Raw genomic sequence first — 57,671 nt, 5'->3', positions numbered from 1 at the left:
GATGATTTTTTCCGCCGGGGGGTATCGATTTATGGATTATGTCAGGGTCGGTCTGCCGCTGATTATTATATCGATTATTGTGAGTTTTATTTTACTTCCCATCTTCTTCCCCTTCTATCCGTAAGCGTAGGTGGGCAGGAAAAAGGTTTTAATTTTATCTACAGCAAAGGATGCAAATCATGATTAAATTACATGAACATGGGGTTTATTTATCCCATGAGAATGGTATTGTTGCGGAAAAGTCATGTTCATTTCCCGTCGATAAGGAAAGTGCCCGTAAGGGAACGATCTCCTGGTCAATTCTGTCGTTCCATAGTCGATCAGCCGACGAGCGGAAGTTAAAAATTCAGTTTGATTCCATAACCTCCCATGATCTTACCTTCGTTGGCATTATTCAGACAGCGAAAGCGTCCGGGATGACGCGCTTTCCCTTGCCCTATGTTTTAACCAATTGCCACAATTCACTTTGCGCAGTGGGTGGCACGATAAACAGTGACGATCATATTTTTGGCCTGACATCGGCGCAGAAATATGGCGGGATCTATGTTCCTCCGCATATTTCCGTTATCCACCAGTATATGCGTGAAATGATGGCGGGTTGCGGCCAAATGATTCTGGGGTCGGATAGTCATACCCGCTATGGCGCACTGGGCACGATGGCGGTTGGCGAAGGGGGCGGTGAATTAGTTAAACAGTTGCTGGGCAGTACCTGGGATATTGATTATCCAGAGGTTGTCGCGGTGTATTTAACCGGTAAACCGGCAGCGGGGGTTGGGCCGCATGATATTGCGTTAGCGATCGTTGGCGCCGTCTTCAAGAGCGGCTACGTGAAGAATAAAGTGATGGAGTTCGTTGGCCCCGGTGTGGCCAGCATGTCGACCGACTTCAGAAACAGCATCGATGTGATGACCACCGAGACTACCTGCCTGTCCTCCATCTGGCAGACGGATGAAGAGACGCATAATTTCTTGCGCCTTCATGGCAGGGAGAAAGACTATCGGGCGCTGGCGGCAAAAGACATGGCCTACTATGACGGTTGCGTTGAGGTTGATTTAAGCACTATCAAGCCGATGATTGCGTTACCGTTTCATCCTGCCAACGTCTATGAAATTGCGACGCTTAATGAAAACCTGGCGGACATTTTACGTGAAGTGGAAGTGGAGTCGGAGAAGATCTCCCTTGGGCGCGCGAAGCTGTCGCTGTTAGACAAAATAGAGAACGGTAAATTACGCGTCCAGCAGGGGATCATTGCCGGTTGCGCCGGAGGTAACTATGTCAACGTGGCCCAGGCGGCTCAGGCCCTGAAGCACCATGCCTGCGGGGACAATATTTTCTCGCTCTCTATATATCCTTCCTCGCAGCCAGTGCTGATGGCGTTAAACAAAAAGGGATTAATTAACGATCTCATGAGCACTGGCGCCATTGTTCGCACGGCATTCTGCGGCCCGTGTTTTGGCGCCGGCGATACCCCGATGCATAATGGCTTAAGCATCCGGCACACGACGCGTAATTTTCCCAACCGCGAAGGTTCTAAACCGGGAAATGGCCAAATGTCCGCGGTGGCATTAATGGATGCCCGCTCAATTGCTGCAACGGCCATCAACGGCGGACTTCTGACGTCAGCTGCGGAACTCGATTGCTGGCAGGACGTACCCGACTATGAATTTGATGTATCACCCTATCAGAGCCGGGTTTATCAGGGCTTCGTGAAAGGGGTGACGCAGCAGCCGCTGATCTATGGCCCGAACATCAAAGACTGGCCGGAGATGAATGCGCTAACGGAAAATATTCTGTTGGTGGTGGCTGCAAAGATAATGGATCCGGTGACCACCACCGACGAACTGATCCCTTCCGGTGAAACATCGTCGTTTCGTTCTAATCCATTAGGTCTGGCGGAATTTACGCTATCCCGTCGCGATCCGGAATATGTCGGGCGGAGTAAAGCCATCGCCGCAATGGAGCAACAGCGCGTTAACGGTGAGGATCTCTATCGCGGTTATCCGCAGCTGGAAAATATTTTTTCACGGCTGCGACTGCTGCCTGGCCAGGAACATATTACCGTTGAGCAGACGGAGATTGGCAGCATGGTCTATGCGGTCAAACCCGGCGATGGATCGGCGCGCGAGCAGGCCGCGAGCTGCCAGCGGGTGCTGGGTGGGTTGGCTAATATTTGCCAGGAGTATGCAACCAAGCGCTATCGCTCCAATGTCATTAACTGGGGGATGCTGCCGCTGCAGATGAAACAGATACCTGACTTTGAGGTCGGCGACTTTATCTATATTCCAGCGATAAAAAGTGCGCTGGCAGGCGACCTGAACGATATCACCGCCTTTGTCCTCAGTGATAAAAAGCCGATTCAGCAGATTAGCCTCTATATGGAGACGTTAACCGCCGCTGAGCAAGAGATTATTAAAGCCGGTGGGCTTATTAATTATAATAAAAATCAATTAACTAATAGTCATTAATTGATTTCACCCCGTGCTGGCGGCCTGTTCGCTGCCAGCCATTCTTTCCTGCCAAAATCCGCTTTTTTGTGCCAGCACATAAATTGCCGCTGAATAATCATTTAATCTGCCTTTTATTGCGCGGGTCGGGTCTATCAACCTGGCCCGCAGCTATTCACGTTATTCTCATGGAGAGAGGCAATGACCTGTGGACAGGCGTATTTGAGCGGCTGGAAAGAGACCTTTAATTTTAGTGGCCGCGCCAGCCGGCAGCAGTTCTGGACGTTTTTTCTCATCAATGTATTGATCGCCACAGCGCCGCTGGCGGCCTGGTGTCTGGCAACCAGCGTTAACCCTCAATACGGCATCCTCAGTTTTGTTGTCATTCCCTTTGCCGCGCTCTGGCTGCTGCTGATGGCGCTCCCCTTGCTGGCTGTTGGCTGCCGGCGAATGCATGATATCGGCCGCTCCGGGATCTGGTTTGTGTTGGGGGTTATCATTCCGTGGTTTGCAATTATTTCGCTGGCTCTGTGCTGCCTGCGTTCAACGCCGGCACCGTCTCGCTGAGATAATCAATCATCACCCGCATCCTGGCGGGCATATGCTTATCTCCCGCCCACAGCAGCCACAGGTCGCCGGAGTAGCTGCTGATGAATTCCCACTCGGGCAGCACCTGCACGATATCGCCCTTCGCCAGCGCCTCGCGAGCGGTAAACAGCGGCAGGCTGCCAATGCCCAGATGCTGCTTAACCGCGTCGAGGCGGACGGCGGTATGGTTGGCGGCGTACCGCCCGTAGGTTTGCACTGTTTCGCTTTTCCCTTCCCGGCGGAACTTCCAGCGCGCGTCGGCGGGCGTTTCGCCAAGACTAATGCAGCAATGCGCGCGCAGATCCTGCGGCGTATACGGCGTACCGTGCTGCTGTAAATAGGGCTCAGTGGCGCAGATAACGTGCCTGATTGGCATCAGCGGTTTGCCATGCAGACCAGGGGAAGGGGTATCGGTGATGCGCAGCGCCAAATCAATACCGTCATCGATAAAATCCAGAGGGCGATCTTCCAGCCGCAGGCAGACGTCCACCTGCGGGTAGCGATGGAAAAACGCCATCATCAGCGGGTGGATCACAAAGCGGCCGACGGCTTTCGGTACGCTGAGCGTCAGCTTTCCCTGAGCGACCGTTTGGCGACTGCTGGCGGAATCTATCGCCTGCCGCGCCGCTTCCAGCATCTGCTGGGCATGCTGATACACTGTTTCCCCGGCATCGCTCAGTCGCAGCTTGCGGGTGGTACGATGCAGCAGCTTGCTGCCCATCTCCCGCTCCAGCCGCGACACGCTGCGGCTCACGGCGGAGGGCGTCAGTCCGCTCTGGCGGGCGACGGCGGAAAAGCTGCCCTGGTCGACAATCTGGACGAAGAGGGCGAGGTCCGGCAGGAGGTTTAGATTCATTTGTGCTCCCGGGGCAAAAGTGCATTGGCGGGTGGTGGGATTATCGCTGTCGATATTATCAATATACTGGTCGGACAGAGAGGAGAATCACCATGACTGAACGAGTTTATTACACCAGCGATGCTACCGACGGGCGCGCCCAGATCATCGCCTGCACCGCAGAAGTGGATGGCCGTTACGCCATCGAACTGGATCGGACGTTGTTTCACCCGCAAGGAGGCGGTCAACCGGCAGACCGCGGCTGGATAGCTGGGCAGGTGGTTGAGACGGTTATTGTGCGCGGCGACAGCGTGCTGCATATCCTGTCGCAAGCGCTTCCCCTCGGTGACGTGGAGATGAAAATTGATGCCTCCGCGAGACAGCTGCATGCCCGTCTGCATTCTGCCGGCCACCTGCTTGGCCTGGCGGGCGAACAGCTTGGCTGGCAACCGGTGAAAGCGCACCACTGGCCCGGCGAAGGGCGGATAACCTTTACCAGCAGGAACAATGCCGCGCTGCCGGACGCCAGTGCGCTACTGGCGCCGGTGAAGGCCTGGCAGGCGCAGGACTTACCGCGTCAGGTGACGTTCGCTGATGGCTTGCGCCAGGTGGGCTTCGGCGAACTGCCCGCTTATCCCTGCGGTGGCACCCACGTCGCCCGTCTGGCGGAGCTGGGCGACGTCGTCGTCAGCCAGATTAAAATAAAGAAGGGGCAGCTGGTGGTCAGCTACACCCTGGCGTAAGCGTTTTATCTCTGCTCAGGATAGGCCTGCTTGCCGTGATAAATGCGCTCCGGTCGGCCGACCTTGCCGTAGCTGATTTCCGCTTCCAGAAAGTCGTTCTTCACCCCTTGTTCCAGATAACGGCGGGCGGTGGTTTTGCTGCTGCCGAGGATACGGGCCAGCGAGTCGGCGGTATGTACCACCGACGGGTCGGCAAACAGCTGGAGCACGCGCTGAAAGGTGCTTTCATCGATCCCGCGCAGTGGTGCGCTGGCGGGTTCCGTTTGCTCCCGGGCCTGAATATTAAACAGTGCATCGACATGGATCTGGCTGGCCTGTTCGCTGGAGCGCAGCGAGCTACGATAGCGGGCAAAGCGCTCCAGCGTGTGCTGCAGGCGCTGATAGTGCACCGGCTTAATCAGGTAATCGAACACCCCAAGACGCAGCGCTTCGCTAATGGTATCCATATGATTATCTGCAGTAATAAAGATAATCCGTCCCTTGTAATGCGTACTGACAGCATGGCGTATCAGATCGATACCTTTGCCGTCGGGTAAAAAATTATCCAGCAGGATCAGCTGCGGTTGATACAGTCTGAGCTGTTTCCTGGCGCTCTCAAGCTTATCCGCAATACCAATGACGTCGAACTGGGGAAACTGTTTAATGTTATCCACCAGGATCTCCGCCAGCATAGGTTCGTCTTCAACGATAAGAGTAGTGATGCTATCCATGATGTTCTTCTCGGGTCAGGGGGATATAAAGCGTAAAGATGGTGCCAAAAGGAATATTATTTTCGACGACAATACTGCCGCCTGCCTGTTCCACATAGCTGCGTACCAGCCAGAGTCCGATACCATGATCTTTGCTGGCGCTGCTGGTGACGCCGCGCTCGAAGATCCGATCGCGCAGCGTCTCGTCAATGCCGCATCCCTGGTCGGCGATCTCAATGATCACTTCGTGACCGTCGCTGTTGATCAGGCATTCTATCTGCCTTGACCCCTGCGGCTGACGCAGGCTGGCATTGTAGGCGTTATCAAGCAGATTCCCCACGATCGAGATCCATTCATTGTGAGAAAGGGCGGTGGGTAATCTGTCAACGAAGCAGGCCGGATCGAATACCAGCTCCAGACCGAGCTCTTTGGCCCGGTAATACTTGCCGATCAACAGTCCGGCCAGATGGTTATCCTGGAAATTCCGCGCGATAAAATCGATCACCTTCTGGTGACTTTCCGACTGCTGTTGGATCAGATCCAGCGCATGATCGTAGCGTTTAAGAAACAGCAGGCCAGCGATAGTGGAGATCAGATTGCGATGCTCATGCTGCACGGCGCGCAGATTATCGGCATACTGTTGCACCTGGCTAAGCTGCAGGCTAAGGGTGTTGATATCGTCTTTGCTGCGAAAGCTGATCACCCAACCCTGTGGCTCATTGTTTAAGATCACCGCCATCCGGCTGGCGATCACTTTGATCTGATTGAAGGTGACGATTTCGTCTTTTTTATTGGCCTGTGGCGCATCGTAGAAAAAGGTCTCCTGCGAGATAACGTTGTTGATCCCTTTGCCGATAAGCGTGGTTTCCGGTTGGCTCAAATTGAGCAGGCGGCGGGCAGTCTGATTAATCGCAGTGATTTTATAACCGGAGTCGATGGCGATAAGCCCTTCGAACACCGATTCAAACAGCACGCTTTGCTGGATCAACAGCTGTGACAGCTGCTGGGGTTCCATATTGAGCATCTGCTTTTTGATATGCAGTGAGAAGCGGCGGGCGCAATAGAGCAGGAGCAGTAACATGATGGCCATCGGGATCAGCAGCGAGCTTATCTGCAGGCTGAGCCAGTTCTCCAGTTGCTCGATGGTATAGCCTACCGACACAATGCCGATCACTTTGCCGGTCGCGTCCTGAATCGGCGATTTACCACGCAACGAGGATCCCAGCGAGCCTTTGCGCACTGACACGTAGCTTTTGGCGTTTATCAATGCCTCATCACTATCGCCGCCCTCCATCGATTTGCCGATTTCATCAGGATTGACGTGATAGAGGCGCTGGCCGCTGGCATCACCGACGGTGATGTAGGTGGCGTCGGAGAACGAACGCATGGGGTCGATAAGGGCTTTGATTCTGGCGAGGTCGCGTTTCTGTACCGCCTCCACCAGCTCCGGCATCGCCGAAATCTGCATCGCCTGAATCAGCGCCCGTTGCCCGACCTGATAATGCAGACGCTCCTCGGTAATGTCTGTCAGATACCATGACATCGCCAGCATGACGGTAGTCGAGGTAAATAAGATCAGCAGGAAGATGCGATTCTGAAACGATCGCCGGGCAAACCAGTGGGTGATTTTTCGGGTATACATTGGGTAGATAGACATTAAATTGTTATTCTCCCCGTTTTGCGCCCCCGGCGCCGACAGGTGGAGCACAGAACAGAAAATTTCAGACATGTGCCCGGCCCCGTCATGCCAGGAGTGGGTATCAAATCAGCCCGGAGGCGGGGCGACAGCCACACCTCCGGGAAGGATGCCGGCCTACATCGCCAGCACGTACTTGAGCATCACCCCGGCGGCGATCGCCGAGCCGATCACCCCGGCCACGTTCGGGCCCATGGCGTGCATCAGCAGGAAGTTCTGCCCGTCCGCTTCCAGACCCACTTTGTTCGACACCCTGGCTGCCATCGGCACCGCCGACACCCCCGCCGAGCCGATCAGCGGGTTGATTTTGTGCTGGCTGAACACGTTCATCAGCTTCGCCATCAGCACCCCGGCCGCGGTGCCCACGCAGAAGGCGATCACCCCCAGCACCAGGATCCCCAGCGTCTGCGGCTGCAGGAACTTGTCCGCCACCAGCTTGGCCCCCACCGACAGCCCGAGGAAGATGGTCACGATGTTGATCAGCGCGTTCTGCACCGTATCGCTCAGCCGCTCCACCACGCCGCTCTCGCGCATCAGGTTGCCGAAGCAGAACATCCCCAGCAGCGGCGCGGCGTCCGGCAGCAGGAGCGCCACCAGCAGCAACAGCACCGCCGGGAAGAGGATCTTCTCCCGCTTACTTACCGTGCGCAGCTGCACCATGCGAATTTTCCGCTCCCTGTCGCTGGTCAGCGCCTTCATGATCGGCGGCTGGATCAGCGGCACCAGCGCCATATAGGAGTAGGCCGCCACCGCGATGGCCCCCAGCAGCTCCGGCGCCAGCTTGCCCGACAGGTAAATCGCCGTCGGGCCGTCGGCGCCGCCGATAATCCCGATGGCCGCCGCCTGCGGCAGGGTGAAGCTGATGATGCCGAAGTAGTTCAGCGTCAGCGCCCCGAGCACGGTGGCGAAGATCCCGAACTGCGCCGCCGCCCCCAGCAGCAGGGTGCGCGGGTTGGCCAGCAGCGGGCCGAAGTCGGTCATTGCCCCGACGCCCATAAAGATGACCAGCGGCGCAATGCCCGAGCCAATCGCCACCTTATAGAAGATGGCCAGCACCCCGGCGGAGTAGCCCATGTCCACCGCGAGGCTCTCCATCTGCCCCTGCACCGACGGCAGGGCCAGCGCCAGTGCCTCTTTGATGGCGTGGACGTCCGGCGCGCAGTGGAGCTTCGCGGCAATCACCGCCAGCTGCGCCGGGTCGTGGTGGGCCAGCAGGCTCTCCAGGGCGGTGAGCGCCAGCCCGGCCTCCGGGATGTTCGACAGCAGGCCGCCGAAGCCAATCGGCAGCAGCAGTAACGGCTCAAACTTCTTCGCAATCGCCAGCCACAGCAGCAGCAGGCTGACCAGCAGCATCACCGCCTGGCCGGCCCCCAGGTGCATCAGCCCCATGCCCTGAATCAGGGCGTTCAGACTTTCCATTTCCGCTCCTCGTCCTTACGCCAGCTGCAGCAGAGTGTCGCCGACCGCCACCGCGTCGCCGGCTTTCACCGCGATACCGCGCACGGTCCCGGCCTGCGCGGCGCGGATTTCGGTCTCCATCTTCATGGCTTCCAGAATCAGCAGCACCTCGCCTTCGGCCACCTTCTGGCCTTCCGCGGCCAGCACCTTCCAGATAGTGCCCGCCAGCGGGGCGGTCACCGGGGTGCCGGCGCCGGCCGGAGCCGGGGCGGCAGCAGGCGCCGCGGCCACCGGCGCGGCGCTGAGCTGGCTGACGTCGCCGCCGTCGCTGACTTTGACCACAAAGGCTTTGCCTTCCACTTCCACGGTGTAGATACCGGAGGCGGCTGGTTTTTCTGCTTTTGCCAGCGGCTGCGCGGCTTCCGCCTGCGGTACCGGCTCAAAGGCTGCCGGGTTGTGGCGGTTTTCGAGGAACTTCAGGCCGGGCTGCGGGAACAGGGCCACGGTGAGCACGTCGTCGATGGCGTTTTCGGCAAGGGTGATGCCTTTCTCCTGCGCCTGGCGTCTGACGTCGGCTTCCAGCTGCGCCAGCTCCGGCTTCAGCAGGTCGGCCGGGCGGCAGGTCACCGGGTCAGCGCCGTCAAGCACCCGCGCCTGCAGGGCGGCGTTCACCGGCGCCGGGGTGTGGCCGTACTCACCCTTCAGGATACCGGCGGTCTCCTTCGCGATGGTTTTGTAGCGCTCGCCGGTCAGGACGTTGAGCACCGCCTGGGTGCCGACAATCTGCGAGGTCGGGGTCACCAGCGGGATGAAGCCGAGGTCCTCGCGCACGCGGGGGATTTCCGCCAGCACCTCATCCAGACGGTGGGCGGCGCTCTGCTGCTTCAGCTGGCTTTCGAGGTTGGTGAGCATCCCGCCCGGGACCTGGGCGACGAGGATACGGCTGTCGGTGCCCTTCAGCTGGCCTTCGAAGGCGTGGTACTTCTTACGCACCTCGCGGAAGTACGCGGCGATGCTCTCCAGCTTGTGGATATCCAGCCCGGTGTCATATTGCGTGCCGGCGAGGGTGGCGACCAGCGCCTCGGTGGCCGGGTGGCCGTAGGTGGCGCTCATGGACGAAATCGCCGTATCCACGCCGTCGACCCCGGCTTCAATGGCCTTCAGCAGGGCCATCTCCGCCATCCCGGTGGTGGCATGACAGTGCAGGTGCAGGGTGACGTCGTAGCGTTTTTTGATTTCGCTGACCAGCTCAAAGGCGGCATGCGGCGTCAGAATGCCGGACATGTCCTTGATGGCGACGGAGTCGACGCCGGTCTCCAGCAGCTGTTCGGTGAGGTCGAGCCAGGTCTGCAGGGTGTGGGCCGGGCTGGTGGTGTACGAAAGCGTGCCCTGGGCGTGGGCGCCGTGGCGGCGGACCGCCTGCAGGGCGGCCTGCATGTTGCGCGGGTCGTTCATGGCGTCGAAGACGCGGAAGACGTCCATGCCGTTTTTGACGGCGCGCTCCACGAAGCGCTCCACCACGTCGTCGGCGTAGTGGCGGTAGCCGAGCAGGTTCTGGCCGCGGAGCAGCATCTGCAGCGGGGTCTTCGGCATCGCCTTTTTCAGCTCGCGCAGGCGGACCCACGGGTCCTCGCCGAGGAAGCGGATGCAGGCGTCAAAGGTGGCGCCGCCCCAGCACTCAAGGGAGCGGTAGCCGACCTCGTCGAGCTGAGCGGCGACGGGGAGCATATCGTCGAGACGCAGACGGGTGGCGAACAGGGACTGGTGGGCGTCGCGCAGGACGACATCGGTAATGGCAACGGTCATAAATTCCTCCGTGAATTAAGGGTGAAGACGGCGATGGTGGTGAATGGCGGCGACAATCGCCGGCTTTAAGCGGGCGAAGTCGTCGGCGGGCGCGACGGCGGCCGGGGCCGGTTTGGGGGCGGCAGGCGGCTCGGGAAACAGGCGGTTGACGGCGAGGGACATTCCCCGGATGGCAAAGATGAGCAGCAGCAGGAACACCAGCACAAAGCCCATGCCGAGAAACATCAGGGTGAAGCCTTCGCCTAACAGGACGGCATTGTCAGTCATTGGTACATCTCAAATAGAGGCACGATGGCGCGCTGCCTGACAAGGTTTCTGGCGTTTCCGGCTAAGGAGCAGGGTGGATTTCCCTCTGCCGCTCCCGGCATAGGACCCTGATACGTTCTTCACCTGTCAGTTCAACGTGCCATCGTGCAAATGGGTTAAACCATCATGCCGAACACGATGCTGGCGATGACCAACACAATACCCCCGCCCAAACGGGAGGAGATTTGCGCATAAGAGATAAGGTTCATACGGTTACAAGCAGAGAGAACTTCCAGGTCGCCGGAGCCGCCGCGGTTGGCCATACACAGGCCCGCCGTGATCGCCGATTCAATTGGGAAGAAGCCCATCAGCCAGCCGCCGATCGCCGCGCCGAGCACTGCGCCGATAACGATTACGGCGGCGATAACAACGTTATAGACAGTAATGGCATTGATGATTTCCTGCAGGTCGGTGTAGCAGACGCCGACGCCGACCATCAGTACCCACAGCAACTGTTTAGAGAAGAAATCAGACAGACGCTTGGCGCCGGCTTTGATTTCTGGTGAGCACAGGCCGGAGGCGTTTAGCGCCGCAACGATCAGTACCATCCACGCGAAGTAGTGAATCGAAACGCCGCCAATGCTGGGCAGGATTTTCTTGGCGACGACGTAGGCCAGCAGGAAACAGGTAGTGGACAGCACCAGGCCGACGGCGGTTTCACGATGGGTGATTTGTCCCGCTTTTTCATCTTCTTCCACTTTGAATGAGGCTTTACGCACCAGTTCGCCTTCGCCGCTCAGCCAGGTGTGCTTTTTACCGATGATATCGAGTATCGCGGCAAAGACGATGGCGAAGATGTTGGCGATGGTCAGGATAGCGATGGCAGTAGAGTAATATTCTTCGCGAGAACGACCAGTGACGGAGTGGTAAATCTCCGACAGGGGGACCGCGCCCGCGCCGTTGCCGCCACCCATGATCGGCAGGACGTAGAGCATCATGATGCGATCCACTGGGATCCCGAACACCAGACCGATAGCGATGCCGAAAATCGACGCGCCGACAATGCCCATCAGGATGGTTGGAATATAGCCGAGCAGTGATTTCAGCAGCAGGCGGCGGTTCACCGACAGAATCGCACCGGTAATTAATACTGCGATAAATAAGTTAAGGAAGTTACTTTTATCCATCACGTTGCTGATAGCATCTATCTCTTTCTGCGTGAAAATACCGGCATAGACGAAATAAGCTGCCACCAGGAAAATCATCACCGGAGCGCCACCGATATATTTGTTGAATATTGGCAGGCGTTTGCCAATTTCACCGAATATGGCACCGATAATAAACATGATGGCGAATCCGCCGACGATGTCGGTGGGTAAAGCGTTATAGAAATGTGAAAGTAATAGCGTAATTAACGCAAACGCATAAAGGGGTAGCGGCATGCCGAAGATTTTAAATCCCAGCAGGTCGTTAACGCCCTTCTTCTCCGCTGCCGGAGCCTGACTCATGTTAGTCATAAACGTTATCCTGTTTATTGATGGAGTAGTAAGACCGGCGCATAGTAATAAATAGACCCAGGGGTAAGGTGTGATTATCTTCACTGAATACTCGTGTTTTTTATTAATTTAATTGGTTTTATGATTCTGAATTAATTAACAACATAAAAACCATAAAGCCAATTAAGCCACGAGAAAAACTGTGACTTAAATACAAGAATCCATAGCCGAACGCTGGCGAAATACAGTTCGTTTTGAAATGACGAAGCGCTAAAAAATGACACTGATATTAAAACGCGTTCAGCTATTAAAAGATAAACCGCGGCGAGAGGCGATCGATCGGTTTCTCCGCCAGCATCAACTGTCGTTAGAGGCCGACTGCGAAATGGCGATTATCGCCGAGTATCAGCAGCGGCTGGTCGGCTGCGGTGCTATCGCCGGCAATGTGCTGAAATGCATCGCCATCGATCCCTCGCTGCAGGGGGAGGGGCTGAGCCTTAAATTACTGACCGAGCTCCTGACGCTGGCCTATGAGCTGAGGCGCAGCGAGCTGTTTTTATTCACTAAACCCAGTAACGCTGCGCTATTTTCCGGGGCAGGCTTCTGGCCAATTGCCCAGGCGGGCGATCGCGCCGTATTAATGGAAAACAGCCGCGAACGGCTGACGCGCTATTGCCGACAGCTGGCGATGTACCGTCAGCCGGGGCGCAAAATCGGCGCCATTGTGATGAATGCCAATCCGTTTACCCTCGGCCACCGTTGGCTGGTGGAGCAGGCGGCACGCCAGTGCGACTGGTTACATCTGTTTGTCGTGAAGGAAGATGCCTCCTGCTTTTCCTATCACGATCGCTTTACGCTTATCGAAAAAGGTATCGCCGGCATCGACAAAGTGACGCTGCATCCCGGCTCGGCATACCTCATCTCGCGGGCGACGTTTCCCGGCTACTTCCTCAAAGAGCAGGGCGTGGTCGATGACTGCCACAGCCAGATTGACCTGCAGATATTCCGTGAACGCCTGGCCCCGGCGCTGCAGATAACCCATCGCTTTGTCGGCACCGAGCCGCTGTGTTCGCTGACCCGTAGCTACAACCAGTGCATGAAGGCGTTGCTGGAAGCGCCCGGTGACGCGCCGCCTGTTGAAGTTGTGGAGCTGGCGCGCATCGAAAAAAACGGCGGGCCGATATCCGCTTCCCGCGTGCGCGAGCTGTACCGACAGCGCAACTGGCAAGCCGTCGCGGCGCTGGTGCCGCCGGGCACCCTCTCTTTTCTGATGCAACTGGCGGAGAGCGAACATCAAACCGCCTGATTTATACGCCCTAACTAAGGATTTTCCCCTATGGAAATGAAGATTGACGCCCTGGCCGGCACGCTGGAGTCCAGCGATGTGATGGTCAGGATTGGACCGGCGGCGCAGCCGGGCATTCAGCTGGAAATCGACAGCATTGTGAAACAACAGTTTGGCGCTGCGATTGAGCAGGTGGTCAGAGAAACGCTGGCGCAGCTTGGCGTGAAGCAGGCCAACGTGGTGGTCGATGATAAAGGCGCGCTGGAGTGCGTACTGCGGGCCCGTGTACAGGCCGCGGCGCTGCGCGCGGCGCAACAGTCTCAATTGCAATGGAGCCAGTTATGAAACCACGTCGCAGTATGCTGTTCATCCCTGGCGCCAATGCCGCCATGTTAAGCACGTCATTCGTCTACGGCGCTGATGCGGTGATGTTCGACCTGGAAGATGCCGTTTCGCTACGCGAAAAAGATACCGCCCGCTTGCTGGTGCATCAGGCGCTGCAGCATCCGCTGTATCAGGATATCGAAACCGTGGTGCGCATTAACCCGCTGAATACGCCGTTCGGTCTTGCCGACCTGGAAGCGGTAGTCCGCGCGGGCGTGGATATGGTGCGTCTGCCGAAAACCGACAGCAAAGAAGATATCCATGAACTGGAAGCGCACGTTGAGCGGATTGAACGCGAATGCGGCCGGGAAGTGGGCAGCACCAAACTCATGGCGGCTATTGAGTCGGCGCTGGGGGTGGTGAACGCGGTGGAGATCGCCCGCGCCAGTCCGCGTCTGGCGGCGATCGCGCTGGCGGCTTTCGATTACGTTATGGATATGGGCACTTCTCGCGGCGACGGCACTGAACTGTTCTACGCCCGCTGTGCGGTACTGCATGCCGCGCGCGTTGCCGGCATCGCCGCCTATGACGTGGTGTGGTCGGATATCAACAACGAAGAGGGGTTCCTCGCGGAAGCGAATCTGGCGAAAAACCTCGGCTTCAATGGCAAATCGCTGGTCAACCCACGACAAATTGAACTCCTGCATCAGGTCTATGCCCCGACGCGCAAAGAGGTCGACCATGCGCTGGAGGTGATTGCCGCCGCGGAAGAGGCAGAGTCGCGCGGTCTGGGCGTGGTGTCGCTCAACGGCAAGATGATCGATGGACCGATTATCGACCACGCTCGCAAAGTGGTGGCGCTCTCGGCTTCCGGTATTCGTGATTAAGGGGAACAAGATGAAAGAGACAGTAGCAATGCTTAATCAGCAGTACGTGATGCCGGAAGGACTGACCCCTTATGCGGGCGTGACGGCGAAAAGTCCGTGGCTGGCCAGTGAAACAGAAAAGCGCCAGCGTAAAATCTGCGACTCGCTGGAAACGGCAATCCGTCGCTCCGGCCTGCAAAACGGCATGACCATTTCGTTCCACCACGCGTTTCGCGGCGGTGACAAAGTGGTCAACATGGTCATGGCAACGCTGGCGGAAATGGGCTTTCGCGATCTGACCCTGGCATCCAGTTCGCTGATCGACGCCCACTGGCCGCTGATCGAGCATATTAAAAATGGCGTGATCCGCCAGATCTACACCTCCGGTCTGCGCGGCAAGCTGGGCGAGGAGATCTCCGCCGGCCTGATGGAAAACCCGGTGCAGATCCACTCCCACGGCGGTCGCGTACAGCTGATCCAAAGCGGCGAACTGTCGATTGATGTGGCGTTTCTCGGCGTCCCTTGCTGCGATGAGTTTGGCAATGCCAACGGCTTTAGCGGTAAGTCGCGCTGCGGTTCGCTGGGCTATGCGCGCGTTGATGCGGAACATGCCAAATGCGTGGTGCTGTTGACCGAAGCGTGGGTGGATTACCCAAACTATCCGGCCAGCATTGCCCAGGATCAGGTGGATCTGATCGTCCAGGTGGACGAAGTCGGCGATCCGCAAAAAATCACCGCTGGCGCGATCCGTCTGACCAGCAACCCGCGCGAACTGCTGATTGCCCGCCAGGCGGCGAAGGTGGTCGAGCATTCCGGTTACTTTAAAGACGGTTTCTCGCTGCAGACCGGCACCGGCGGCGCCTCGCTGGCTGTCAGCCGCTTCCTCGAAGACAAAATGCGCCGTAACGGCATCACCGCCAGCTTCGGCCTCGGCGGCATCACCGGCACGATGGTCGATCTGCACGAAAAGGGGCTGATCAAAACGCTACTCGATACCCAGTCGTTCGATGGCGACGCCGCGCGTTCGCTGGCGCAGAACCCGAACCACGTCGAGATCTCCACCAATCAGTATGCCAGCCCAGGCTCTAAAGGCGCCTCCTGCGAGCGCTTAAACGTGGTAATGCTCAGCGCGCTGGAAATCGATACCGACTTTAACGTCAACGTGATGACCGGCTCTAACGGCGTGCTGCGCGGCGCATCCGGCGGACATAGCGATACCGCCGCCGGCGCGGATCTGACCATCATTACCGCGCCGTTAGTTCGCGGGCGAATTCCCTGCGTCGTGGAAAAAGTGCTGACCCGCGTGACGCCGGGAGCCAGCGTGGATGTGCTGGTCACTGACCACGGCATAGCGGTCAACCCGGCACGTCAGGACCTGATCGACAATTTGCGCAGCGCAGGCATTCCGCTGATGACCATTGAGGAGCTGCAGCAGCGTGCGGAACTGCTAACCGGCAAGCCGCAGCCGATCGAATTTACCGATCGGGTGGTGGCGGTGGTGCGCTATCGCGACGGTTCGGTCATCGATGTGATTCGTCAGGTGAAAAACAGCGACTAAACGCAGAGGGGAAAGGCCATGAGCGACGTGTTAATTAATCCGGCGCGTGTGCGGCGCGTGAAGCCACTGAGTGCCGAAGAGGTGGTCAGCGCGGTAGAGCGCGCGCTGTTGACCGAAGTTCGCCTGACCCCTAAGCCCGGGTTGGTGGATATTCGTAACGCTGGCGCGCACCGGGATATGGATCTGGCCTCGTTTGAGGCCAGCACCGCGGTGGTGGCGCCATGGATGGAGAAATTTTTCATCATGGGCCACGATACCGCGGCGATCGTGCCGGAACAGGTGTTAATGATGCTGCGTCCAGTGGGAATGGCCTGTGAGAACGATATGCTGGAGGTCACCGGCGGGGTGAATACCCATCGCGGGGCGATCTTCGCTTTCGGTTTGCTGAGCGCGGCGGCGGGAAGGCTGGTATCGAAAGGCGAGCCGATTGAACAGCATCGGCTGTGCGACCAGGTGGCGCGATTCTGTCGCGGCATGGTTATGCAAGAACTCTCCGCTTCCAGCGGCGAACCGTTAAGCAAAGGCGAAGCCCATTTTCTACGTTATGGTCTCTCCGGCGCCCGCGGCGAGGCGGAGAGCGGTTTCCTGACGGTGCGTACCCAGGCCTTGCCAGTCTTTACCCGCATGATGGAAGAGACCGGCGACAGCAATCTGGCGCTGCTGCAAACCCTGCTGCATCTGATGGCGTGGAATGATGACACCAACCTGGTCTCGCGCGGCGGGCTTGCCGGGCTGAACTTTGTCCAGCAGGAGGCGCAGCGACTGCTGTGGCAGGGCGGCGTGCTGGCGGACGGCGGGCTGGAGGCGCTGCGCCAGTTTGACGATGAGCTGATTGCCCGCCATCTCAGCCCCGGCGGCAGCGCCGATCTGCTGGCGGTGACCTGGTTTTTATCCACGTTTCTCGCCGGCGCGCTTTTCCCGCTGTAACCCACTGCAACACCGCCTTCGCCCGCACTGTACGGGCGAAGGCGCCATCATTAGCCTTCCCGGTTGTCACTACGTAAACATGGAATTGCGGCACAATCGTATAGTTTTTACTGATATCGTCCGCCGTTTGTCATAAATTTCTAATTATCGGCGTTTTTGAGTAGCGGCCCGCTGACGGGCTGGTTACTCTGAAAACAATTTACGTAATGTTAACAAAAGAGAATAGCTATGCATGATGCACAAATCCGCGTGGCCATCGCCGGCGCGGGCGGCCGGATGGGACGCCAGTTAATTCAGGCTGCATTGCAGATGGAAGGCGTGGCGCTGGGCGCGGCGCTGGAGCGCGAAGGGTCAAGCCTGGTGGGCAGCGACGCTGGGGAGCTGGCGGGCGCCGGCAAAGCGGGCGTCGCGGTGCAGAGCAGCCTGACGGCGGTAAAAGATGATTTCGACGTGTTGATCGATTTTACCCGCCCGGAAGGCACGCTGAACCATCTGGCGTTTTGCCGCGAGCATGGCAAAGGGATGGTCATCGGCACCACCGGTTTTGACGACGCTGGCAAGCAGGCGATTCGCGACGCCGCGCAGGAGATTGCCATTGTCTTCGCCGCTAACTTTAGCGTCGGCGTCAACGTCCTGTTAAAGCTGCTGGAGAAGGCGGCAAAGGTGATGGGCGACTACACCGACATCGAAATTATCGAAGCGCACCACCGGCATAAAGTGGATGCGCCGTCAGGCACCGCGCTGGCGATGGGCGAAGCGATCGCCGGAGCATTGAACAAAGATCTGAAGGAATGCGCCGTCTACAGTCGTGAAGGTCATACCGGCGAACGCGTTCCGGGCACCATTGGCTTCGCCACTGTCCGTGCGGGCGATATCGTCGGGGAGCATACGGCGATGTTTGCTGATATCGGTGAGCGTATTGAAATCACCCATAAAGCCTCCAGCCGGATGACCTTTGCTAATGGCGCGGTTCGCTCTGCATTATGGCTGAAAGACAAGAAAAATGGTCTGTTTGACATGCGTGATGTGCTGGATTTGAACAGTTTATAACGATTATTACCCATCGTGATGTGGTTATTGCAATCAATAAGTTATTGATGCAAGGGGCAATATATTGTTGCCCTTTTTTATTTTTATGGGTTTGGTGTGTGTTTTACGTTGTGATAGCTATAAATAATAATATTCATGTTGTTTTTGGTGAATGAAATGTAAATTTTGACCATTTGGTCCACTTTTTAGCGCTTCGTCGCCAGGTTTTACACTCTTTCCCGTCCGCAAGCGTTTTCTCAGCCAGGTTTGTTGATCTTTTTGGCGTAAAAATCACATGTTATGCGCCAGTGGCGTAAAATGACATTAAAAATCTCCGCTTTAAGTTGACTTTTATCCGACATCTCTCCAGAATGCCGCCGTTTGCCAAAAATCTGCGGGCAACAGATTTGCATTGATTCAGATCGTGTTTATGAATTAATATGCAAATAAAGTGAGTGGATATTCTCTGGAGGGTGTTTTGATTAAGTCAGCGCTATTGGTTCTGGAAGACGGAACCCAGTTTCACGGTCGGGCCATCGGGGCAACCGGCACGGCGGTTGGGGAAGTCGTTTTCAATACTTCAATGACCGGTTATCAAGAAATCCTCACTGATCCTTCCTATTCCCGCCAAATCGTCACTCTTACTTATCCTCATATTGGTAATGTCGGCACCAACGCCGCCGATGAAGAATCTTCTCAGGTACACGCGCAGGGTCTGGTGATCCGCGATCTGCCGCTGATTGCCAGCAACTTCCGCAATACTGAAGATCTTTCTTCTTATCTGAAGCGCCATAACATCGTGGCGATTGCCGATATCGATACCCGCAAGCTGACGCGTCTGCTGCGTGAGAAAGGGGCGCAGAACGGCTGCATCATCGCGGGCGACAGCCCGGATGCTCAGCTGGCGCTGGAGAAAGCGAAAGCGTTCCCGGGTCTGAACGGCATGGATCTGGCGAAGGAAGTGACCACCGCAGAAACCTACAGCTGGACGCAGGGCAGCTGGACTCTGGCGGGCGACCTGCCGGAAGCGAAAGCGGAAAGCGAGCTGCCGTTCCACGTTGTGGCGTATGACTTCGGCGCGAAACGCAACATCCTGCGCATGCTGGTGGACCGCGGCTGCCGCCTGACGGTGGTGCCGGCGCAGACCTCTGCCGAAGACGTGCTGAAAATGAATCCGGACGGTATTTTCCTCTCTAACGGCCCAGGCGACCCGGCGCCGTGCGATTACGCTATCGACGCGATTGAAAAATTCCTTGAGACCGATATTCCGGTATTCGGTATCTGCCTTGGCCATCAGCTGCTGGCGCTGGCGAGTGGTGCGAAGACCATTAAGATGAAGTTCGGCCACCACGGCGGCAACCATCCGGTGAAAGATATTGATAATAATGTGGTGATGATCACCGCGCAGAACCATGGTTTTGCGGTTGACGAAGCCACCTTGCCGGCCAACCTGCGCGTGACCCACAAGTCGCTGTTCGACGGCACCCTGCAGGGCATTCATCGTACCGACAAACCGGCGTTTAGCTTCCAGGGGCACCCTGAAGCGAGCCCGGGGCCGCACGATGCCGCGCCGCTGTTCGACCACTTTATCGAGTTAATTGAGCTCTACCGTCAGTCCGCGAAATAATCAGGAGTAAAAGAGCAATGCCAAAACGTACAGACATAAAAAGTATCCTGATTCTGGGCGCGGGCCCGATTGTTATCGGTCAGGCGTGTGAGTTTGACTACTCCGGCGCGCAGGCCTGTAAAGCCCTGCGTGAAGAGGGCTACCGCGTTATTCTGGTGAACTCCAACCCAGCGACCATCATGACCGACCCGGAAATGGCTGATGCGACCTACATCGAGCCGATTCACTGGGAAGTGGTACGTAAAATTATCGAAAAAGAGCGCCCGGATGCCGTGCTGCCGACCATGGGCGGCCAGACCGCGCTGAACTGTGCGCTGGAGCTGGAACGTCAGGGCGTGCTGGCAGAGTTCGGCGTGACCATGATCGGCGCCACTGCGGACGCGATTGATAAAGCGGAAGACCGTCGTCGCTTCGACGTGGCGATGAAGAAAATCGGCCTCGACACCGCGCGCTCCGGCATCGCCCACACCATGGAAGAAGCGCTGGCGGTTGCCGCCGACGTTGGCTTCCCGTGCATTATCCGTCCGTCCTTTACGATGGGCGGCACCGGCGGCGGTATAGCCTATAACCGCGAAGAGTTCGAAGAAATCTGCGAACGCGGCCTGGATCTCTCTCCGACCAACGAACTGCTGATCGATGAATCGCTGATCGGCTGGAAAGAGTACGAGATGGAAGTGGTGCGCGATAAGAACGACAACTGCATCATCGTCTGCTCGATTGAAAACTTCGATGCCATGGGGATCCATACCGGCGACTCCATCACCGTTGCCCCGGCGCAGACCCTGACCGACAAAGAATACCAAATCATGCGTAACGCCTCGATGGCGGTCCTGCGTGAAATCGGTGTGGAAACCGGCGGCTCAAACGTGCAGTTCTCGGTGAACCCGAAAGACGGTCGCCTGATCGTTATCGAAATGAACCCGCGCGTCTCCCGCTCTTCGGCGCTGGCCTCGAAAGCCACCGGCTTCCCGATTGCTAAAGTGGCGGCCAAGCTGGCAGTGGGCTACACCCTTGACGAGCTGATGAACGACATCACCGGCGGTCGCACTCCGGCTTCCTTCGAGCCGTCCATCGACTACGTGGTCACCAAAATTCCACGCTTCAACTTCGAAAAATTCGCTGGCGCGAACGACCGTCTGACCACGCAGATGAAATCCGTCGGCGAAGTGATGGCCATTGGCCGCACCCAGCAGGAATCGCTGCAGAAAGCGCTGCGCGGCCTGGAAGTGGGCGCCACCGGCTTCGACCCGAAAGTGAGCCTCGACGACCCGGAAGCGCTGACCAAAATTCGCCGCGAGCTGAAAGACGCTGGCGCCGAGCGTATCTGGTACATCGCGGATGCCTTCCGCGCCGGCCTCTCGGTAGACGGCGTCTTCAACCTGACCAATATCGACCGCTGGTTCCTGGTGCAGATTGAAGAGCTGGTGCGTCTGGAAGAGAAAGTGGTGGAAGTGGGCATCAACGGCCTCGACGCCGACTTCCTGCGTACCCTGAAGCGTAAAGGCTTTGCCGATGCGCGTCTGGCGAAACTGGCGGGCGTGCGGGAAGCGGAAATTCGCAAGCTGCGCGACCAGTATGACCTGCATCCGGTCTACAAGCGCGTGGACACCTGCGCCGCCGAATTCGCCACCGATACCGCCTACATGTACTCCACTTATGAAGAAGAGTGTGAGTCCAACCCGTCCGTTGACCGCGATAAAATCATGGTCCTCGGCGGCGGCCCGAACCGTATCGGCCAGGGTATCGAATTTGACTACTGCTGCGTACACGCCTCTCTGGCGCTGCGCGAAGACGGTTACGAGACCATCATGGTCAACTGTAACCCGGAAACCGTGTCTACCGACTATGACACCTCCGACCGTCTGTACTTCGAGCCGGTGACCCTGGAAGACGTGCTGGAAATCGTGCGCATCGAGAAGCCGAAGGGCGTTATCGTCCAGTACGGCGGCCAGACGCCGCTGAAGCTGGCGCGCGCCCTGGAAGCCGCAGGCGTACCGGTTATCGGCACCAGCCCGGACGCTATCGACCGCGCGGAAGACCGTGAGCGCTTCCAGCATGCGGTTGACCGTCTGAAGCTGAAGCAGCCGGCGAACGCCACCGTCACTGCCATTGAGCAGGCGGTAGAGAGAGCGAAAGAGATTGGCTACCCGCTGGTGGTTCGTCCGTCTTACGTGCTCGGCGGCCGGGCGATGGAAATTGTTTACGACGAACAGGATCTGCGCCGCTACTTCCAGACCGCGGTTAGCGTCTCCAACGATGCACCGGTACTGCTGGATCGCTTCCTCGACGACGCGATTGAAGTGGATGTCGATGCCATCTGCGACGGCGAAATGGTGCTGATTGGCGGCATCATGGAGCATATCGAGCAGGCGGGCGTACACTCCGGCGACTCAGCCTGTTCCCTGCCAGCGTATACGCTGAGCCAGGAAATTCAGGATGTGATGCGCGAGCAGGTGCAGAAGCTGGCTTTCGAGCTGCAGGTTCGTGGTCTGATGAACGTCCAGTTCGCGGTGAAAGATAACGAAGTTTATCTGATTGAAGTGAACCCGCGTGCGGCGCGTACCGTGCCGTTCGTCTCCAAAGCCACCGGTGTCCCGCTGGCGAAAGTCGCGGCGCGCGTAATGGCCGGTAAGACGCTGGCGCAGCAGGGCGTGACCAAAGAGATCATCCCGCCGTACTACTCTGTGAAAGAGGTGGTTCTGCCGTTCAACAAATTCCCGGGCGTTGACCCGCTGTTAGGGCCTGAAATGCGCTCTACCGGGGAAGTGATGGGCGTGGGTCGTACCTTCGCGGAAGCGTTCGCCAAAGCGCAGCTGGGCAGCAACTCAACCATGAAGAAACAGGGCCGCGCGCTGCTCTCCGTCCGCGAAGGCGATAAAGAGCGCGTGGTTGACCTGGCGGCGAAGCTGCTGAAGTTTGGCTTTGAGCTGGATGCGACCCACGGTACGGCGATTGTACTGGGCGAAGCCGGTATCAACCCGCGTCTGGTGAACAAGGTGCATGAAGGTCGTCCGCACATTCAGGACCGTATCAAGAATGGCGAATACACCTACATCATCAACACCACCGCAGGTCGCCAGGCGATTGAAGACTCCAAGCTGATTCGCCGCAGCGCGCTGCAGTACAAGGTGCATTACGACACCACCCTGAACGGCGGCTTTGCCACCGCGATGGCGCTGAACGCTGACGCCACCGAGAAGGTGATTTCGGTTCAGGAAATGCACGCGCAAATCACCAAATAAGCGCGCCGGCCTGGCCGGAGAGCAACAAACCAGGGCTGACGACATTGTCAGCCCTTTTTTTGGCTGCAGTCATCTTCGGAGAGTTCTGCTTTTAACCACCTGTCGGGTCAGGCTAACTATAGTGAGCACCATAACGATACCTATTGATGAAAAGACAGGAGGATACAATGCGGAACAATATTCTGGTGGCATCCGCACTGGCAGCGACGGCAATCATGTTCGTGGCCGGCTGCTCATCGAATCAGTCGATCAAAACCACCGATGGCAAGACCATTGTCACCAGCGGCAAACCGCAGGTGGATGATGACACCGGCCTCGTCTCATACAAAAATGCCGAAACCGGCCGCGTGGAGCAGATTAACCGCGACCAGGTGAAGTCCATGGATGAGCTGGATAACTAATGGTTATCCCAGGCCCCGCGGGGAGTGTGCGGGGCCGAACGATCGCGTTACAGTAGCGCGCGATCGATTTTAACCACGATTTTACGCAACGCTGCGCCTTGTTCGAGGCAGGCCATCGGGCGGTGTAATTCGCCAGGGAAGAGGATCGCCAGCTCTTCCGGGTAGAGATGAATCAGCGTTTCGCTGTCGATAGCCTGACAGAAACCGATATCCTGCGTCGTGTTGAAGTGACCATCTTCAACGACCGGCAGCCCTTTATTCCCGGCACCGATGATCTCTTCACCTTTCAGCACAATGTGAATGTCGAGATATTGACGATGATATTCCGGGCGTTGCTCGCTCAGCGGCCGGGTATGGCCTTCGACGACGGTAAAAAACACATTATCACTCTCGACGGTATATTTCCCCGGCGGCAGCGCGTGCGGTTGTTGCTGTAACACGGCCTGCAGCGCCTGGCGGATCACCGGCGGATAGAGCTCATTTTCGGCGGCGGCGGTTAAGGTATCGATAATCATGCCGGGATCCTCTGCGGTTGTTGCGAATGAAGTAACGTTAATGAGTGAGCGACAATACTGGCGATGTCGGGGGTAATATCGACGGCCAGAACATCGCTTTCACTGGCGTCTGGCGTCTCCAGGGCGGCAAACTGGCTACGCAGTAACGCTTCTGGCATAAAGTGGCCTTTACGCTGGCGCATTCGCTGCAAAATGCAGTCATAATCCCCGGTCAACCACAGGAAGCGTAGCTTCGCGTTCCCCTCACGCAGGCGGTCGCGATAGCGCTTTTTTAATGCGGAACAGACCAATACACCTGACTCGTTTTTCTGCTCAAGACTGAAAATGACGTCGGCGATACGCGTCAGCCACGGCTGACGATCCTCATCATTCAGCGGCTGGCTGGTGGCCATTTTGACGATATTGTTGCGTGGATGAAGGTCGTCGCCGTCGATAAATTTCGCTCCCAGCGCGTGGGCCAATGCCTGACCGACGGTGGATTTGCCGGTTCCGGAGACGCCCATCAAAATAATGCATTGTCCTGCCATCATGCGCTCCTTCTCTCAGACCGCGACCAGCATGCCGCCGTCAACGAACAGCAGATGGCCGTTGACGAAATTCGACGCGTTTGACGATAAAAAGACGGCAGCGCCGACCAGCTCCTGCGGATCGCCCCAGCGGGCGGCAGGGGTGCGTTTGCATAACCAGTCGGTAAACGCCTTATCCTCAACCAGCGTCCGGGTCATCGCCGTATTAAAGTAGCCCGGGGCAATGCCGTTGACCTGAATGTTGTGCCGCGCCAGCTCAACGCACATTCCGCGGGTTAGCATCTTCACCGCGCCTTTGGCGGCGGCGTAGGGGGTGATGGTGTCGCGCCCCAGCTCGCTCTGCATGGAGCAGATATTGATGATTTTTCCCTGCTGGCGGTCAACCATGCGCTTCGCGACGGCCTGAGAGACGAGAAATACCGCCGTCTGGTTAACTGAAATCACGTCATTCCATTCCTGCACCGGGAATTCGGTAAACGGGTGGCGGCGCTGGATCCCGGCGTTATTGAATAACACGTCAATCGGGCCAAGATGCGCTTCGATATTGGCAATGGCTTCTTCAACGGCCTCGGCATCGGTCACGTTAAATACCGCAGCATGGGCGGTGGCGCCTTCGTCGCGGAGCTTCATCACCGCATCGTCCGCTCGCGGGGCAGAAAGGTCATTAATAATGATTTCTGCGCCATATTGCGCCAGACCCTGAGCCATGACAAAACCGATCCCCTGTCCTGCGCCCGTAATTAAAATGCGTTTACCTTGTAAGCTGAAAAGATCGTTCATCTCGATATCCTGATTAGCGGCTGAAGAAAACCTGTGCCCTATCTCACGGATTTTTACCGGGGGAAACTGTGATGAAGATCACTCGGAACCGTGTTACAAAAAGGGGTTACTTTAAACGTGACGCTGCCGGTAAATCTCGCTGACTCAACGGGTTAACGGCTACGGACTGGCATTCTCTTTTGCCCCCCCGACAGGCATAATGGCCTGAAGCAGTCAGGTATTTGGCGGACACACAGATGAAAGCACAACGCATTACTCTCCATGATATTGCCGAGCTGGCTGGCGTAACCAAGATGACCGTTAGCCGCTATTTGCGCACCCCGGAAAAGGTGAAACCGGAGACGGCGGAGCGTATTGCCAGCGTGATAGCGGAGATCGGCTATCAGCCCGACCCGGATAATCCGGCGATGACCAGCGTCGCCGTGCCGCGGATTGGCGTACTCATTCCCTCCTTTCATAATCAAATTTTTGCCGATCTGCTGGCCGGCATCGAATCTGTTACCGCCGGGCATGGTTACCAGACGCTGGTGGTGAATTACGACTACGATCGCCAGCGTGAAGAGGAGCAGATTGCCGCCGTGCTGGCGTTTAACGTGAAAGGACTGCTGCTGACCGAGTCGGTGCACTCCCTGCGGGCGGACAAGTATCTGAATGCCGCGAAGATCCCGATCGCCGAAGTGATGGGGCTGGCGGAGAATCCAGGACGCATTAACGTCGGATTCGATAACTTCCAGGCCGGCTTCGATATGACCACCATGCTGCTGGCCAGCGGTAAACGACGGATCATCTACTTCGGCTCGATGTCTGACGTCCGCGACGAGCAGCGTTATCTGGGCTACTGTCGGGCGATGGAGAGTGCCGGGCTGGCGGTGGGGCGCATTGCGCCGAATAAAGTCTCGTCGGTTTCCATTGGCACCGGCATGATGACCCTGGCGCGGCAAATGTACGCCGATATGGACGGTATCCTGTGCACTAATGACGACCTGGCGGTGGGCGTGTTACAGGAGTGCCTGGCATCCGGTATCAGCGTGCCCCAGGAGCTGGCTATCGCGGGCTTTCATGGCCTGGAGATTGGCCAGATCGTCTCTCCCCGGCTGGCCAGCGTCCTGACGCCGCGCTTCGAGATGGGTAAGGTGGCGACAGAGATTTTAATAAAGAAAATCAAAGGACTGCCCACCATTGAAAAAGTGGACCTCCACTACCGCCTGTCGATGGGCGAAACGATTTAACGGCCACCAGCCAGCGCCTGTCGTGTGTTAGCGAAAGGTTAATGCGCGCGCGGTCCATCGCCTGTCTGGTCGCCGTTTTGTCTTCACGATCACGCGTCCGGTAACACGCATTTTTAACACGATTCAGCGTGATACAGATCGCAAAATCCCCCGATAAAAACCCGTTTGATAGTGGCTACCGTCGTAACCAAACGTCAAACAGGTGATCTGATGAAGAGTGTTATTCCCCGCGCCGTCCTTTTAGTGGCCCCCGTAATTGAAACCCTGCAGCGGCAGCTGGCGGAGCATTTCCCGCTGCTGCGTCTCTACGAGCAGGACGATCCGATCGCCTTTCTGCGTGAACAAGGAGAGAACATTGCCGTCGTGGTCACTCGCGGCGACGTCGGCGTAGCAAACAGCGTCCTTGAGTTGCTGCCTCAGGCTGGGCTGATTGCCATCTTCGGCGTCGGTACCGATGCGGTGGATCTGGCGTATGCCCGCTCGCGGCAAATTGCCGTCACCATCACCTCCGGGGTGTTGACGAATGATGTCGCTGACCTGGCGATGGGGCTGCTGCTGGCCGGTTCCCGTCAGCTCTGTCAGGGTGATCGCTTTGTCCGCGAGGGACGCTGGCTGAGCGGTGGTATGCCGTTGGCGACTCAGGTCAGCGGGAAGCGTATCGGCCTGCTGGGCATGGGGAATATTGGCCAGGCGATCGCCCGCCGGGCGCGGGGTTTTGATATGCAGGTGCTGTATACCGACCGTAAAAAGATAGCGGGCCTCGATTATCAGTGGTGTGCCGACCTGCATACCCTGGCGCATGAGAGCGATTTTCTGGTGATTGCCGCATCCGGCGGCGAGGCGAACCGCGGCATCATCGACGCCTCGGTGTTTAACGTGATGCCGGCGCATGCCTGGCTTATCAATATTGCCCGCGGTTCGCTGGTGGATGAAAAGGCGTTGATCCACGCGTTACAAAACGGCGTTATCGCCGGGGCCGGGCTCGATGTTTTCGAACAGGAACCCCAGGTCCCGGCGGCGCTGATCGCCCTCGATAACGTGGTGCTGCAGCCGCATGTCGCCAGCGCCACGCAGGAAACACGACAGAAAATGAGCGAAGTGGTTTTTGCTAACGTCGCCGCCTGGTTTGCCGGCGCAGCGCTGCCAAACGCTATCGATTAATTAGCTTTTTATTTCTGTACCCGCGCGATCTCAATCAAAACAATAACCTCTGCATAGAGAGTGCAAATATATGAACGAGAAAATTCCCAGCACCCGTTGGCTGCGTATCATTGTGCCGGTGTTAATTGCCTGCATTATGTCATTTATGGACCGGGTTAATATTAGCTTTGCCCTGCCAGGCGGCATGGAGGCCGATTTAGGCATTACCAGCCAAATGGCCGGCGTGGCCAGTGGTATCTTTTTTATTGGTTATTTATTTTTGCAAATTCCCGGTGGGCGAATTGCGGTTAACGGCAGCGGTAAAAAATTTATTGCCTGGTCGCTGGTAGCCTGGGCTATCGTTTCCGTGGCGACAGGGTTTGTGACTCATCAATATCAACTGCTGGTGCTGCGATTTATTCTCGGGGTTTCGGAAGGGGGAATGCTGCCGGTAGTGCTGACCATGGTCAGCAATTGGTTTCCGGAAAAAGAGCTGGGTCGCGCGAACGCGTTTGTGATGATGTTTGCCCCGCTCGGCGGCATGCTCACCGCGCCGGTCTCCGGCGCCATTATTGCGGCGCTTGACTGGCGCTGGCTGTTTATCATCGAAGGGCTGTTGTCGCTGGTGGTGCTGGTCGTGTGGTGGTTTATGATCAGCGACCGTCCGCAAGAGGCCCACTGGTTGCCCGCCCGCGAGCGTGACTATCTGGTGACCACCCTGGCCGCCGAGCGTGCGGCGAAGCAGGCCGAAGCCCCAGTCAGCAAGGCCCCGGTGAAGGATGTGTTTGGTAATGCCGGACTGATGAAGCTGGTGATCCTCAATTTTTTCTACCAGACCGGGGATTATGGCTACACGCTGTGGCTGCCGACCATTCTGAAGGGGTTAACCGGCGGCAACATGGCCAGCGTTGGCTTCCTGGCGGTGCTGCCGTTTGTCGCCACGCTGGCCGGGATCTATGTGATTTCGTTGTTCAGCGACCACAGCGGTAAGCGTCGTCTGTGGGTTCGCTTCTCGCTCTACAGTTTTGCGGCAGCGCTGGTGGCGTCGGTGGTGCTGCGCGACCACATGGTGGCGGCCTATATCGCGCTGGTGATCTGCGGCTTCTTTCTCAAATCGGCTACCAGTCCGTTCTGGTCGATGCCGGGGCGTATCGCTTCGCCGGAGGTGGCGGGCAGCGCACGCGGGGTGATCAATGGTCTGGGCAATCTCGGCGGATTCTGTGGCCCCTATCTGGTGGGCGTGATGATGTATCTCTACGGCCAGAATGTGGCGGTCTGCGCCCTGGCCGGTTCGTTGATTATCGCCGGCACAATGACCTTTCTGCTACCGAAGCAATGCGATCTGGTCGACAGCGATTCTGATGTGGCGATCAAGAATCAACCCCGAAATGCGTAACCCACTGCGACATAAATCACAGTTATCATTGTAAGCGGTTGGCTTAACTGTCTACACTCTTGCTGATTACGACAAGAGCAAACGCAGGCCAATCAATGATTCTGATAATTTATGCGCATCCTTATCCGCAGCATTCTCATGCGAATAAGCGAATGCTTGAACAGGCAGGGACGCTTGAAGGCGTAGAGATACGCTCCCTCTATCAACTCTATCCCGACTTTAATATCGATGTCGCCGCCGAGCAGGCGGCGCTGGTCCGTGCCGATCTGGTTATCTGGCAGCACCCTATGCAATGGTATAGCGTACCGCCGCTGCTCAAGCTGTGGATGGACAAAGTGTTGGCGCACGGCTGGGCCTATGGTCACAACGGTATTGCCCTGCGCGGTAAATCGCTGATGTGGGCGGTGACCACCGGCGGCGGTGAAAGCCACTTCGACATCGGCTCATTCCCCGGTTTTCCGGTGCTGGCGCAGCCGTTGCAGGCAACCGCGCTTTACTGCGGAATGAAATGGCTGCCGCCGTTCGCCATGCACTGCACTTTTATCTGCGATGACGAAACGCTGCAGGCGCAGGCCCGCCATTATCGTCAACGCTTAATCGACTGGCAGGAGGCACACCAGAATGGATAGCCATACGCTGATACAAGCGCTGATTTACCTGGGCGCCGCGGCGCTGATTGTGCCCATCGCCGTCCGCCTGGGGCTGGGGTCGGTGCTGGGCTATCTGATCGCTGGCTGTATTATCGGCCCGTGGGGGCTGCGGCTGGTGACTGACGCCGAGGCGATTCTGCACTTTGCCGAGATCGGCGTGGTGCTGATGCTGTTCGTGATTGGTCTGGAGCTGGATCCGCAGCGGCTGTGGAAGCTACGTGCCTCGGTGTTCGGCGGCGGCGCGCTGCAGATGGTGGCCTGCGGGGTATTGATCGGTCTGTTCTGCATGCTGCTGGGCCTGCGCTGGCAGGTGGCCGAGCTGATAGGCATGACCCTGGCGCTCTCTTCCACAGCCATTGCGATGCAGGCGATGAATGAGCGCAATCTGACGGTGTCGCAGATGGGGCGGAGCGCCTTCGCGGTGCTGCTGTTCCAGGATATCGCGGCGATCCCATTGGTGGCGATGATCCCCCTGCTGGCGGCCAGCGGCGGCGCCACCTCGCTGGTGGCGTTTGCCCTCTCCGCGCTGAAGGTGGCCGCGGCGCTGGCGCTGGTGGTGGCCCTGGGGCGCTATCTGACCCGTCCGCTGCTGCGCTTTGTCGCCCGTTCCGGCCTGCGCGAAGTGTTCAGCGCCGTGGCGCTGTTCCTGGTCTTCGGCTTTGGATTGCTGCTGGAGGAAGTCGGGCTGTCGATGGCGATGGGGGCGTTTCTCGCCGGGGTGCTGCTGGCCAGCTCCGAGTATCGTCATGCGCTGGAGAGCGATATCGAGCCGTTTAAAGGGCTGCTGCTGGGGCTGTTCTTTATCGGCGTCGGCATGTCGATTGACTTCGGCACTCTCGTGACCCATCCGCTGCGTATCGTTATTTTGCTGGTCGGTTTCCTGGCGATAAAAATGCTGATGCTGTGGCTTATCGCCAGGCCGCTGGGCGTGCCACGCGCCCAGCGCCGCTGGTTTGCGGTGCTGCTGGGGCAGGGAAGCGAGTTCGCGTTTGTGGTCTTTGGCGCCGCGCGGATGGCGGATGTGCTGGACGGCGAATGGGCTAAGGCGCTGACCCTGGCGGTGGCGCTGTCGATGGCGGCAACGCCGGTCTTGCTGGTCCTGCTGACCCGTCTGGAGAAATCGGCCAGCGGCCAGGCGCGGGATGCTGACGAGATTGATGAAGAGCAGCCGCGGGTGATTGTTGCCGGCTTTGGCCGCTTCGGGCAGATTGCCGGGCGACTGTTGCTCTCCAGCGGGGTGAAGATGGTTATCCTCGATCACGACCCGGATCATGTTGATACCTTGCGCAAATTTGATATGAAGGTTTTCTACGGCGATGCCACCCGGGTCGACCTGCTGGAATCGGCCGGCGCCGAAAAGGCGGAAGTACTGATCAATGCCATAGACGATCCGCACGTCAGCCTTGAGCTGGTGGAAAGGGTAAAAGAGCATTTTCCGCATCTGCAGATCATCTCCCGCGCCCGCGATGTCGATCATTACATCAAGCTGCGCCAGGCTGGCGTCGAGGCGCCGGAGCGTGAAACCTTCGAGGCGGCGCTGAAGTCCGGCCGAATGACGCTGGAGGCGCTGGGACTCGGCGCCTATGAAGCCCGCGAGCGGGCCGATCTGTTCCGTCGCTTCAACCTGCAGATGGTCGAAGAGATGGTGGCGATGGCGGAAAACGACGCGGCGTCGCGGGTGGCGGTCTTCAAGCGGACCAGCGATATGCTCACCGGCATCATCAACGAAGATCGTCATCATCTGTCGCTGGTGCAGCGTCACGGCTGGCAGGGGACGGAAGAGGGCAGGCACACCGGGGATATTGCCGATGAGCCGGAAAATAAGCCCTCAGCCTGACGCTCGTCAGTAACATTTTGTTTTCCGTTTAGAACCGGTTCTGGCGGCCCACGGTGTGAACGTGGGCTTGCCAGCAAATCAGAAAATTTTCTTATTCTTTACCTTCCGGCCAGTCGACGAAGTAGTACGCTTTCCGTATAGTGGCGACAATTTTTTGCACTCGGGAATGAATGAATGATCAGTCTGATTGCGGCGTTAGCGGTAGATCGCGTCATTGGTATGGAAAACGCCATGCCATGGAACCTGCCTGCCGATCTCGCCTGGTTCAAACGCAACACGTTAAATAAGCCGGTGGTGATGGGGCGTCTGACCTGGGAATCCATTGGGCGCCCGTTGCCGGGGCGTAAAAATATCGTGATCAGCAGCAAACCCGGCAGCGACGATCGCGTGCAGTGGGTCTCCTCAGTGGAGGAAGCGATTGCTGCCTGCGGCGATGTGGAAGAGATTATGGTGATTGGCGGCGGCCGCGTTTATGAGCAGTTCCTGCCGAAAGCGCATAAGCTCTATCTGACGCACATTGATGCGGAAGTGGAAGGCGATACCCATTTCCCGGATTACGACCCGGACGAGTGGGAGTCGGTGTTCAGCGAGTTTCATGACGCTGACGCGCAGAACTCCCACAGCTACTGCTTTGAGATCCTCGAACGCCGTTAAGCGGGAAGGATAGCAATGAAAAAACCCCGGTCGCGCCTGGCGTGACCGGGGTTTTCTTTTGCGTGAATTCCGCGACGAAGGCGCAATCAGTATCTCGTCATGTTCCCCGTCGCGGGCTTCGTCTTTCGGGAGCGCTGTCCGGGCGACAAATCGCAAGGAAATGTAGGTCGGGTAAGGCGTGAGCCGCCACCCGACACAAAAGTGGCTCCGCGCCCGCCGTTCTTGCCCGGGGCGACAAATCGCAAGGCAATGTAGCCCGGATAAGGCGCAACGCGCCGCCATCCGGGAAGACTCAGGACGCGACGGCTTCGCCTTCGTCGAGGCTTTTCTGGCGGTTCGACGGCTGGGTGAAGTACTGCTTATCTTCCCAGCGCAGGCAGGTGAGTTCCCCGCCCCAGCAGCAGCCCGTATCCAGGGCGTAAATCCCCTCCGGCGTACCGCGTCCCTCCAGTGAAGCCCAGTGGCCAAAGGCAATGCTGTAGGCATTGCTGACCGGGCCAGGAATGGCAAACCACGGCTTCAGCGGCGCTGGGGCGTCCTCGGGCGCCTCTTTCGAATACATATCCAGCTGGCCGTTGGGGAAGCAGTAGCGCATGCGGGTAAAAGCATTAGAGATAAAGCGCAGGCGCGCCAGACCGCTCAGCTCGTTGCTCCAGTGATTCGGCATATCGCCATACATGGCATCGAGGAAGAAAGGGTAGGAGTCGCTGGAGAGCACCGCTTCTACATCGCGCGCGCACTGCTGGGCGGTCTCCAGATCCCACTGCGGCGTGATGCCTGCGTGGGCCATCACCAGCTTTTTCTCTTCATCCACCTGCAGCAGCGGCTGGCGACGCAACCAGTTGAGCAGCTCGTCGGCATCCGGGGCTTCCAGCAGGGATTTCAGACGATCCTTCGGCTTGTTACGGCTGATACCGGCGAAGACGGCCAGCAGGTGGAGATCATGGTTGCCCAGCACCAGTCGCACACTGTCGCCCAGAGATTTGACATAGCGCAGGACCTCCAGCGACCCCGGGCCACGGGCCACCAGATCGCCGGTCAGCCATAGCGTATCGGTGCTCGGGTCGAATTCAACCTGCGCTAATAATGCGATCAGTTCATCGTAGCAACCGTGAACGTCGCCAATAAGGTATGTTGACATTGTTTTAATGAATGAGCGTTGGAACTGCGAGACGGAACACAGGGATCTCGATACGGAACGGCGCGCCGTCGATATCGATCATCTCATAATGACCCTGCATGGTTCCCAGCGGCGTTTCGATGACCGCGCCGCTGGTATATTGATATTCACCGCCAGCGGGAATATGTGGTTGCTCGCCGACCACCCCTTCACCCTGAACTTCAGTCTCACGACCGTGGCCGTTAGTGATGAGCCAGTAGCGGCCAAGCAGCTGAACCTGACTCCGCCCCAGATTGCGAATGGTGACGGTATAAGCGAAGACGTAACGCTCTTCTTCCGGAGAAGACTGCGATTCGATATAGACGCTTTGCACCTGAACGCAAACACGAGGCGAATTAATCATGGTTAGCTCTCCTTCGAAGGCAGATTGTTGGATAACCAGTTGGCCATCTTACAGTACTGCTCTACAGAAATATTTTCCGCACGCACTGCCGGGTCGACGCCCAGCTCGGTCAACACTTCAACGCTAAACAGATTGCCGAGACTATTGCGGATGGTCTTACGGCGCTGGTTGAAGGCTTCGGTGGTGATGCGGCTCAGTACCCGGACCTCTTTTACCGGATACGGCATGGTGCGGTGCGGCACCAGGCGAACCACCGCGGAGTCAACCTTAGGCGGCGGGGTAAACGCGCTCGGCGGCACTTCGAGTACCGGGATCACCTGGCAATAATATTGCGCCATCACGCTTAACCGACCATACGCCTTACTGTTCGGCCCGGCAACCAGACGATTGACCACTTCCTTCTGCAGCATAAAGTGCATATCGGCAATGGCATCAGTATAGCTGAACAGATGGAACATTAGCGGCGTCGAGATATTGTACGGCAGGTTGCCGAAGACGCGCAGCGGCTGGCCCATTTTCTCCGCCAGTTCGCCGAAGTTCATGGTCATCGCATCCTGCTGATAGATGGTCAGCTTCGGTCCGAGGAACGGGTGCGTCTGCAGGCGAGCCGCCAGATCGCGGTCCAGTTCGATAACGGTCAGCTGGTCAAGACGTTCGCCGACCGGTTCGGTCAGCGCGGCGAGACCCGGGCCGATTTCAACCATCGCCTGGCCTTTCTGCGGATTAATCGCCGAGACGATGCTGTCGATCACAAACTGATCGTTGAGGAAGTTCTGCCCGAAGCGTTTACGGGCTAAATGGCCCTGATGGACTCGATTATTCATTGGGTATTAACAATCATTTTGATGGCGAGATTAAGCGCCGTGATAAAACTGCCGACGTCCGCTTTTCCCTGACCCGCTAATTCCAGTGCGGTGCCGTGGTCGACGGAGGTACGAATAAAAGGTAAACCGAGCGTAATGTTCACGCCGCGGCCAAAGCCCTGGTATTTTAGCACGGGCAGGCCCTGATCGTGGTACATCGCGAGTACCGCATCGGCATGGTCAAGGTATTTGGGCTGAAAGAGGGTGTCTGCCGGCAGCGGACCGCTGAGGTTCATCCCCTTCGCGCGCATCTCTTCCAGCACCGGAATAATGGTGTCTATCTCTTCCGTTCCCATATGGCCGCCTTCGCCAGCGTGCGGGTTAAGCCCGCAAACCAGCACATGCGGCTGGGCAATGCCAAATTTCGTGCGCAGATCGTGATCGAGAATGGTGATGATCTCGCGCAGCAGCTCGGGCGTTATTGCTTCGCTGATGGCTTTCAACGGCAGATGGGTCGTCACCAGCGCCACCCGCAGCTCCTCGGTCGCCAGCATCATTACCACTTTGCTGGCCTTCGCGCGCTCTTCGAAGAACTCGGTATGACCGGTGAAGGCGATGCCGGCGTCGTTGATGTTGCCTTTGTGCACCGGGCCGGTCACTAACGCCGCAAATTCGCCGCTAAGGCAGCCGTCGCAAGCGCGCGCCAGCGTTTCCACGACATAGGCGCCGTTTTGCACGTTCAGCACGCCGGGTTCCGCCGGAACGTTCAGCGGTACGTTAAGCAGCGTCAGCGTACCAGCGCGTTGCGGAACGGGCGGTTGCGCAGGATCGTATGGGAGGAGAGATAAAGGAAGACCGAGCCGCTGGGCTCGGTCAGTTAACAGGGCGCCGTCGGCGCAGATCACCAGCTCAACTGGCCAGTCGCGCTGGGCAAGCTGCACGACCAGGTCAGGGCCAATCCCGGCGGGTTCGCCGGGAGTGATGACAACTTTACGGATTTCAGGCATCGATATTAGTTGCTCAGAATTTTAACATACGCACTGGCGCGCTGTTCCTGCATCCAGGTTGCCGCTTCTTCAGAGAATTTGCGGTTCATCAGCATGCGGTATGCACGATCTTTCTGCGCGGCGTCGGTTCTGTCGACCTGACGGCTATCCAGCAGTTCGATCAGATGCCAGCCGAAGGAGGAGTGCACCGGTCCGCTGGTCTGCCCTTTGTTCAAACGCATCAGCGCATCGCGGAATGCCGGATCGAAGATGTCCGGCGTCGCCCAACCTAAATCACCGCCCTGGTTTGCTGAACCCGGATCTTCAGAGAACGCTTTCGCCGCTTTGGCGAAGGTGGTTTTCCCGCTCTTAATGTCAGCCGCGATTTGTTCCAGTTTGGCCTGGGCCTGGGCATCATTCATGATCGGCGACGGCTTAAGCAGAATATGACGGGCATGCACTTCGGTGACGGAGATGTTCTGAGTCCCGCCGCGCAGGTCGTTGACTTTCAGAATGTGGAAGCCGACGCCAGAGCGGATCGGGCCGACGATATCCCCTTTTTTGGCGGTGCTTAACGCCTGGGCGAAAATACCAGGCAGCTCCTGGATACGACCCCAGCCCATCTGGCCTCCCTTCAGCGCCTGTTGGTCAGCGGAGTAGGTGATGGCCAGTTTACCGAAGTTAGCGCCGTTGCGCGCTTGTTCAACGATGGCATTTGCTTGCTCCTGAGCTGCGGCAACTTCATCCGCGGTCGGGTTTTCCGCCAGCGGGATCAGGATGTGGCTCAGGTTAAGCTCGGTGCTGGCATCGTTCTGGTCGCCAATCTGTTTTGCCAGCGCTTCGACTTCCTGCGGCAGCACGGTGATACGGCGACGCACTTCATTGTTACGCACTTCCGAAATCAGCATCTCTTTGCGGATCTGGCTACGGTAGGTGTTGTAGTTGATGCCTTCATAGGCCAGACGGCTGCGCATCTGATCCATGGTCATATTGTTTTGTTTGGCGATGTTGGCGATGGCCTGATCGAGCTGGTCGTCAGAGACCTTCACGCCCATCTTCTGCCCCAACTGCAATACGATCTGGTCCATGATCAGTCTTTCGAGGATTTGATGGCGCAGTGTCGCGTCATCCGGCAGCTGTTGGCCAGCCTGACCCGCATTGAGCTTAACTGATTGCATCAAACCATCGACGTCGCTTTCCAGCACGACGCCATTATTGACGACGGCCGCTACTTTATCGACCACCTGAGGGGCAGCGAAACTGGTATTCGCGATCATGGCGATACCGAGAAGCAGCGTTTTCCAGTTCTTCATACTTTTTCCATTTCAATTAACCGCAAATGCGGACGATGTTGTAAACCAGCCGCATCACAGGGAGCTCTGGTACGGTAAAATGTTCGAACGCAGCATCTGCTGGGTGCCGAGGCCGTAGTTAGAGCTCAGACCGCGCAATTCAATATTGATTCCGAAGGTGTTGTCGTATTTGCTCTCGCCGCCGTTGTTGTTGCTATCCCAGCCGTTGACTTTACGTTCGTAGCCAAGACGGATGGCGTAGCAGCAGGAGTTATACTGAACACCCAACATCTGGTTTGCTGCTTTCCGGGTATTGGTATCGAAGTAGTATGCCCCGACCACGGACCAGCGATCGACGATCGGCCAACTGGCGGTCATCCCCACCTGCGAAATACCCTGTTTATATTGTGCCGCCGTGGAATATGAAGGCAGTGTAGCCTGAATATATTCCGGGCTGGCGTAACGATAGTTAAGCTGGACTAAGCGGTTTTCATCGCGACGGTATTCAATGGTGCCGTTACCGGTGGCGACGTTATCCAGACGGGTGTCGTACTGGATCCCTCCGCGTAAACCCCAGTCATCGGCGATGCGCCAGTAGGTATCGCCGGCCCATACCAGTGAACCCGTGGTGTCGTTGTTCTCCCAGTTGATGTTGTCATCACCGGTGCGTGACTCGGTGAAATAGTAGATTTGACCAACGGAAATATTAAAACGTTCCACGGCGGCGGCATCATACACGCGAGAGGTGATGCCGGTAGTGACCTGGTTGGCTGACGCGATGCGGTCCAGACCGCTATAGGTACGGTCGCGGAACAGGCCGGTGTAGTCCGACTGCAATAGCGTGGAGTCGTAGCTACCGATTTCACTCTGATCGCGGTACGGCACGTACAGATACTGCATGCGCGGTTCCAGCGTTTGGGTGAATCCCTCCTGCAGGTCGCGTTCAAAGACCATTTTACCGTCGATTTTAAACTGCGGCATTACGCGGCTGACAGACTCTTTGTAGTCAGTGCCGTTGGCGGCGTTGTACTTATCGAGGTTGCTCTGCTGGTAGTGGGTCGCCAGCAGCTTGGCTTCAGTATTCAGACTGCCCCAGGCGTTGGACAGCGGCAGGTTGATCGTCGGTTCGAGGTGAACGCGGGTCGCTTCCGGCATGTTGTTATTCGAGTTAACAAAATGGGCGACCTGACCGTACAGATGGGTATCGAACGGGCCGACATCGTTCTGGTAGTAGTTGATGTCGAGCTGCGGCTCAGCCGAGTAGGAGTTGCTCGATTCCCGGTCAAAGACCTGGAACTGCTTGGTCGATACCGTCGCGTCAAAGTTCTGATTGACGTAACCGGCGCTGAATTTCTGCGTCGCATAGCCGTCGGTACTGGAACCATATTTCGAGCTGAAATCGTTGAAGTAGTCAGGATCGCTGACCTTGGTGTAGTCAGCGTTCAGACGCCATACCTGATCGATAACCCCGGAGTGGTTCCAGTAGAACAGCCAGCGGCGGCTGTTGCTGTCGCTCGAATGATCGTCTTCGTAGACTTTATCCGACGGCAGGTAGTCGAATTCAGTTAAGCCGCTGCCGAGCTGGGTCAGGTAGCGGAATTCGTTTTCCCACATCACGCCGCCGCGTTTGTTCATATAGTGCGGGGTGATAGTGGCATCGAAGTTCGGCGCAATGTTCCAGTAGTACGGCAGGGAGAATTCCACACCGTTTTTGGTACTGTATTTGGCGTTCGGGATCAGGAAACCGGAACGACGTTTGTCGCCCACCGGCAACTGCAGGTAAGGGCTGTAGAAAATCGGTACTGAGCCCAGCTTAAAGCGGGCGTTCCAGATCTCGGCAACCTGCTCTTCACGGTCGTGGATGACTTCGCTGCCCACGACGCTCCAGGTGTCGGAGCCCGGCAGACAGGAGGTAAAGCTGCCGTTTTCCAGAATGGTATAGCGGTTTTCGCCGCGCTGTTTCATCAGGTCCGCCGTGCCGCGTCCCTGGCGTCCGACCATTTGATAATCGCCCTGCCAGACGTTGGTATCTTTGGTGTTCAGGTTTGACCAGGCTTTAGGCCCTTTGAGGATCACCTGGTTATCGTCGTAATGGACGTTGCCCAGCGCATCCACCGTTCGCACCGGTTGCGCCTGGCCCGCGGCCTGCTGCTGATGCAGCTGCACTTCGTCGGCACGCAGGCGGCTGTTCCCCTGGTTAATATCGACGTTGCCGGTGAAGACGGCATTATCCGGGTAGTTGCCCTTCGCATGATCGGCGTTAATCGTCACCGGCAGATCGCCAGGCCGCCCTTCCACGAGCGGACGATCAAAGCTTGGCACGCCAAGCATACATTGCGTTGCGAGATCGGCAGCGAGGCCTTGTTGACTATACAAGGCGCTGGCAATCATCGTAGCCAGGAGGCTGGGAATACGTTTTTTCATACGTTGTATTTATTGTTCCATCATCTTGTGGCAGCGGCTTGCAAACGGTCAGAGCCTAACTTACTCAACATTATCACGCTAGTGTTAATCCTGCCCGTTTCGAGCCCGAGCGTTAGGCACCCTGTTGAATGACGAGTATGATAAAGCAAATTATAGGCTATGTCCCACAATTGACCGAGGCGCGAGTGCCGGGTAACGTGCGGTCATATTCGAGCTTAACGGCGATAAACAGTTGGGGAGTCTATGCAGTATTTGGGTAAAGTGATTGGCGTGGCAGTGGCTTTGCTGATGGGCGGTGGGTTTTGGGGTGTCGTGCTCGGCTTCCTGGTGGGCCATATGTTTGACCGGGCGCGCAGTCGCCGGTTGAATCTCTTCGCCAATCAACAGGAACGCCAGTCGCTCTTCTTTTCCACCACCTTTGAAGTGATGGGGCATCTGACCAAATCCAAGGGTCGCGTCACCGAAGCTGATATTCATGTCGCCAATGTGCTGATGGATCGCATGAACCTGCACGGCGCATCGCGTACGGCGGCGCAGCAGGCGTTTCGCGACGGCAAGGCCGACAACTATCCGCTGCGCGAGAAGATGCGTCAGCTGCGCAGCGTCTGCTTTGGGCGCTTCGATCTGATTCGGATGTTTCTGGAAATTCAGCTGCAGGCGGCGTTCGCTGACGGCGAATTGCACCCCAACGAACGTGAAGTGCTGTTCGTCATCGCTGACGAGCTTGGCATCTCCCGCGCCCAGTTCGATCAATTCCTGCGGATGATGCAGGGCGGCGCCCAGTTTGGCGGCGGTTCGCAGCAGCAATCGTATGGTCAGCACGGCGGCAATGCCGGCTGGCAGCAGGCGCAGCGCGGGCCAACCCTCGAAGATGCCTGCAATGTGCTGGGGGTGAAACCGACCGATGACGCGGCGACGGTGAAGCGCGCCTATCGTAAGCTGATGAACGAACATCATCCGGACAAGCTAGTGGCGAAAGGGCTGCCGCCGGAGATGATGGAGATGGCCAAACAGAAAGCTCAGGAGATCCAGAAGGCCTGGGAGCTGATCAAAGAGCAGCGCGGCTTCTGAGTTTTCCCGCCCCTCCCGTCCGGCGAGGGGTTTTAGTTTTTAGGCTGTGCGCGTCGGTACAGCCGCCGCGGATGGCCGATTTTTCCATACAGCATCTCCACTTCCAGAAAGCCGGTCTCGACACCGTGTTCCAGATAGCGCCGGGCGGTGGTTTTGCTGAGCCCGGCGGCGCTGACCACCTCATCGACGGAAAAACAGTGTGCTTCCCGGCCGCTAAACAATCCCTGCACCAGCGCCAGCGTCTTCTCTTCAATGCCCTTACTGCCGCTATCCACGCGGAAGTTCTTCGCCTGCAGTTGGTAGAGAGAATCGACGTTCTGCTGATCGACGATTTTCCATTCCCGCTGCTGATCGTAAAACTGGATAAAGCGCTCAAGCGACTGGCTCAGCCGCTTCCAGGAGACGGGCTTAAGGATATAGTCGAAGGCGCCGTTGCGGATGGCCAGGCTGCAGGTTTCCATATCGCTGGCGGCGGTGATAAAGATCACTGAGCAATGGGTGGTTGCCAGCACCGGGTCGGTCATCAGCGTGACGCCTTTGCCGTCCGGTAAATAATTATCCAGCAGCACCAGCTGCGGCGGACTGGCGTGGAGCAACTGCCGCGCCTGGGCGAGGGAGGCCGCCATGCCTGCCAGCCGCAGTCGCGGGTGTTTTTGCACAAGCTCGGCGTGCAGGCGCGCCAGCTCGCTCTCATCTTCAATGATCAGCACATCGACCAGGTCATGATGCATTGTGGGCCTCCGTTTGCGGACAGGCGGGCGCGTCGGCCGGGATAAACAGGGTGAAGATGGTTCCCCGCGGCGCGTTGTCGGCGACTTCGATGGTGCCGCCCGCCTGAGTGACATAATGTTCAATAAGATACAGACCAATGCCGTGATCGCCACGGGTTTTGGTGGTCACGCCGCGTTCAAAAATGCGGTCGCGAATATCGGGACGAATGCCGACGCCGCGGTCAGCCACTTCGATGATCAGTTCCCGGGCGTTGAGCTGAATCAGCACTTCCACCGGCTCGTGCGGCAGCTCGGCGCGCTGCGTGGCTTCGATGGCGTTATCCAGCAGGTTGCCGATGATGGAGATCAGTTCGGATTCCTTTAACGACGGCAGCGGACGATCGATACGACAGGCCGGGTCGAAGCTCAGGGCCACGCCTTTTTCGCGGGCGCGGGTCGCTTTGCCCAACAGCAGGCCGCACAGTGTCGGCGAGTGGAAGTGCGAGGAGATGAAGTCCAGCAGCTCCTGGGCATGCTCCGACTGGGCCTGAATATAGCGGATCGCTTCGTCATAGTGACCCATATGCAGCAGACCGGAGAGGGTGGTCATCCGGTTGAGCTGCTCGTGGCGCATGATGCGCAGGTTGTCGACATAGCGCTTCACCTGGCTGAGCTGGGCGGTGAGGGCATTGATTTCGTTGCGGTCGCGGAAGGTGATCACCCAGCCCTGCAGCGTATTCTCCAGCATAATGCGCACCCGGCTGGCGAGCACGGTCAGCTGGTTGAAGCGGCACAGCTCGTCATGAGTGTCACGCTCGAGCATGTCGCCGCTGGCGAAAAACGGCTGCGGCGAAATGACGCTGTCGATTGACTGGCCGCGCAGCTGACGGGCAGGCTGGCTGAGCCCCAGCAGGCTGCGGGCGGCATGGTTAATCACCTCAATGCGCCGCTGGTGATCGATGACGATCACCCCTTCAAAGATCGACTCCATCATTGCCTTTTGCTGACGTACCAGCAGGCCTATCTCCCGCGGCTCGAGCGAAAAAATCTGCTTCTTGATGCTGCGGGTAAAGTACCAGGAGAAGATAAACAGGGCGATGAGCAGCAGGATGGCGGCGATAAAAATATTGATCACTTTGGTCAGCGTGATGCTGTCGAGATAGCTGGTGAGGTAGCCAACGGAGACAATGCCGATCACCTGCCCCTCGTCATCGACGATGGGCGTTTTGCTGCGCAGCGAGACGCCGAGGCCGCCTTTGCGAATGGTGGTGATGGAGTGCCCCTCCAGCACCGCCTGATTGTCGCCGCCGACCAGCCGCGTACCAACCCACTCCGGATGGACGGAGTGAAACAGATGCACGCCCTGCCGATCGCCGATGACGATAAAACTGGCGTCGCTATGGGCGGCGATTTGCTGCATAAACGCCCGGATCGCCTGCGGATCGTGCTGGCTGACCTGCTGACGCAAATTTGGCATCAGGGCTATCTCTTCAGCCTGAATTTTGGCCCGGCCACTCATCTCCTGATACAGCTGGCGGCTGGCGTCAAAATAATAATAAATGCCCAGCGCTATAAAGAGGACCGAGAAAAAGGCGACCAGCGAAATAAACAGCTTATATTGAAAAGAGAGCTTCATAGGTCCCGTACTGCGTATTCACCATATCGGCACTCTATCATTTTTCTGTCACGTGACGTAAATGTTAAGAAGAAGTTGTGATCGTCTGCGCAGGCGCTGGCTGTCGGCGGGGGACTCAGTGGAAATAACGCGTCAGGGAGAATAAAAACCATAAAAACCACAATAATAAATCAGAGATATATCACCCCTTAGCGGTTCCGTGAATAGAAACCATAAAAACCATAGTGACCATTAAAACTTCTTTTTTAATCTGGGGAGCTTCACATTAACGACGCCGCTGTCCCTTTACGCTGAAAATGAATAATAACGACAGGGCTGAATTTATGAGCACCACAGACAATGCATTCTCTGCAACCCTTGAACCGATCAATACGCCGAAAACCACGCTGAAGCAGCGCTGGTGGCACATCATGGATAACTGGAAGGTAGGGATCGTCCCGCTGCCGCTGTTTTTGCTGGCCGGGGGGCTGATTGCCCTCGACTGCCTTGGCGGTAAACTGCCGAGCGATATCGTGGTGATGGTGGCCACCCTGGCTTTCTTTGGCTTCGCCTGCGGCGAGTTTGGTAAGCGCCTGCCGGTGCTGGGAAAACTCGGCGCGGCGGCGATCTGCGCCACTTTTATTCCTTCCGCGCTGGTCCACTACGGTCTGCTGCCGGATGTGGTTGTGGAATCCACCACCAAATTCTATAAATCCACCAATATCCTCTATCTCTACATCTGCTGCATCATCGTCGGCAGCATCATGAGTATGAACCGTACCACGCTGATTCAGGGCTTTCTGAAGATCTTCTTCCCGATGCTGTGCGGCGAAGTGGTTGGCATGCTGGTGGGCATCGGCGTCGGCACGCTGCTGGGCATGGAGCCGTTCCAGGTGTTCTTCTTTATCGTGCTGCCGATCATGGCCGGTGGCGTGGGGGAAGGGGCGATCCCGCTGTCAATGGGTTACGCCGCGCTGATGCATATGGAGCAGGGCGTGGCGCTGGGCCGGATATTGCCGATGGTGATGCTCGGCAGTCTGACGGCGATCGTTATCTCCGGCTGCCTCAACCAGCTCGGCAAGCGCTCCCCGCATCTCACCGGTGAAGGGCAACTGATGCCGAACCGCAGCAATGAAACCCGTAGCCTCGGCGAGAGCGAAGGCGTGAGCGGCAAAACCGACGTCGGGACCCTGGCCTCCGGCGCGCTGCTGGCGGTGCTGCTGTATATGATGGGGATGCTTGGCCACAAACTGATTGGCCTGCCGGCGCCGGTGGGCATGCTGTTCCTCGCGGTGCTGTTAAAGCTGGCTAACGTTGTTTCTCCACGCCTGCAGGAGGGATCGCAGATGGTGTATAAATTCTTCCGCACCGCGGTGACTTACCCGATCCTCTTTGCCGTCGGCGTGGCGATCACCCCGTGGCAGGAACTGGTAAACGCCTTCACGCTGACCAACCTTCTGGTGATCGTCAGTACCGTCTCGGCGCTGGTGGCGACCGGGTTCTTTGTGGGTAAAAAAATAGGGATGCACCCGATCGATGTGGCGATTGTCTCCTGTTGCCAGAGCGGGCAGGGCGGCACCGGCGATGTGGCGATCCTGACCGCCGGTAACCGCATGAGCCTGATGCCGTTCGCGCAGATCGCTACCCGCATCGGCGGGGCGATAAATGTCTCGCTGGGACTGCTGTTCCTCAGCCACTATCTGGCGTGATTAAACGCTGCGCTAAGCGATAAATCTGCCATTTTCCGCTACAGAACGCAGAAAATATCTGCGTTCTGTATCCTAAATGCTCCGCATTTAGCGTTACAATCAGCGCGCGATCGGCTATCGCATCCATCATCATGACAGCCCAGGCGCTGTCGCATTTATCATATGTAGGAGAGGAATTAATGTCAGTGGATACTCCCGCCCAGGCGGGCGTCAGCATCGATGCATTGCTGGCGGCGAAAGAGCAGCGTGCAGCCCGCCAGGCTGACTGGCTGGCCCATTATCAGCAGCCTGTTATTTCCCTGACCCTGGTGACCCCGGGGGCGGTGAAAGACAGCATTCGCTATCGCAACATGATGGGCGTTGCCCTCCAGGCCTGCGACCAGCTGCTGTGGAAGCACCGCTGGCAAGCGCTGGATCGTCAGGTGCTGTGGTTGCCGACCGGGCCCGAAGCGCTGTGGTGCGTGGCGCACCCGGCCAGCGAAATCAAAGCGATGTGCAGCACGCTGGAGCAGAGCCATCCGCTGGGACGCCTGTGGGATATCGATGTGATCTGTCCACAGAACGGGCAGGTGGGACGTCAGTCGCTGGGTGAGTCGCAGCGCCGCTGTCTGCTGTGTGATGAGCCGGCGCACGCCTGCGCGCGCAGCCGTCGCCACGACACCGATCTCGTCGTGGCGCGCGTTGAGCAGATGATTGATGCGTGGTTTGCCCGCGACTAACGGGTCAGTATTCCCCGGCGGCAAGGCGCTACCGGGGACATCCTAAAAGTCGACCGGCGCGCGAAAGGTCATCGCGTTGCCGTAGGCAGGGTGGGTGATGGTGAGCGTCTCGGCGTGCAGCAGCAGACGCGGGGCCATCGCCAGCGCCTCCGGCGTGGCGTAAAAGCGGTCGCCAAGGATCGGATGCCCCAGCGCCAGCATATGCACGCGCAGCTGATGCGAGCGCCCGGTAATCGGCTTCAGGCGCACGCGGGCGGTGTTGTCCTCCGCGTACTCCAGCACCTCATACTCGGTTTGCGCCGCTTTGCCGGTTTCGTAGCACACCTTCTGCTTTGGCCGGTTCGGCCAGTCGCAAATCAGCGGTAAATCCACCAGACCTTCCGCCGGCTGCGGATGGCCCCAGACGCGGGCGACGTACTGTTTTTTCGGCTCGCGCTCGCGGAACTGACGTTTCAGCTCACGCTCCGCGGCCTTATTCAGCGCCACCACAATCACGCCGCTGGTGGCCATATCCAGGCGATGCACCGATTCGGCCTGCGGGAAGTCGCGCTGAATGCGCGTCATCACGCTGTCTTTATGCTCCTCAAGACGACCGGGTACGGACAACAAGCCGCTCGGCTTGTTGACCACCATGATGTGCTCATCCTGATACAGGATCACCAGCCAGGGATCCTGCGGCGGATTGTAGTTTTCCATCGCCATGTTCGCGTTCCGTTACTGGTGGGTGACGACGATCAGACGCAGCGCGTCCAGACGCCATCCGGCCTGCGCCAGCGCATCCATCACCTGCTGACGGTTGCTTTCGATCGCCGCCAGTTCGTCGTCACGGATGTTCGGATTCACCGCCTTCAGCGCTTCCAGACGCGACAGCTCCGCCGTCAGCTTTTCATCGGCTTCGTTACGCGCTGCGTCGATCAGCCCCTGCGCCGCTTTGGCGATCTGCGCTTCGCCCTGTTGCAGAATGGCGTGAACGTCCTGCTGCACCGCGTTGACCAGTTTGCTGCCGGTGTGGCGGTTGACCGCGCTCAGCTGGCGGTTGAAGCTTTCAAATTCCACCTGGCCGGCGAGGTTGTTGCCGTTTTTATCCAGCAGCAGGCGAACCGGGGTCGCCGGCAGGAAGCGGTTAAGCTGCAGCTGCTTCGGCGCCTGCGCTTCGACGACGTAGATCAGCTCCAGCAGCAGGGTGCCGACCGGCAGCGCCTTATTCTTCAGCAGGGAAATGGTGCTGCTGCCGGTATCGCCGGAGAGGATCAGATCCAGACCGTTGCGGATCAGCGGATGTTCCCAGGTGATGAACTGCGCATCTTCACGCGACAGCGCCACGTCACGCTCGAAGGTGATGGTGCAGCCGTCTTCCGGCAGGCCCGGGAAATCCGGGACCAGCATATGGTCGGACGGGGTGAGGACGATCAGGTTTTCACCGCGGTCGTCCTGGTTGATGCCGACGATATCGAACAGGTTCATCGAGAAGGCGATCAGACTGGTGTCGTCATCCTGCTCTTCGATGCTCTCCGCCAGCGCCTGCGCTTTCTCGCCGCCGTTGGAGTGGATCTCCAGCAGACGGTCGCGGCCCTGCTCCAGCTGCGCCTTCAGGGCGTCATGCTGTTGGCGGCAGGATTTGATCAGATCGTCAAAGCCATCGGTGGATTCTGGCGCCGCAAGATAGTTGATCAGTTCATCATGGACGCTGTCGTAGACGGTACGGCCGGTCGGGCAGGTATGTTCGAAGGCGTCGAGCCCTTCGTGATACCAGCGCACCAGCACCGACTGCGCGGTCTTTTCCAGGTATGGAACGTGGATCTGGATATCGTGCGCCTGACCGATACGGTCGAGACGGCCGATACGCTGCTCCAGCAGATCCGGGTTAAACGGCAGGTCGAACATCACCAGGTTGCTGGCGAACTGGAAGTTACGTCCTTCGGAGCCGATTTCGGAGCACAGCAACACCTGCGCGCCGGTGTCTTCTTCGGCAAACCACGCCGCGGCGCGGTCGCGTTCGATAATCGACATCCCTTCATGGAACACCGCGGCGCGGATGCCTTCGCGCTCGCGCAGCACCTGCTCCAGCTGTAGCGCGGTGGCGGCTTTGGCGCAAATCACCAGGACCTTCTGCGAGCGATGGCTGGTCAGGTAGCCCATCAGCCACTCGACGCGCGGGTCGAAGTTCCACCAGGTGCCGGTATCGCCTTCAAATTCCTGATAGATCTGCTCCGGATAGAGCATGTCGCGCGCGCGCTCTTCCGCGGTTTTGCGGGCGCCCATGATGCCAGAGACCTTGATGGCCGTCTGGTACTGGGTCGGCAGCGGCAGACGAATGGTGTGCAGTTCGCGCTTCGGGAAGCCTTTCACGCCGTTACGGGTGTTTCGGAACAGCACGCGGCTGGTGCCGTGGCGGTCCATCAGCATCGAGACCAGCTCCTGGCGCGCGGCCTGAGCGTCTTCGCGGTCGCTGTTGGCAGCCTGCAGCAGCGGCTCGATATCCTGCTCGCCGATCAGATCGCCAAGGGTATTGAGTTCGCTATCGCTCAGCGTGTTGCCCGCCAGCAGCAGGGCGACGGCATCGGCGACCGGGCGGTAGTTTTGTTGTTCTTCAACAAACTGGGCAAAATCGTGGAAGCGGTTTGGATCCAGCAGACGCAGGCGCGCAAAGTGGCTCTCCATCCCCAACTGTTCCGGCGTCGCGGTCAGCAGCAGGATGCCCGGCACGCGCTCGGCCAGCTGTTCAATGGCCTGATATTCACGGCTCGGCGCCTCTTCGCTCCACACCAGGTGGTGCGCTTCGTCGACCACCATCAGGTCCCATTCGGCGTCGCACAGATGCTCCAGGCGCTGTTTGCTGCGGCGCACGAAGTCTAAAGAGCAGATCACCAGCTGTTCGGTTTCGAACGGGTTGTAGGCATCGTGCTGCGCTTCGGCGTAACGTTCGTCGTCGAACAGTGAGAAACGCAGGTTGAAACGGCGCAGCATTTCCACCAGCCACTGGTGCTGGAGGGTTTCCGGGACCACAATCAGCACGCGCTCGGCGGCGCCGGAGAGCAGCTGCTGGTGGAGGATCATCCCGGCTTCGATGGTTTTACCTAAGCCCACTTCATCGGCCAGCAGGACGCGCGGCGCGTGACGACGGCCCACGTCGTGGGCGATGTTCAGCTGATGCGGGATCAGGCTGGTGCGCTGGCCGCGCAGGCCGCTCCACGGCATGCGGTACTGCTCGCTCTGGAACTTACGCGCACGGTAGCGCAGGGCAAAGCGGTCCATACGGTCAATTTGACCGGCAAACAGGCGGTCCTGCGGCTTGCTGAACACCAGTTTGCTGTCGAGCAGCACTTCACGCAGAGTCACGTTCGCTTCCTGGGTGTCCAGGCGAGTACCGGTGTAGGACAGCAGCCCGTTCTCTTCATTCACTTTGTCAACGTGGAGCTGCCAGCCTTCATGGCTGGTAATGGTGTCGCCCGGGTTAAACATCACGCGGGTGATCGGGGAATCGTTGCGAGAGTACAGACGGTTTTCGCCGATGGCGGGGAAAAGGAGAGTGACCATGCGCGCATCCAGCGCTACCACCGTCCCTAATCCTAGTTCGCTCTCTGTGTCGCTAATCCAGCGTTGACCAAGTGTAAAAGGCATATGTGTTCGGCTCTTTGTTCTTTAATTGCAGGCAATAGTTGATCATCTCCATGAATAATCGGAGATGCGTCAAAATTGGGGCCAGGAATGGAAAGGGCGCTATATTACTGGATGGAGGAACGTTCGTCACCTCCTCCGCACCCTTCATTTTTCGGCTTTTGTGCCTGCGGAATGAGTGAGAAAAAATTAAAATAGCCCCAGCTGTCCTGTCACTATTGTAGCAAAGTCATCGTTGACGAAGGGCAGGATCCCTTCCGCCACCGGCTGCAACTGCTTTGTTAAATAGTGATCGTAATCGAGCGGCGACTGCTGGTAATCCACCGGCTCCGGGCCGCTGGTGGTCCAGACGTATTTGATGGTGCCGCGCTGCTGATACTGCTGCGCCCGCCCAAGCTTCACGTTGTGTTCATCCGCCAGCCTCGCGGCGCGCACGTGCGGCGGCACGTTACGTTGATACTCGGCCAGCGGTCGGCGCAGGCGCTTGCGATAAACCAGCTGCTTGTCGAGTTCGCCATTCATCAGCCTGGCGATAGTCTCCCGCACATAATCCTGATACGGCTGGTTGCGGAAGATGCGCAGGTATAACTCCTGTTGAAACTGCTGGGCTAGCGGCGTCCAGTCGGTGCGTACCGTCTCCAGCCCCTTGAACACCATGCGCTGGGCATCGCCCTCCTGAATCATCCCGGCATAGCGCTTCTTGCTGCCGGTATCGGCGCCGCGGATCGTCGGCATTAAAAAGCGGCAGAAGTGGGTTTCATACTCCAGCTCCAGGGCGCTGGTCAGCTGGCTTTTACCAAGCTCCTGCGCCCACCAGGCATTGACGTCGCTGACCAGCTCGCGGCCGATCTCCGCTGCCTGTGCTTCGCTATGCGGGCGTTTCAGCCAGACGAAGGTGGAATCGGTATCGCCGTAGATAACGTCGTAGCCTTTGGCTTCAATTAGCGCTTTGGTCTGGCGCATGATCGCGTGACCGCGCATGGTAATCGACGAGGCGAGACGCGGGTCGAAGAAGCGGCAGGCGCTGGTGCCCAGCACGCCGTAGAAGGCGTTCATGATAATCTTCAGCGCCTGGGAGAGCGGCTTATTATGCTGGCGTTTGGCTTCATCGCGGCCGTGCCAGATCTGGCTGACAATGCCGGGCAGGCAGTGTTTGTCGCGCGAAAAGCGGGCGCCAAGGAAGCCCTCGATGCTGTGCTGATCATCGGGCTGCGCCAGGCCTTCCACCAGGCCGACCGGATCGATTAGAAAGGTACGAATAATCGACGGATACAGGCTTTTGTAGTCCAGCACCAGCACCGAGTCATACAGACCGGGGCGGGAGTCCATCACGTAGCCGCCGGGGCTGGCCTGCGGGGGGACGTCGCCGAGGTTCGGCGCCACGTAGCCCAGGCGGTGCATGCGTGGGAAATAGAGATGGCTGAAGGCGGCCACCGATCCGCCGTGGCGATCGGCGGGCAGACCGTTAACCGTCGCCCGTTCGAGCAGAAACGGCATGATCTCCGTTTTGTGGAAGATCCGCGTGACCAGCTCGCAATCCTGCAGGTTATAGATCGCCAGCGCCGGTTTGTCTTCATGGAAGCGGCGATCGATCTCGTCCATCCGATCCCACGGGTTGTCAATGGCTTTACCTTCACCCAGCAGTTCGCGGGCCACGGCCTCCAGTGAAAAGGAGGAGAAGTTCCAGAACGCGGATTTTAGCGCGTCGATGCCGTCGATAATTAGCCGCCCGTTGGCCTGGGCGAAAAAGACGCCGTTCTTAAAACCGTGCTCACGCCACTCCAGCTCGCTGTTGCCGCGGCCGAGACGCAGCGGGATACGATAGCGCTCGGCGTGCTTTTGCAGGACCCGCAGATCGAACTGCACCACGTTCCAGCCGATCAGCACGTCAGGGTCGTGTTCGGCAAACCAGGCGTTGAGCTTTTCCAGCAGCAGGGGACGGCTGGCGATGAAGACCAGCTCGAAGTCGACGTCTGGCGGCGTTTCCGGTTCGGGGCCCAGCATGTAGACCACCCGCTGGCCGCAGCCTTCCAGACCGATGCAGTACAGCTCGCCGTGGCGGCTGGTTTCGATATCCAGCGACACCCATTTCAGCGGCGGGCGATAGTCAGGGTTCGGTTTCATGCGCGCGTTGACCAGCTGTGAGCCGCGCGTTTCGCCTTCCACCCACACCGGGGCGGTAATAAAGCGCTCCATCAGGTAGCGCTCCGGCGGACGGATATCACCCTCGTAGACGGTGACGCCGCTGTCGCGGAGCATCTTCTCCAGACGCATCAATTGACGATGGGCGCGACAGTAAAGGCCGACAACCGGCTGACGGTGGAAATCTCTCAGGGCCAGCGGAGCGAAGCGGAAGCCTTTCTCCCCCTGCAGCAGCCGTTCAGCCTGCTCCTGCTGCGCTTCGGGGATAAAGGCAACGGACTCCTGCGGCGGGAGTGTGACCTGCAGCGGGCCGTCGTCGGTGGCCAGCCAGAAGGAGAGCTCGCTGCCCTGCGGGGTGTCCCGCCAGTGACGGGTGAGTAGAAAACCTGCTCGTGGCTGGGTCACGGGTATTCTCGCCGATAAAAAACCAGGCTTGATTATAGCCTGGTTTCATGATGGATGCTGGGGTTTTATACAGGTGTTCGGCGCTAAGGTGGCGAGCAGGGTGATTATTGGCCGTAGTAGGCTTTGGCCCCGTGCTTACGCAGATAGTGCTTATCGAGCAGCGTCTGCTGCATATCCGGCAGCTGCGGCGCCAGCTGGCGGCAGAAGATACCCATATAGGCGATCTCTTCCAGCACGATGGCGTTATGCACCGCGTCTTCGGCATTCTTACCCCAGGCAAACGGGCCGTGGGAATGCACCAGCACGCCGGGCATCTGCGCCGGGTCGATTCCCTGCTGACGGAAAGTTTCGACAATCACGTTGCCGGTTTCCCACTCATATTCGCCGTTGATCTCCGCATCGGTCATCAACCGGGTGCAGGGAACCGGGCCATAGAAATAGTCAGCGTGGGTGGTGCCGGTCGCTGGAATGGATTGCCCGGCCTGCGCCCAGATGGTGGCGTGGCGCGAATGGGTATGCACAATACCGCCCAGCGTCGGGAAGGCCTGATACAGCAGGCGATGAGTAGGGGTATCCGACGAGGGCTTCTTGTTGCCTTCCACCACCTCGCCAGTCTCCAGACTGACGACCACCATATCGTCGGCGGTCATCACGCGGTAATCCACGCCGGAGGGTTTGATAACCAGAACGCCCTGGTCGCGGTCGACGGCGCTGACGTTGCCCCAGGTTAAGGTCACCAGATTATGCTGCGGCAGCGCTAAGTTGGCTTCCAGAACCTGGCGTTTAAGATCTTCTAACATAGTGTGCTCCGAATAGCAGGCGAGTCGGGTATCCCTCACCCCGACCCTCTCCCGGCGGGAGAGGGAGAAAGGCGGCATGGCGCCCTGTCGGTATCCTCTCCCCAACGGGGAGAGGGAAAGGGTGAGGGGACGGCCTCTTAGCGTTTTGAACCGTAATACACTTCATTCCAGCGCAGCGCGTCCTTGAAGGACGGCAGACGGGTATCGTTGTCGATGACCGTCAGCTCGATATTGTGCAGCTCGGCGAACTGGCGCATATCGTCGAGGTTCAGCGCATGGCTGAAGACGGTATGGTGCGCGCCACCGGCGATGATCCAGGCTTCCGAAGCGGTACGCAGATCCGGCTGTGCTTTCCACAGGGCGTTGGCCACCGGCAGCTTCGGCAGATCGTGCGGCGTCGGGACGGTTTCAATGGTATTGACCAGCAGACGGAAGCGATCTCCCAGATCGATCAGGCTGGCGACAATCGCCGGGCCGGTCTGGGTATTGAAGATCAAACGCGCCGGATCCGCTTTGCCGCCGATACCCAGCGGCTGGACGTCGAGGATCGGTTTCTCAGCGGTAGCGATCGTCGGGCACACTTCCAGCATATGCGAACCGAGCACCAGGTCGTTGCCGTTGTCGAAGTGGTAGGTGTAATCCTCCATAAAGGAGGTGCCGCCCTGCAGACCGGTTGACATCACCTTCATGATGCGAAGCAGAGCGGCGGTTTTCCAGTCGCCTTCACCGGCAAAGCCGTAGCCCTGCTGCATCAGGCGCTGCACGGCGAGACCCGGAAGCTGTTTCAGGCCGTGGAGATCTTCAAAGGTGGTGGTAAAGGCGTGGAACCCGCCCTGCTCGAGAAAGCGTTTCATCCCCAGCTCAATGCGCGCGGCGTCCAGCACGTTCTGGCGCTTCTCGCCGTGAACCTGCGCCGCCGGGGTCAGACGGTAGCTGCTTTCATATTCATCGACCAGCGCGCTGATATCGCCGTCGCTGATGCTGTTGACCACCTGCACCAGATCGCCGACCGCCCAGGTGTTCACTGAGAAGCCAAACTTGATCTGCGCCGCGACTTTATCGCCGTCGGTCACCGCCACTTCGCGCATGTTATCGCCGAAACGGCACACTTTCAGATGGCGAGTATCCTGTTTGGAGACCGCCTGGCGCATCCAGCCGCCGATGCGCTGGTGGGCTTCTTTATCCTGCCAGTGGCCGGTGACCACGCTGTGTTGCTGGCGCATACGGGCGCCGATGAAACCGAACTCGCGGCCGCCGTGCGCGGTCTGGTTCAGGTTCATAAAGTCCATATCGATGCTGTCCCACGGCAGCGCGGCATTGTATTGCGTATGGAACTGCAGCAGCGGCTTATTGAGGATGGTCAGGCCGTTGATCCACATTTTTGCCGGCGAGAAGGTATGCAACCAGACCACTAACCCGGCGCATTTGTCATCGTAGTTGGCGTCGCGGCAGATATGGGTGATCTCGTCCGGGGTGGTGCCCAGCGGCTTAAGGACCAGTTTGCACGGCAGTTTGGCTTCCGCATTCAGGCTGTTCACCACATGTTCGGCATGCTTCGTCACCTGGCGCAGGGCTTCCGGGCCGTACAGATGTTGGCTGCCAATAACGAACCATACTTCATAGTTATCAAAAATCGTCATTTTCGTATCCTTAATGGGTGAGCGCTGCCTGAGATTGCGGGGCTTTTTCCGCCTTTGCAGCCGAAGGGAGATAGTGTTGTTCAGCGCTGACCGACCACTGCTGGTAGCGCTGATAGAGTTGTTCGAAACGTTGCGCCTGCGCCGGGCGTGGCTGCAGGGTGGTTTCCACCTGGCTTGCCATCCGCTGCTGGGCGGCGGGAATATCGTCATAGACGCCGGCGGCGACGGCGGCGAAGATAGCCGCCCCCAGCGCACAGCACTGATCGGAGGCGACAATCTGCAGCGGGCGGTTCAGCACATCGCAGCAGGCCTGCATGATGACCTGGTTTTTCCGTGCGATACCGCCGAGGGCCATCACGTTGTTAACCGGGATCCCCTGCTCGGTGAAGCACTCCATAATGGCGCGGGCGCCAAAGGCGGTGGCGGCGATGAGGCCACCGAACAGCGCCGGCGCGTCGGTCGCCAGGTTAAGATCGGTGATCACCCCTTTCAGACGCTGGTTGGCATTCGGCGTGCGGCGGCCGTTGAACCAGTCGAGCACCACCGGCAGGTGATCGAGGGACGGATTATTGGCCCAGGCTTCGGTGAGCGCCGGCAGTAACTGTTTTTGGCTGGCTTTGATTTGCTCGCGCAACGCCGGCTGCTGCTGAGCCAGTTGTTCCAGCGGCCAGCCGAGAATGCGGCCAAACCAGGCGTAAATATCGCCGAAGGCGGACTGGCCTGCCTCCATGCCGATAAAGTGCGGAACCACGCTGCCGTCAACCTGCCCGCAGATGCCTTTTACCGTGCGCTCGCCGACGCTCTCTTTATCGGCAATCAGGATGTCGCAGGTGGAGGTGCCGATGACTTTCACCAGCGCGTTAGGTTGCGCCCCGGCGCCAACGGCGCCCATATGGCAGTCGAAGGCGCCGCCGGAGATGGCCACGGTCTGCGACAGACCCAGACGCTGGGCCCACTCTGCGCTCAGCGTGCCGACCGGCACATCGGCCGTCCAGGTATCGGTGAACAGCGGCCAGGCCAGATGCTGGTTAATGATGGGATCAAGCTTATCGAAGAAGCTGGCCGGCGGCAGACCGCCCCAGCTTTCGTGCCACAGCGATTTATGTCCGGCGCTGCAGCGGCCGCGGCGCAGATCCTGCGGACGGGTGGTGCCGGAGAGCAGGGCGGGTACCCAGTCGCAAAGCTCTACCCACGAGGTGGCAGCCAGGGCGACGGCGCTATCTTCGCGGGTGACGTGAAGGATTTTGGCCCAGAACCATTCGCTGGAGTAGATACCGCCGATATAGCGCGAGTAATCCTCTTTGCCCGGCTGGTGACACAGGCGGGTGATCGCCTCGGCTTCCTCGACCGCGGTGTGATCCTTCCACAGGACAAACATGGCGTTAGGGTTGTCAGCGAATTCTTCGCGCAGCGCCAGCACGTTGCCCTCGGCATCAACGGGAGCCGGGGTTGAGCCGGTGCTGTCGACGCCAATGCCCACGACGTCGGCGCGCTGTTCGGCGCTCAGCGAAGCGAGCACGCTTTTCAGCGCTGCTTCCATGGACTCGATGTAATCTCGCGGGTGGTGGCGGAACCGGTTGTTAGCCCCATCGCAATACTGCCCTTCCCGCCAGCGCGGATACCACTCTACGCTTGCCGCCAGCTCTGCGCCGGACGCACATTCCACCGCCAGGGCGCGGACTGAGTCACTACCAAAGTCGAGGCCAATCGCAATTGCCATCTTGTTACTCCATGCAGAAATCATTCATGCAGCAACAGTAGATATCCCCGGCAAAATCCGTCAGGCCGGATTCGCTAATCTTATGGATTATTTTGCTGTCACCTCGCAAAGTGTGACGCCGTGCAAATATTCGATGTGGACTTTCCTGCCGTATTTATAGACACTTTTGTTACCCGGTATATCACGGTGGAATGCACGCTGCTGGCGCTTTTTCGCTTACCGTGCGGCTTTTTAGCGAAATTCCCACCGCCGTCGCAGTCGCGACAGGGCCGAGAGCGATAAAATGATGAATATGGACAATTGGTGTCACTAATACCTTCGGGGAGAACCACGCGTATGGCCGAAACGCAAAACGATCCGCTGCTGCCGGGCTACTCTTTTAACGCTCATCTGGTCACCGGCCTCACGCCGATTGAGGCGCAGGGATACCTGGATTTCTTTATCGACCGCCCGCTGGGCATGAAAGGCTATATTCTCAACCTGACGATCCGCGGCGAGGGTGTTATCAACAACCACGGCGAGCAGTTCGTCTGCCGGCCGGGTGATATGTTGCTGTTCCCGCCAGGGGAAATCCATCACTACGGCCGCCATCCCGACGCCAGCGAGTGGTATCACCAGTGGGTCTACTTCCGGCCACGCGCCTACTGGCACGAGTGGCTCAACTGGCCGACGATCTTCGCCCAGACCGGCTTTTTCCGTCCGGATGAACAGTGGCAGGCGCGCTTTGGCGAACTGTTCGGCCAGATCGTCGATGCCGGGCAGGGGGCGGGGCGCTATTCCGAACTGCTGGCAATAAATCTGCTGGAACAGCTGCTGCTGCGGCGCATGGAGGCGATCAACGAATCGCTGCATCCGCCGCTGGATAACCGGGTGCGCGACGCCTGCCAGTACATCAGCGACCATCTGGCGGACAGCCATTTTGATATTGCCAGCGTCGCCCAGCACGTCTGCCTGTCGCCCTCGCGTCTGTCGCACCTGTTCCGCCAGCAGTTGGGGATCAGCGTGCTCGGCTGGCGGGAAGATCAGCGCATCAGCCAGGCCAAACTGCTGCTGAGCACGACACGGATGCCGATCGCCACCGTCGGGCGCAACGTTGGCTTTGAAGATCAGCTCTATTTTTCGCGCGTATTTAAAAAATGCACTGGCGCCAGCCCGAGCGAATTCCGTGCAGGATGTGAATAAAAAGTAAAGAAAGTGAAATGATGACCCGCTTAAATATCACAGCCAGTAAACTATTAAGACAATTGGTGGCTTGACGAGGGCGCGATGGCTCCGGAGAATCCGGGCTTCGTTTTTTAACCGGGTACATTATGCAAGCATTGCTGGAACACTTTATCACCCAATCCACGGTCTACTCGTTGTTAGCCGTGATGCTGGTGGCCTTTCTCGAGTCGCTGGCGCTGGTGGGGCTTATCTTACCCGGAACGGTGATGATGGCCGGCCTTGGGGCGCTTATCGGCAGCGGTGAGGTTAACTTCTGGCAGGCGTGGCTGGCGGGGATTGTCGGCTGTCTGCTGGGCGACTGGATCTCATTCTGGCTCGGCTGGCGCTTTAAAAAGCCGCTGCACCGCTGGTCGTTTATGAAGAAAAACCGTGCCCTGCTGGAGAAGACCGAGCATGCGTTGCATCAGCACAGCATGATCACCATTCTGATCGGCCGCTTTGTTGGGCCGACGCGACCGCTGGTGCCGATGGTCGCCGGGATGCTCGATCTGCCGGTGGCGAAGTTTGTGCTACCGAATATTATCGGCTGCCTGCTCTGGCCGCCGCTCTATTTCCTGCCCGGCATTCTCGCCGGGGCGGCGATTGATATTCCGGCCGATGAAAACAGCGCCAGCTTTAAATGGCTGCTGTTGGGGGCGGCGCTGCTGGCCTGGCTGGCAGGGTGGCTGTGCTGGCGGCTGTGGCGGAGCGCGAAAACCTCAGGCGATCGCCTGACCCGCTGGCTGCCGCGCGGCCGACTACTGTGGCTGTCACCGCTGATGGTGGTGGTCGCCGCGACGGCGCTGACTCTGGTCTGCCGCCATCCGCTGATGCCGGTCTATCTGGCGATCCTGCACAAGGTTATTGCGCGCTGATGCCCATCAGATGTGAGGCGCTGCTGTTGCCGCTTAACAGCTCGGCGGTGGCGCCATCCCAGACAATCCGCCCTTCGGCGACCACTATCGAGCGCGGCGCGATGCGCGCGGCATCTTCCACGCTGTGGGAGACCATCAGCAGAGTGAGCTGCTGCTGCTCGCAGACATCGGCGACCAGGGACAGCATCTCCTGACGCAGCGCCGGGTCAAGCGCTGAGAAGGGTTCATCCAGTAACAGCACCGGCTGCTGGCGCACCAGACAGCGGGCCAGCGCCGCGCGCTGCCGCTGACCGCCGGAAAGCTCGCCCGGCAGGCGTTCCAGCAGCGCATCAATTCCCATCTGTCCGGCCATCGCCGCCACCTGCGCCTGCTCCTCGCGGCTCAGTTTCAGGCCCGGGTGGATCCCGAGGCTGATATTCTGCCGAACCGTGAGATGGTTAAACAGGTTATTCTCCTGGAACAGCATCGAGACCGGACGCTGCGCCGGC

General features: G+C 58.3%; 49 protein-coding genes (2 of these 49 running past the window's edge). 24 read left to right on the top strand and 25 right to left on the bottom strand.

Features of this window, described 5'->3' with window-relative positions:
• The 3 genes from FHW76_RS19245 to FHW76_RS19235 form a co-directional block, all read left to right on the top strand.
• Positions 1-124, top strand: partial view of an SLC13 family permease gene (locus tag FHW76_RS19245; protein ID WP_072123508.1) — the 3' portion only. It extends 1,139 nt beyond the left edge of the window; only the last 124 of its 1,263 coding nucleotides appear in the window; its start codon lies off the left edge, out of view; the stop codon is at positions 122-124.
• Between the two features lie 55 nt (positions 125-179).
• The gene (locus FHW76_RS19240) at positions 180-2,465 is read left to right on the top strand and encodes a hydratase (RefSeq protein WP_110209731.1); all 2,286 of its coding nucleotides are present in this window, start codon (positions 180-182) and stop codon (positions 2,463-2,465) included.
• A 180-nt stretch (positions 2,466-2,645) separates the two neighbouring features.
• Positions 2,646-3,011, top strand: coding sequence for a DUF805 domain-containing protein (locus FHW76_RS19235; protein WP_008807490.1), 366 nt, complete (start codon positions 2,646-2,648; stop codon positions 3,009-3,011).
• Here FHW76_RS19235 and FHW76_RS19230 read toward each other — a convergent pair.
• Positions 2,959-3,888: a LysR family transcriptional regulator gene (locus FHW76_RS19230; RefSeq protein ID WP_008807489.1), complete on the bottom strand. Its 930-nt coding sequence runs from the start codon at positions 3,886-3,888 to the stop codon at positions 2,959-2,961. The two genes, FHW76_RS19235 and FHW76_RS19230, sit on opposite strands and share 53 nt — an antisense overlap.
• Before the next feature lie 92 nt (positions 3,889-3,980).
• Here FHW76_RS19230 and FHW76_RS19225 point away from each other — a divergent pair, with 92 nt between their 5' ends.
• Positions 3,981-4,610 (top strand): hypothetical protein, encoded by a 630-nt coding sequence (locus tag FHW76_RS19225; protein WP_064171324.1) that lies wholly within the window; start codon positions 3,981-3,983, stop codon positions 4,608-4,610.
• Between the two features lie 5 nt (positions 4,611-4,615).
• On the opposite strand, the gene FHW76_RS19220 is transcribed toward FHW76_RS19225, so the two are convergent.
• From FHW76_RS19220 to citS, 6 genes are all read right to left on the bottom strand, one after another.
• Positions 4,616-5,320: a response regulator gene (locus FHW76_RS19220; RefSeq protein ID WP_023339573.1), complete on the bottom strand. Its 705-nt coding sequence runs from the start codon at positions 5,318-5,320 to the stop codon at positions 4,616-4,618.
• Positions 5,313-6,941, bottom strand: coding sequence for a sensor histidine kinase (locus FHW76_RS19215; RefSeq protein WP_048293643.1), 1,629 nt, complete (start codon positions 6,939-6,941; stop codon positions 5,313-5,315). Before FHW76_RS19215 ends, FHW76_RS19220 begins: the two co-directional genes overlap by 8 nt.
• A 171-nt stretch (positions 6,942-7,112) precedes the next feature.
• Positions 7,113-8,414: an oxaloacetate decarboxylase subunit beta gene (locus FHW76_RS19210; RefSeq protein ID WP_117339664.1), complete on the bottom strand. Its 1,302-nt coding sequence runs from the start codon at positions 8,412-8,414 to the stop codon at positions 7,113-7,115.
• 15 nt (positions 8,415-8,429) lie between these two features.
• Positions 8,430-10,199: a sodium-extruding oxaloacetate decarboxylase subunit alpha gene (gene oadA, locus FHW76_RS19205; RefSeq protein WP_183476898.1), complete on the bottom strand. Its 1,770-nt coding sequence runs from the start codon at positions 10,197-10,199 to the stop codon at positions 8,430-8,432.
• Between the two features lie 15 nt (positions 10,200-10,214).
• On the bottom strand, positions 10,215-10,466 hold the full coding sequence (locus FHW76_RS19200) for an oxaloacetate decarboxylase subunit gamma (protein WP_012540458.1): 252 nt from the start codon (positions 10,464-10,466) through the stop codon (positions 10,215-10,217).
• Positions 10,467-10,621: 155 nt separating this feature from the next.
• Positions 10,622-11,962, bottom strand: a complete 1,341-nt coding sequence (citS, locus tag FHW76_RS19195; protein ID WP_023297053.1) for a citrate/sodium symporter CitS — start codon at positions 11,960-11,962, stop codon at positions 10,622-10,624.
• A gap of 256 nt (positions 11,963-12,218) precedes the next feature.
• On the opposite strand from citS, the gene citC reads away from it, so the two are divergent.
• The 9 genes from citC (at position 12,219) to FHW76_RS19150 (ending at position 23,200) form a co-directional block, all read left to right on the top strand.
• Entirely contained in the window at positions 12,219-13,247 is a 1,029-nt protein-coding gene (citC, locus tag FHW76_RS19190) for a [citrate (pro-3S)-lyase] ligase (protein ID WP_117133629.1), read from the top strand.
• Between the two features lie 30 nt (positions 13,248-13,277).
• Complete coding sequence (gene citD, locus FHW76_RS19185; protein WP_012542888.1) at positions 13,278-13,571, top strand: citrate lyase acyl carrier protein; 294 nt, start codon at positions 13,278-13,280, stop codon at positions 13,569-13,571.
• The gene (gene citE / locus FHW76_RS19180; protein WP_040972892.1) at positions 13,568-14,437 is read left to right on the top strand and encodes a citrate (pro-3S)-lyase subunit beta; all 870 of its coding nucleotides are present in this window, start codon (positions 13,568-13,570) and stop codon (positions 14,435-14,437) included. Before citD ends, citE begins: the two co-directional genes overlap by 4 nt.
• Positions 14,438-14,447: 10 nt before the next feature.
• Positions 14,448-15,974: a citrate lyase subunit alpha gene (gene citF, locus FHW76_RS19175; protein WP_023339578.1), complete on the top strand. Its 1,527-nt coding sequence runs from the start codon at positions 14,448-14,450 to the stop codon at positions 15,972-15,974.
• 18 nt (positions 15,975-15,992) lie between these two features.
• Complete coding sequence (gene citG / locus FHW76_RS19170) at positions 15,993-16,901, top strand: triphosphoribosyl-dephospho-CoA synthase CitG (protein WP_183476897.1); 909 nt, start codon at positions 15,993-15,995, stop codon at positions 16,899-16,901.
• 228 nt (positions 16,902-17,129) lie between these two features.
• On the top strand, positions 17,130-17,951 hold the full coding sequence (dapB, locus tag FHW76_RS19165) for a 4-hydroxy-tetrahydrodipicolinate reductase (protein WP_008807487.1): 822 nt from the start codon (positions 17,130-17,132) through the stop codon (positions 17,949-17,951).
• A 457-nt stretch (positions 17,952-18,408) separates the two neighbouring features.
• Complete coding sequence (gene carA, locus FHW76_RS19160) at positions 18,409-19,557, top strand: glutamine-hydrolyzing carbamoyl-phosphate synthase small subunit (protein ID WP_012542883.1); 1,149 nt, start codon at positions 18,409-18,411, stop codon at positions 19,555-19,557.
• A gap of 17 nt (positions 19,558-19,574) precedes the next feature.
• Complete coding sequence (gene carB, locus FHW76_RS19155; protein ID WP_008807485.1) at positions 19,575-22,799, top strand: carbamoyl-phosphate synthase large subunit; 3,225 nt, start codon at positions 19,575-19,577, stop codon at positions 22,797-22,799.
• 167 nt (positions 22,800-22,966) lie between these two features.
• On the top strand, positions 22,967-23,200 hold the full coding sequence (locus FHW76_RS19150; RefSeq protein ID WP_002888059.1) for a YgdI/YgdR family lipoprotein: 234 nt from the start codon (positions 22,967-22,969) through the stop codon (positions 23,198-23,200).
• 47 nt (positions 23,201-23,247) lie between these two features.
• Here FHW76_RS19150 and FHW76_RS19145 read toward each other — a convergent pair whose 3' ends face one another.
• Genes FHW76_RS19145 through idnO form a run of 3 tightly spaced genes read right to left on the bottom strand, consistent with a single transcriptional unit; the run spans position 23,248 to position 25,022 of the window.
• A complete protein-coding gene (locus tag FHW76_RS19145; protein WP_008807484.1) occupies positions 23,248-23,715 on the bottom strand; it encodes a YhcH/YjgK/YiaL family protein in 468 nt (155 codons plus the stop codon).
• Positions 23,712-24,242 carry a gluconokinase gene (locus FHW76_RS19140; protein ID WP_016160279.1) on the bottom strand — a complete coding sequence of 177 codons (531 nt, stop codon included), beginning with the start codon at positions 24,240-24,242 and terminating at the stop codon, positions 23,712-23,714. Before FHW76_RS19140 ends, FHW76_RS19145 begins: the two co-directional genes overlap by 4 nt.
• 15 nt (positions 24,243-24,257) lie before the next feature.
• The gene (gene idnO / locus FHW76_RS19135) at positions 24,258-25,022 is read right to left on the bottom strand and encodes a gluconate 5-dehydrogenase (RefSeq protein WP_008807482.1); all 765 of its coding nucleotides are present in this window, start codon (positions 25,020-25,022) and stop codon (positions 24,258-24,260) included.
• A gap of 236 nt (positions 25,023-25,258) precedes the next feature.
• On the opposite strand from idnO, the gene FHW76_RS19130 reads away from it, so the two are divergent.
• The 6 genes from FHW76_RS19130 to folA all read left to right on the top strand — a co-directional run bounded on the left by FHW76_RS19130 (position 25,259) and on the right by folA (position 31,928).
• The gene (locus FHW76_RS19130; RefSeq protein ID WP_012542881.1) at positions 25,259-26,251 is read left to right on the top strand and encodes a LacI family DNA-binding transcriptional regulator; all 993 of its coding nucleotides are present in this window, start codon (positions 25,259-25,261) and stop codon (positions 26,249-26,251) included.
• Between the two features lie 210 nt (positions 26,252-26,461).
• Positions 26,462-27,412, top strand: a complete 951-nt coding sequence (locus tag FHW76_RS19125) for a 2-hydroxyacid dehydrogenase (RefSeq protein ID WP_022066144.1) — start codon at positions 26,462-26,464, stop codon at positions 27,410-27,412.
• A gap of 70 nt (positions 27,413-27,482) precedes the next feature.
• Positions 27,483-28,787, top strand: coding sequence for an MFS transporter (locus tag FHW76_RS19120; RefSeq protein WP_032756190.1), 1,305 nt, complete (start codon positions 27,483-27,485; stop codon positions 28,785-28,787).
• Between the two features lie 95 nt (positions 28,788-28,882).
• Entirely contained in the window at positions 28,883-29,416 is a 534-nt protein-coding gene (gene kefF / locus FHW76_RS19115) for a glutathione-regulated potassium-efflux system oxidoreductase KefF (protein WP_047667413.1), read from the top strand.
• Positions 29,409-31,274: a glutathione-regulated potassium-efflux system protein KefC gene (gene kefC, locus FHW76_RS19110; protein ID WP_012542877.1), complete on the top strand. Its 1,866-nt coding sequence runs from the start codon at positions 29,409-29,411 to the stop codon at positions 31,272-31,274. Before kefF ends, kefC begins: the two co-directional genes overlap by 8 nt.
• Before the next feature lie 174 nt (positions 31,275-31,448).
• A complete protein-coding gene (gene folA, locus FHW76_RS19105; protein ID WP_008807476.1) occupies positions 31,449-31,928 on the top strand; it encodes a type 3 dihydrofolate reductase in 480 nt (159 codons plus the stop codon).
• A gap of 292 nt (positions 31,929-32,220) precedes the next feature.
• On the opposite strand, the gene apaH is transcribed toward folA, so the two are convergent.
• The 6 genes from apaH to lptD are packed head-to-tail and all read right to left on the bottom strand — an operon-like array spanning position 32,221 to position 38,956.
• Complete coding sequence (apaH, locus tag FHW76_RS19100; RefSeq protein ID WP_008807475.1) at positions 32,221-33,069, bottom strand: bis(5'-nucleosyl)-tetraphosphatase (symmetrical) ApaH; 849 nt, start codon at positions 33,067-33,069, stop codon at positions 32,221-32,223.
• A 4-nt stretch (positions 33,070-33,073) separates the two neighbouring features.
• Positions 33,074-33,451, bottom strand: coding sequence for a Co2+/Mg2+ efflux protein ApaG (gene apaG, locus FHW76_RS19095; RefSeq protein ID WP_004204274.1), 378 nt, complete (start codon positions 33,449-33,451; stop codon positions 33,074-33,076).
• Between the two features lie 2 nt (positions 33,452-33,453).
• Positions 33,454-34,275, bottom strand: a complete 822-nt coding sequence (gene rsmA / locus FHW76_RS19090; protein ID WP_008807474.1) for a 16S rRNA (adenine(1518)-N(6)/adenine(1519)-N(6))-dimethyltransferase RsmA — start codon at positions 34,273-34,275, stop codon at positions 33,454-33,456.
• Positions 34,272-35,261 carry a 4-hydroxythreonine-4-phosphate dehydrogenase PdxA gene (pdxA, locus tag FHW76_RS19085; protein ID WP_012542876.1) on the bottom strand — a complete coding sequence of 330 codons (990 nt, stop codon included), beginning with the start codon at positions 35,259-35,261 and terminating at the stop codon, positions 34,272-34,274. The genes rsmA and pdxA overlap by 4 nt, the downstream gene beginning before the upstream one ends.
• Before the next feature lie 5 nt (positions 35,262-35,266).
• The gene (gene surA, locus FHW76_RS19080; protein ID WP_008807472.1) at positions 35,267-36,553 is read right to left on the bottom strand and encodes a peptidylprolyl isomerase SurA; all 1,287 of its coding nucleotides are present in this window, start codon (positions 36,551-36,553) and stop codon (positions 35,267-35,269) included.
• Between the two features lie 54 nt (positions 36,554-36,607).
• The gene (gene lptD / locus FHW76_RS19075; protein ID WP_008807471.1) at positions 36,608-38,956 is read right to left on the bottom strand and encodes an LPS assembly protein LptD; all 2,349 of its coding nucleotides are present in this window, start codon (positions 38,954-38,956) and stop codon (positions 36,608-36,610) included.
• A gap of 243 nt (positions 38,957-39,199) precedes the next feature.
• Between lptD and djlA the strand changes: the two genes are divergently transcribed.
• Positions 39,200-40,027: a co-chaperone DjlA gene (gene djlA, locus FHW76_RS19070; RefSeq protein WP_008807470.1), complete on the top strand. Its 828-nt coding sequence runs from the start codon at positions 39,200-39,202 to the stop codon at positions 40,025-40,027.
• 32 nt (positions 40,028-40,059) lie between these two features.
• Here djlA and FHW76_RS19065 read toward each other — a convergent pair whose 3' ends face one another.
• Both FHW76_RS19065 and FHW76_RS19060 read right to left on the bottom strand, forming a co-directional pair.
• Positions 40,060-40,758: a response regulator gene (locus tag FHW76_RS19065; RefSeq protein WP_008807469.1), complete on the bottom strand. Its 699-nt coding sequence runs from the start codon at positions 40,756-40,758 to the stop codon at positions 40,060-40,062.
• Positions 40,748-42,373 (bottom strand): sensor histidine kinase, encoded by a 1,626-nt coding sequence (locus FHW76_RS19060; RefSeq protein WP_022066140.1) that lies wholly within the window; start codon positions 42,371-42,373, stop codon positions 40,748-40,750. The genes FHW76_RS19065 and FHW76_RS19060 overlap by 11 nt, the downstream gene beginning before the upstream one ends.
• Positions 42,374-42,696: 323 nt before the next feature.
• On the opposite strand from FHW76_RS19060, the gene FHW76_RS19055 reads away from it, so the two are divergent.
• Both FHW76_RS19055 and citX read left to right on the top strand, forming a co-directional pair.
• The gene (locus FHW76_RS19055) at positions 42,697-44,061 is read left to right on the top strand and encodes a 2-hydroxycarboxylate transporter family protein (RefSeq protein WP_008807467.1); all 1,365 of its coding nucleotides are present in this window, start codon (positions 42,697-42,699) and stop codon (positions 44,059-44,061) included.
• Between the two features lie 179 nt (positions 44,062-44,240).
• Positions 44,241-44,780 (top strand): citrate lyase holo-[acyl-carrier protein] synthase, encoded by a 540-nt coding sequence (citX, locus tag FHW76_RS19050; RefSeq protein WP_008807466.1) that lies wholly within the window; start codon positions 44,241-44,243, stop codon positions 44,778-44,780.
• Between the two features lie 42 nt (positions 44,781-44,822).
• Here citX and rluA read toward each other — a convergent pair whose 3' ends face one another.
• The 6 genes from rluA to araB form a co-directional block, all read right to left on the bottom strand.
• Positions 44,823-45,482 (bottom strand): bifunctional tRNA pseudouridine(32) synthase/23S rRNA pseudouridine(746) synthase RluA, encoded by a 660-nt coding sequence (rluA, locus tag FHW76_RS19045; RefSeq protein WP_008807465.1) that lies wholly within the window; start codon positions 45,480-45,482, stop codon positions 44,823-44,825.
• A gap of 12 nt (positions 45,483-45,494) precedes the next feature.
• Positions 45,495-48,401, bottom strand: coding sequence for an RNA polymerase-associated protein RapA (gene rapA / locus FHW76_RS19040; protein WP_008807464.1), 2,907 nt, complete (start codon positions 48,399-48,401; stop codon positions 45,495-45,497).
• Positions 48,402-48,587: 186 nt separating this feature from the next.
• Positions 48,588-50,945 (bottom strand): DNA polymerase II, encoded by a 2,358-nt coding sequence (gene polB / locus FHW76_RS19035; RefSeq protein ID WP_022066139.1) that lies wholly within the window; start codon positions 50,943-50,945, stop codon positions 48,588-48,590.
• 104 nt (positions 50,946-51,049) lie between these two features.
• Complete coding sequence (gene araD / locus FHW76_RS19030) at positions 51,050-51,745, bottom strand: L-ribulose-5-phosphate 4-epimerase (RefSeq protein WP_012968949.1); 696 nt, start codon at positions 51,743-51,745, stop codon at positions 51,050-51,052.
• A 137-nt stretch (positions 51,746-51,882) separates the two neighbouring features.
• Positions 51,883-53,385 (bottom strand): L-arabinose isomerase, encoded by a 1,503-nt coding sequence (araA, locus tag FHW76_RS19025; protein WP_008807461.1) that lies wholly within the window; start codon positions 53,383-53,385, stop codon positions 51,883-51,885.
• A gap of 10 nt (positions 53,386-53,395) precedes the next feature.
• Positions 53,396-55,105: a ribulokinase gene (gene araB / locus FHW76_RS19020; RefSeq protein WP_022066138.1), complete on the bottom strand. Its 1,710-nt coding sequence runs from the start codon at positions 55,103-55,105 to the stop codon at positions 53,396-53,398.
• Positions 55,106-55,441: 336 nt separating this feature from the next.
• Here araB and araC point away from each other — a divergent pair, with 336 nt between their 5' ends.
• Both araC and FHW76_RS19010 read left to right on the top strand, forming a co-directional pair.
• Positions 55,442-56,287, top strand: coding sequence for an arabinose operon transcriptional regulator AraC (gene araC / locus FHW76_RS19015; protein WP_004204301.1), 846 nt, complete (start codon positions 55,442-55,444; stop codon positions 56,285-56,287).
• A 128-nt stretch (positions 56,288-56,415) separates the two neighbouring features.
• Complete coding sequence (locus FHW76_RS19010; protein WP_008807458.1) at positions 56,416-57,183, top strand: DedA family protein; 768 nt, start codon at positions 56,416-56,418, stop codon at positions 57,181-57,183.
• On the opposite strand, the gene thiQ is transcribed toward FHW76_RS19010, so the two are convergent.
• Positions 57,170-57,671 carry the 3' portion of a thiamine ABC transporter ATP-binding protein ThiQ gene (gene thiQ, locus FHW76_RS19005; RefSeq protein ID WP_008807457.1) on the bottom strand. The gene runs 200 nt beyond the window's last position, so the window shows 502 of its 702 coding nt (coding positions 201-702); the start codon falls outside the window, past its right edge; the stop codon is at positions 57,170-57,172. The two genes, FHW76_RS19010 and thiQ, sit on opposite strands and share 14 nt — an antisense overlap.

Origin of the sequence: Klebsiella sp. RC2 (assembly GCF_014192815.1) — a bacterium.
Taxonomy (GTDB): domain Bacteria; phylum Pseudomonadota; class Gammaproteobacteria; order Enterobacterales; family Enterobacteriaceae; genus Klebsiella; species Klebsiella variicola.
Note: the sequence above shows the minus strand (reverse complement) of the source record. Positions and strands in the feature narration are given on the sequence as shown.

Excerpts from the sequence above, each read along its gene's own strand:
- FHW76_RS19240 (WP_110209731.1), top strand. The coding sequence starts at position 180 with ATGATTAAATTACATGAACATGGGGTTTATTTATCCCATGAGAATGGT.
- FHW76_RS19235 (WP_008807490.1), top strand. The coding sequence starts at position 2,646 with ATGACCTGTGGACAGGCGTATTTGAGCGGCTGGAAAGAGACCTTTAAT.
- FHW76_RS19230 (WP_008807489.1), bottom strand. The coding sequence starts at position 3,888 with ATGAATCTAAACCTCCTGCCGGACCTCGCCCTCTTCGTCCAGATTGTC.
- FHW76_RS19225 (WP_064171324.1), top strand. The coding sequence starts at position 3,981 with ATGACTGAACGAGTTTATTACACCAGCGATGCTACCGACGGGCGCGCC.
- FHW76_RS19220 (WP_023339573.1), bottom strand. The coding sequence starts at position 5,320 with ATGGATAGCATCACTACTCTTATCGTTGAAGACGAACCTATGCTGGCG.
- FHW76_RS19215 (WP_048293643.1), bottom strand. The coding sequence starts at position 6,941 with ATGTATACCCGAAAAATCACCCACTGGTTTGCCCGGCGATCGTTTCAG.
- FHW76_RS19210 (WP_117339664.1), bottom strand. The coding sequence starts at position 8,414 with ATGGAAAGTCTGAACGCCCTGATTCAGGGCATGGGGCTGATGCACCTG.
- oadA (WP_183476898.1), bottom strand. The coding sequence starts at position 10,199 with ATGACCGTTGCCATTACCGATGTCGTCCTGCGCGACGCCCACCAGTCC.
- FHW76_RS19200 (WP_012540458.1), bottom strand. The coding sequence starts at position 10,466 with ATGACTGACAATGCCGTCCTGTTAGGCGAAGGCTTCACCCTGATGTTT.
- citS (WP_023297053.1), bottom strand. The coding sequence starts at position 11,962 with ATGACTAACATGAGTCAGGCTCCGGCAGCGGAGAAGAAGGGCGTTAAC.
- citC (WP_117133629.1), top strand. The coding sequence starts at position 12,219 with ATGACACTGATATTAAAACGCGTTCAGCTATTAAAAGATAAACCGCGG.
- citD (WP_012542888.1), top strand. The coding sequence starts at position 13,278 with ATGGAAATGAAGATTGACGCCCTGGCCGGCACGCTGGAGTCCAGCGAT.
- citE (WP_040972892.1), top strand. The coding sequence starts at position 13,568 with ATGAAACCACGTCGCAGTATGCTGTTCATCCCTGGCGCCAATGCCGCC.
- citF (WP_023339578.1), top strand. The coding sequence starts at position 14,448 with ATGAAAGAGACAGTAGCAATGCTTAATCAGCAGTACGTGATGCCGGAA.
- citG (WP_183476897.1), top strand. The coding sequence starts at position 15,993 with ATGAGCGACGTGTTAATTAATCCGGCGCGTGTGCGGCGCGTGAAGCCA.
- dapB (WP_008807487.1), top strand. The coding sequence starts at position 17,130 with ATGCATGATGCACAAATCCGCGTGGCCATCGCCGGCGCGGGCGGCCGG.
- carB (WP_008807485.1), top strand. The coding sequence starts at position 19,575 with ATGCCAAAACGTACAGACATAAAAAGTATCCTGATTCTGGGCGCGGGC.
- FHW76_RS19150 (WP_002888059.1), top strand. The coding sequence starts at position 22,967 with ATGCGGAACAATATTCTGGTGGCATCCGCACTGGCAGCGACGGCAATC.
- FHW76_RS19145 (WP_008807484.1), bottom strand. The coding sequence starts at position 23,715 with ATGATTATCGATACCTTAACCGCCGCCGCCGAAAATGAGCTCTATCCG.
- FHW76_RS19140 (WP_016160279.1), bottom strand. The coding sequence starts at position 24,242 with ATGGCAGGACAATGCATTATTTTGATGGGCGTCTCCGGAACCGGCAAA.
- idnO (WP_008807482.1), bottom strand. The coding sequence starts at position 25,022 with ATGAACGATCTTTTCAGCTTACAAGGTAAACGCATTTTAATTACGGGC.
- FHW76_RS19130 (WP_012542881.1), top strand. The coding sequence starts at position 25,259 with ATGAAAGCACAACGCATTACTCTCCATGATATTGCCGAGCTGGCTGGC.
- FHW76_RS19125 (WP_022066144.1), top strand. The coding sequence starts at position 26,462 with ATGAAGAGTGTTATTCCCCGCGCCGTCCTTTTAGTGGCCCCCGTAATT.
- FHW76_RS19120 (WP_032756190.1), top strand. The coding sequence starts at position 27,483 with ATGAACGAGAAAATTCCCAGCACCCGTTGGCTGCGTATCATTGTGCCG.
- kefF (WP_047667413.1), top strand. The coding sequence starts at position 28,883 with ATGATTCTGATAATTTATGCGCATCCTTATCCGCAGCATTCTCATGCG.
- kefC (WP_012542877.1), top strand. The coding sequence starts at position 29,409 with ATGGATAGCCATACGCTGATACAAGCGCTGATTTACCTGGGCGCCGCG.
- folA (WP_008807476.1), top strand. The coding sequence starts at position 31,449 with ATGATCAGTCTGATTGCGGCGTTAGCGGTAGATCGCGTCATTGGTATG.
- apaH (WP_008807475.1), bottom strand. The coding sequence starts at position 33,069 with ATGTCAACATACCTTATTGGCGACGTTCACGGTTGCTACGATGAACTG.
- apaG (WP_004204274.1), bottom strand. The coding sequence starts at position 33,451 with ATGATTAATTCGCCTCGTGTTTGCGTTCAGGTGCAAAGCGTCTATATC.
- rsmA (WP_008807474.1), bottom strand. The coding sequence starts at position 34,275 with ATGAATAATCGAGTCCATCAGGGCCATTTAGCCCGTAAACGCTTCGGG.
- pdxA (WP_012542876.1), bottom strand. The coding sequence starts at position 35,261 with ATGCCTGAAATCCGTAAAGTTGTCATCACTCCCGGCGAACCCGCCGGG.
- surA (WP_008807472.1), bottom strand. The coding sequence starts at position 36,553 with ATGAAGAACTGGAAAACGCTGCTTCTCGGTATCGCCATGATCGCGAAT.
- lptD (WP_008807471.1), bottom strand. The coding sequence starts at position 38,956 with ATGAAAAAACGTATTCCCAGCCTCCTGGCTACGATGATTGCCAGCGCC.
- djlA (WP_008807470.1), top strand. The coding sequence starts at position 39,200 with ATGCAGTATTTGGGTAAAGTGATTGGCGTGGCAGTGGCTTTGCTGATG.
- FHW76_RS19065 (WP_008807469.1), bottom strand. The coding sequence starts at position 40,758 with ATGCATCATGACCTGGTCGATGTGCTGATCATTGAAGATGAGAGCGAG.
- FHW76_RS19060 (WP_022066140.1), bottom strand. The coding sequence starts at position 42,373 with ATGAAGCTCTCTTTTCAATATAAGCTGTTTATTTCGCTGGTCGCCTTT.
- FHW76_RS19055 (WP_008807467.1), top strand. The coding sequence starts at position 42,697 with ATGAGCACCACAGACAATGCATTCTCTGCAACCCTTGAACCGATCAAT.
- citX (WP_008807466.1), top strand. The coding sequence starts at position 44,241 with ATGTCAGTGGATACTCCCGCCCAGGCGGGCGTCAGCATCGATGCATTG.
- rluA (WP_008807465.1), bottom strand. The coding sequence starts at position 45,482 with ATGGCGATGGAAAACTACAATCCGCCGCAGGATCCCTGGCTGGTGATC.
- rapA (WP_008807464.1), bottom strand. The coding sequence starts at position 48,401 with ATGCCTTTTACACTTGGTCAACGCTGGATTAGCGACACAGAGAGCGAA.
- araD (WP_012968949.1), bottom strand. The coding sequence starts at position 51,745 with ATGTTAGAAGATCTTAAACGCCAGGTTCTGGAAGCCAACTTAGCGCTG.
- araA (WP_008807461.1), bottom strand. The coding sequence starts at position 53,385 with ATGACGATTTTTGATAACTATGAAGTATGGTTCGTTATTGGCAGCCAA.
- araB (WP_022066138.1), bottom strand. The coding sequence starts at position 55,105 with ATGGCAATTGCGATTGGCCTCGACTTTGGTAGTGACTCAGTCCGCGCC.
- araC (WP_004204301.1), top strand. The coding sequence starts at position 55,442 with ATGGCCGAAACGCAAAACGATCCGCTGCTGCCGGGCTACTCTTTTAAC.
- FHW76_RS19010 (WP_008807458.1), top strand. The coding sequence starts at position 56,416 with ATGCAAGCATTGCTGGAACACTTTATCACCCAATCCACGGTCTACTCG.